Here is a 57,164-nt window from a genome sequence, read left to right on the forward strand (position 1 = left end):
TATTATGTAAACTTTAAAAGTGGATTACTACTCAGTGACTTCTTTTTCCACAGTACTTATTATTCTATACAAAGCTAAAGATGTAGTCTCCACATCCGGAAAATATTCAATATGGCCCGTTTCAATATTCTTTACTTGAAAATTCTTTAGTTCTTTAGAATAACTGAGAGAAAAGGTATGATTTTCACTACAAAAGGTATGAGTGATTTCACTATCTTCATATCGTAATAACGTTTCTAACATTTCTTTGATTTTTATTATTGTCATGTATCACCAAACCCCTTTCTCACTATTTAAAGAAATTTTACAAATTAAAGTTTAATTCATTTTAACATAGGGTATACATTCAGGTTATTACCTTCAATAATTGAAATAAAGATTTTAAAAATGAAATAAATTTGTAAAAAAAACAAAAAATGTAATGTTGTATTGAGATTAGTTGATATATGACAAATGCAACATAGTTTGAAACTAAAGATAGATATGTTATAAAAGATGTAAATAAAATATATGTTTTAGGGGTAAAGATACAAAGAATCTTATTTAAAAATGACATTTTTGGGGAGGTAGGAGGTATCTGAAATTGAGTAGTGCATCTAGATTCAAAATGCAAATATACAGTCCTCTGTCGGGATATAAGGACCTTTATCATTTAAAAAAAACAAAAGAGGGTTGGACGTTTGAAAACTATAGATATAAGGGTGAAGTAGATAAAGGTGGTAATCCTTTATTTTATAGATCCCTTATTACTGAAGCCATTTCCTGTCCTGATAATCTAGAGGTTTATATTTCTAGTGCATGGGAGAATGTTGAAACGTTAAATAAAGAACAAATGCAGAACATTTTTGATGAACTATCTGAATGGATATCAGACAGTGGAAAAAATTCTATTGACCCTTTATCATAGGGAAAGAAGTGGCACTACTATGGGTATATCCAGGTTTGAAGATTCATTATAAGAGTTTTGTTATTTTCACCTAAAAACATATCTAGTGTCGTTAGCAAAAAGAAGAAGTCCTTTCCTTTATGTACAAAGACTGAAAATAACAGTAGATAATAATTCATTTAGAGATATTGATTAATTGAGGATAACTATAATCAGCAAACAAATAAGGGGCGTGTTCAAAATGGAAACTATTTACAATCAGAGAGAGAAAATGACTGATTTTATTAGAGATAATAAACAGAATTTCCAGGATAAACTCTTATCTGAGGCGGTTAACGTAGCCTCTAAAATTAATGATATTTTAGAAACGGGAAATATTGATCTTTTAAAAAACGCACAAAAGTTAGCTCTATATGTCGTAGAGCAAAAGGAAGGACCCCTCATTGCTTTCGCTCAGCAAGAAGGAGTAGCCTGGGCAGAGCACTCCTTAACTCTTGCCTTCAAACTAGAATGGGTACAGTCCATTAGGCGAACATTATGGCATTTTCTCTATCAATATGATCGAATAAATAACCATTTTAATAGCCGTGAAGAATTTTATGCCTTAGAGAAACGGATTAATGATAAAATTGACCAGTTTCTTAACACTTTTTTAATTAGTTATTCCAAGTATAAAGATGAATTAATCGCCTCTCAGAGAGAATTAGTTGAACATCTATCGGTGCCTGTTATACCACTTAGCCAATCCATTGCTGTATTACCGTTAATCGGAATGATAGACACATACCGTATCCAAACGATTGAGGAGAAAGTACTGACAGCCATATCAGATTTAAAGGTTCAAACATTAATTATAGACCTTTCTGGAGCTGCTAACATGGAGATGTATGTCATTGATCATTTCCAAAAAATATTAACTGGAATTTCAATGATGGGTTGTAAGGCTATTCTTACAGGTTTACGTGCTGACCTGGTACGGACAATGATTCACTCAGGAATCTCCTTTGAAGAAAAAGCAGAAACAAAAGGAACGTTACAGCAAACATTAAAAGAATATCTAGAACTCCACCAAATGTAGGAGAAATAGGAGAGTTTACTCTACACGCGGAAATGAAGATGAGTTTGTGAAATTAGAAGTGTTATTGAAAAAGTAAATAAAGTTTATTCTACCTGAGTAACCATTACTAAGATAACCCTGGAGTTATAACTCTAGGGTTGTTTTGCGATAGTACCGATAATGGTGCGACAAGAAGTCGCTTTCTTAAAGTGTAGCAAACGCTACTCATCTAGACGCAAAAGTAATCTCCGTCCGAAACGGCATGCTTGGTAACGAGCCTGTCGTTTGCATGAGGAAATGCGGAAACAGAGGAAAAATGCTACATGGTCCAGAATACTGCTAGGAGAAAATAGGTATGGTAAACGAAAGTGAAGGGGCTCTCTCGCCGGTTGGCACTCAAAGACGATTGTTGGAGTGCCAAGAGGTTCTTCGTATAAAGACATTGTCGATTCCTTAATGCCTCCCGGCACGCCTACCATTGACAACTTTGTAGCCCTTACTCTGAAGATAAGTCTTCTCTATCAGCAGCTTCGGGTGGTGTTTCCATCCACCCATTTTCTATCATGATATCGGCTGCGTCATGAACAAATCCTGATATATCCTTTAAAAAATCTGCATACATTAGCGCTAAATCGCGTCTTCCGTTTACTGCTACTGAATTTCCAAAATTTCTTACTCTCATTGAAAACATATCCATCTTATGAAAAACCATTAATTTCTCGGAAAAAGGAGAAGATGTTGAAGTTGTCACTAAATGATCAATTAGTTCTGGAGAAGGCAAGTTATCATCGTGAAGTTTTTTTATATAACCTTCAATCGCTTTATAAGTAAGTTCTTCTCCTTTTATAAATAAATTTCGAATCTTTTTCGGTTTTGTAACTTGACTAAACGCCATTACCAAGGCTTTGCTTGCCACGTTTGTCTCTAGATTATCGTATAAATGAGCAATTTCTAACGCATGTAAAGGTCGTACATCTCCAATGAAACCTTTTAAATAATTTTTATGTGCTATATTTACTTTGTGTGGGGTCGGAATAATAGGCGATTTAATAACCCACCCTTTATTTATTGAAACATCTTTGATATGTTCCCCCAATTCTATAGTTGACTCCATACAATAAAGAGAAAATTTCCTTATATCCTCTCTATACATTAACGGTATTCCTACACTGTAAAGACTAAGCCCTACTTTAGTTACATATCTTAAATAATGTACATAGAACTCATCTTCAAATAATCTTGGAGCAGCAAGATTAACATCGTCTTTTGTGAAACCATGTGGAATAGGAATGTTCTCTTTTATGAAAGTATCTTTTATAGTACTCTGAAATTCTTTACTCAAGTTTAATGCATTTTCTAATAACTTCTTTATATCTTGGTCTTCAATATGTTGGAGAAAATAACTTAGAATACATGTAGCCATACTATTACCCATATATGTAGCCCAAAGTTTACCCATTTCCGCAGAATTTAATTTTTTCATATAAAATCTCCTACATCAATTTTTTCTTAGATTTACCATTAAAAGAAGATCTATTCTTCTACTCCCTAAACTTTAGTTTTTCCAGAAAAAATTATTTAAATAAATCTCAACCTGTCCATTGATAAAGAAAGATACTCTATTACAAATTACGTATAATAGCTCTAATTGGAAGAATAATACTCTTATCTTTTGAGTTGGAGGAATCTACAATGAAGAAAGCACATATTTTAATTGTCGGTAGCTGTTTATGTTCAATCATTTTTGGTTCTGTTAATACTTACGCTTATATACCAGAAAAACTACCTACGTCCCAATCATCAGACCATTGGAAAGTAAAGATAGACAAACCCGATGTTAAGAACTTAAAGGATAATGATGAGTTTAATACCTATAGTATCGACGTGAGTAACCTAGGTTCAAATGTTTATGACGCTACAGTAGAAATCTATGGAGATGAGCCAAATACAAATACTAAAAGCGAATTAATTACATTTGAAATACCTGAATCACAGAATTTCTTCCATCATCAAAATCAACCTATTTCGGTTGACTCAAAAAAGATTGAAGTAGTTGTAACATGGAAAGAAGAACCCTTTAGAGTTATGAAGGATGGAAAGAAATATCCTGCACGAAAGTTTAGACAAACATTCTTATTCCCACAAAAGTAAAATTACAAGCCCTCTTTATTTAAAAGGAGGCTTTTCTTTATTTACTCTTCATTTACAGAATCAATTGCAAAACAAATGGCAGCTGAATGTGGAGGCAAATTGAAGTGAAAAAACAAAGCCACTAATAAGCAATAAATTTAGGCACAACGGGAGTCCTTGTGTATCAAGGACTCTTTTTTTATTGGATTTCGGAAAGAGACATTATATTAACTAGCTTTGCGTATCATATACAGCCTAAAAACAGAAAACTCCCCCCACATAACCAGAGATAGTTTTTTCTAGTCGTTGAAATATAGATGTTAAGCTGATGCTCTATTGCATCTTGAGCAGTTTGCTTACTAGGTAAAAGATTATACAAAAAATAAAAAAGAACCCTTTGCTAATCAGGGCAAAGGATTTACTGCGGTTAATTTACATAAATTAAATATTAAAATGGTCATATTAATTATAAAATTAGCGTTCTAAGCCATAATAGGCAAGACTATTCGACTTACAATTATTTTTTGATACTTGAAATATTTATTCATATTTACTGCATTCGAGAGTGGGTGTAGTCTAATGCTCCATAAAGACTGTTGAAAGTGACGATGTCATTTAATTTTACACCTAACTGAACCATTGTAAGGGCAATTTCAGAGCGAATACCACTTAATACAACATCTATTCCTATCAGCTTCAAAGCCGCAACTACTTTGAAAAGTTGGTCTGCCACCATGGTATCAATAATAGGTACAGCAGATAGATCAATAATTAACCAACTTAGTTTGTAAGTATCACCTTGTTTCAAGGCATTTCCCATTAAAATTTGAGCTCTATGTGTATCAATCTCTCCTACAAGAGGAATTACACCAATTTCTTTTGTTAGACGCACTACAGGTATAGATAGTTCATCTATAGCGTACTGAGCAGATTGAATCTTATCTGTATATTCTTTCATATAAGATTTGCTTACCCAATGTACAGCTTTATCTACTACTAAATTATATCTAGATATAACCTTAGAGAACAAATCAAAAGAAAAATTTTCTTTCTTTGCTTCTTCTGTAATGATTTCTCCAATTTGATTTCGATAATAACTGATTTCTTCTAAAGCAATATCTAAAGGAAGTTGAAGAGTTGTTAATACATTTGCTACTTCCATTCCCCACTTTTCTAAGATTTGAAAAGTGTGCTCTTCATTAATAGATATAGATTCTGCATAGATTTTAATTAAATTCTCTCGCCAAGGAACCAATTGAACATACACATCATGATTATAAAAATGATAGTGTCTTTTTTGTTCAGCTAATTCTTCTTTTTTATGTAAGATTATAGCCGTAATCTGTTTTAATTTTTTATTTAGCAATACATCTTCCATTTTTTCACCTACTAAACATCATGATTATGTAGTAAAAGAATAACATATATAAGTTTGTAGTAAAATGGATCACCATATACAAAAACTAAGTAACTTAAATCGTACGACTCAGTGATTGCAACGTGTTTTTTTATCACCTTACTTTATTAGCAAGGAATCTATTGATGGTTCCTGTAATTTTGATTATGGTAACTAAGGTTGTATATAATAGTCATTTTAAAAAACAGAAAAACCTATCTCTTCCCAGTTAAAAGAGGTAGGTTTTTTCTGTTGCAGAATTTAGTTGCATGAGTCGATGTTTGGTGACAACTTGAGTAGTTTACTCAAGTTGTTATTTATTATCCGTATATAGTGGGAGAAGGATATAGATCAATTTCTTTTACTGGTCATTTGCACCAAAAGATTGGTAAGAAAGATAATAGCAAAGGGAACAATGCAAACAATGAAGATCTCACGAAAGATCATATAAACCTTATTATTCATTTATATTAAATCCACCTTTATATCTTTGAGTAAACTTTTTAGGTTTCTTAAGTAGTAGAATGTTCGAATAAAGGGAAAGTATTCATATCAAATAAAACAACAGGGTTAATCATGCTGATATTCTTAGCATTTACTTCTCATAATGGTGATATGATAGGTTATTTGTCTTGGATGGCATAAAAAAAGCCAGTTCATTGAACAAACTGTGGCTTATTGTTCTTTATTGGATTAAAACTGTTGAGATAGACCTTTTCTTGAGCATACTTGAAATAATACCCCAGTTCATCTTGGTGGATTTTACGAGTAAAGAATCTTTCAAGTGTAGTGTTCTTAGCACAGCCAAAGAAGTAGTCCTCTGTATCAGTATAAAAGATGTCAATAGCGTAAATAGAAAAGTCATAAACATAGGGTAATCTGTACACAGCAAACTTACTAGTAATACCTTGCTCATACCTCTTGATGTGCTCTGTCTTTTTCATAATATTTCAACTCCCTTGACTAAAGATAACAAGTACTCTGGAGAGTAATTCATTGTTTTTATATAAAATAAAAAGATGGAACAACAAACAATGAAATTGTTCCTCCAAAGCAGAAAAAGAACAAAATATGCTGCATATACAGTGTTTTATTATTAATCGACAGTATACCATGAGAACGATGTCCTATAACCTTTGATACATGTATGTATAGAAAATGAAACATCTTGTAGCACTACTGACACATTTTTGATAAAAAAAGGCATCATCTCATCATAAAACACGGCATATACAACCTAAAATAGAAAAGCTACTGTGCCTCAACAGTAGCTTTTCATTAAATAAAGTGGGTTGAAAATACCAATGTCGGAAGGTATTCAATTACATTTTGTTCCTGTTTTCTAAAAAATATACTAACAGCAAATGAAAAAACTATCCTATATGAACTGCACCCCAATTGTTAGACAAAAAAACTCTAATGATTGGGGTGTTTTTTGTCTAAACACACATTTGAAGAAAAGTTAAAATCTGTAAATTCCTATATAAATAAGCACTACTCATAAGGGATATAAAGAAGAAAACAACAATCTCATTAATAAAACTATGTTCAATAAGGTATGTTTAATTTTACTTAATGATATAGTAGAAAGTGAAACTACATACGGAGCTAATGAAATTATTCAAAAAAGAACGGTATTCCCTACTTAAAGGAAATACCGGATCTTAAATTATGCTCTTAACTGTCATTTTAATGCTTCAATAGGAACATTTACATCATCGAGATTAATGTGTCCAAAACCTCCTGTTCCATTGTCCACTACTTTTATATAACATTCTGTTCCATTGTATGCTGATGCATCCCAGACTTTTCTTGTGTATGCTTCATTGTTTGTGCCTGTTTCTTTGAAGAGTTCTGTTCCATCTGATGCTCTTACTAATGCTACATAAAGCTTGCTGATATCGCTTCCTCCAGCAACGAGAAAGTCAATCTTTCCATCGCCCCCAAGTACGAAGTTCGACGACTTGAGTACACCGGTTTGTTCATCTCCTCCATCTTTGAATCCCCAAAGGTGGTACTTGCCACTTGGATTAAATGGTCCTCCCCAGAAATTTGTATCTGTTGTTACATCCCCATTGCTGAAAGCATTTCCACTAACAACCTCCCAACTATCCAGGTCACCTGTTTCAAAATCATGATTCGGCAATTCAAGCTTTGTCACCTGCTGTGTAACATTCTGGAAGGTGGCTGTAGCATCCCAAACGTTCAAACCGAATTTTCCAGTTGTGAAAGTAGAATCATTAGCATCTATTACCAAACGACCATCCAAATAAATTTTAAAATTACTACCGTTAGCAACTACTTTAAGATGATACTTTTTATTTACATCTATTGAAGTTGGGTATTCGGCTATCACGGTAGCCAAACCGTTCTCAAATTTAAAGAATTTTACGACATCGTTTTTAGCATCTATATTCGCAAGATAACCATTTTTGGCATCTTTATTAGATCGAAATACAAGAGCCCCTGCTCCCCTTGCATTTCCATCCTTAATAGATATGTCAGATTCATACGTGAAGTCGGTTCCGAATTGCGAAGACAAAATGAAGGAGTCACCATCCGACCTTCCTTGTTTTCCATCAATTGTATCGGCCCACATGCCATTCACTGTCGTCCAGCCAGATAAGTTGGATTGAAAAGGTGAGTTTTTCCACACTTTATTTATGGGGTGAACAGTAAGATTGTTTAATTTTACACTACCATTTAAAGCATAAACCTCAAGATCTTTGCTGGTTACGTCTGATAAAATTACGTCTGTGATGACTTTTTGCCCATCATTTCCAAAAACTTCGATTGAGGAACGATCAACAAAAATACGAAGTTTTACTTTTCCATTCACAGGTTGCAATGGAGCACTATGTTTTCCATTATTAAAGCTTGGGTTAACTGTCACGTTTCCAGACCGAGTTCGATCCACAAACAATGAGGAACTAGTTTTGTCATAACCAATCGTTGTATACTGATTTCCTCCTTTACGAACCTTGAAACCGAATTCAGTAGCCTGAGAAGTGTTCACCTGGAACTCTGCATTGATCTCAAAAGCGTCACCTGATATGCCTGACAGTAAATTATCGCCTATAGGTGATATGGTCTTATTTGTCCACTGGTGAGAAACTCCTCGAATTGATTCCAATTCTGTTACTGGAGTTTGAATCACCCTGACTCCTTCTGAAGTCGTTTTTAACTCTAATTTTCTTGGAATAGACATCGCACTTCTCCATGGTGTTGTAGGAACATCGTTGGCATATTGCCAATTACTCATCCATCCTAACCAAAGTCGTCGCCCGTCTGAAGATGGGATATCAGACCATGAAACAGCCGCATAGAAGTCTTTTCCATAGTCCGTCCAAAGAACTTGACTCGGTTCATTTTCGTTGACAAAGGTTGTTCCATCAAAGCTTCCCACAAAATATTGCATACCTGATCCCCCGGAAATAGCTCCGTTTCCTAAGCTGACTTGCAGTACCCATTTCTTTTGATTTGTATTACCGTCTACAGGAAGTTCAAATAAATCTGGACATTCCCACACGCCGCCTTGACTTCCATGTCCTTGTCCAAATTCGCTTGCGTAAGTCCATTTTTTCAGATTCGAAGATGTATAAATTTTTATTCTATCACCAGCTGCAAGCACCATCACCCACTTATTTGTGCCTTTATGCCAAAATACTTTTGGATCCCGGAAGTCTTTGATTCCCGGGTTCGGAATGACCGGATTTCCGGAGTACTTCGTCCACGTTCTCCCTTTATCATTACTATAGGCAATGCTTTGCACCTGGTTTCCTGCATTATCTTGCGTATAAATTGCTACAAGTGGTTTCTCGGCCCCTGTCTGAAACCCACTCGTATTATTCCAATCCACTACTGCACTGCCGGAAAAAATTGTACCGTTATCATCGGGAGAAAGTGCAATCGGAAGATGTTCCCAATGAACTAAATCCTTGCTGACAGCATGCCCCCAGTGCATTGGTCCCCATTGTAAACCATATGGATGGTATTGATAGAATAGATGATATTCTCCTGCATAATAGACCATCCCGTTTGGATCATTCATCCAATTTGCTTCAGGAGTAAAATGATATTGAGGCCGATGTTCTTCATCATAGTAGCTTGAATCGACCGCATAAACAGGAAATGCTATTGATAGCAACAAAAGGAGGATTGTTCCTACTTGTATTAGTTTTTTCCCTCTTCTTTTCATTCCCTTACCCTCTTTCATCCATGGTTAGTAGGAGGGAAACCCCGTTTAGAGAAATATTAGCCATAAATAGTTTCCTTAGAGCGCTTCCCTTAAAAAAGAAACCTGCCTACTAAATTCCACTCTACAAGCAAAGTGCTATTGTGGTATTAAATAGTAAGCGATTTTTTATATCTTTTATAGTATGGTCTAAGATTATTTAGATCGAAGTCGATCTAAAGGAACGGTAAGAATGATAACTGCTCCTTTTATGACAAGCTGCCGATAATAGTCAACGACCAACAAAGTAAGGTCGTTATTAAGCCCTCCAATGATCAATGCCCCTATAATCGTCCCTTAAATCTTTCCAACGCCTCCAGTGGGGCTGGATGCTTCTTCAACTCCTCCAATCGCATAGATATATCGATTAAACATTGTATATCCAAAAGAAAAGGAAGCGCTTACATAAACGGAAGCCACAATAAAAACAGGCATAAGAGTAACGAATACAGTATCGTAACGGGAGGATTTAAATAATGGATCTGATAATGCAATTGGATACCCTGTGCTCAATGCGTAAGCTAGCCTTCGAATGTACGTAAAAATTCCTAACGTAACAATAAATGCTGGAAATTTTGTCTTAGCCGTTGATGTATCCAGCAATTATGCCTGCTATAGCTCCGATAGCCATGGGAACAATGTCATTCACTCCTTGCTGGGAAAGCATAACAGATATAACACCTGATAAAGCTACAGTAGATCACTTTGATGTTTCATCAGTACTACCTTCTCCATTGCTGCAAGCTGTTGTGACAAACATCAATAAGATCATAAAAAGTGCAACTACCATACGAAAAGATTTTTTATGTTCATTTTATATTTTTAAATATTTGTAGGCTAATTTTATATTTTAATAGTTAGGTATTACTTATAGTACGTGAAGTTTCTATATCGATAATCTATGCTTTATACTATTATAAATGTCTCTATAAGTTCCTATTTCAATGTTATCGGGTCTATTATCTAAGGAATTATGGTTGAGATGTCTAATACATTCAGCTTCTAGAGCAATATCTCCAAACTTTTTATACGCTACAAAACGATGAACTAATATTGGCCTAGATATTCCTTTATGTGCTATACCAAATGTTTTGTAAGAAGAGTTCTTCGATTTACGTATGGAACCTTTAACTTTTTTACCTTCTGGATTAATTATTTCACCAGCTTTGTTAATGGTATATCCTTTTTGACTTGCTAATCTTATCATCTCATTGCTCTTGCTCAAAGAAATCAACTCCTATATGGTATTACTTAGATTTCACAATAAATTTCTTTACAAAAAGTCAGCAATAGGGAGTTAGGTTACAGGGGCACCTCCAACGTCGCACCTCCTAATAAAATGATAAAATGTTTCATTTAGATTGTATTTTTGATACATATCTATTAACTAACTCACAACCATTGGGACCGGTTGTAAGTTAGATATCTCTTGTGGTTTATATACAATCATCAGTATGGTCCTGAATTAGATGAGCGAATACTTCACCATCTTAAGGTAACCAATTATTCTTGGCGAGTTGATGAGACGTATGTGAAAGTCAAAAGTCGGTAGATGTATCTCTATCGTGCCGTTGGTTCAGAAGAAAATACGATTGATTTTTATTTAAGCAGAACAAGGAACCATCAGGTTGTAAAGGGCTTTTTCTTTAAAGCATTACGGCCTCTTCATATTTCAAATCCCCGTGTTATCACAGTAGATAAGAATTCTGCCTATTACAAACACTTATTTTCAGGAGTTGAAGTTTCATACAATAGATTTGTTGTCTATTAACCTAGAAAACCTATCCAGTAACCTCCGATTCCTATTAAGAAGATACCAAATATAATAAGCAACGGATTTGTACCTTTTCGAAGCATCCATGCTACTAATAGGGTCAGCGCTAAAGGAAGTAACCCCGGTAAAATACTATCCAACACGTCCTGCACGGTTTTTACAACAACCTTCCCAGAATCATCTTTAATTCTAGAAACGACCACTGGTATATTAATAGTGGTCCATTTGGAAACTAGAGCCCCCATTACAAAGAGTCCGAGAATGGACGCACCTTCTGTCAGCTTTTGAATTCGATTACCTACTAAATCTTTTAAAATTTCCGTTCCTTTTAAGTAGCCATATTTTAATCCATAATATTTTGTACTTAACCGAATCGCATTAATTAAGATAAAAAATAACAATGGGCCAGCAATATTCCCGCCTAGCGCCAGCGATGCCCCTAGTGCTGCTAGGACTGGTCGCAGTGTTCCCCAGAAAATAGGGTCTCCTACGCCAGCAAGTGGTCCCATTAATCCAATTTTCATCCCGCTAATGGCTTTTTCGTCGAAATCTTTTTTATTTGCCATTTCTTCTTCCATTGCTGCTGTTACTCCGAAGATAGGTGCGGAAATCCATGGATGTGTATTGAACCATTCTAAATGCCGTTTTAATGCTGCATTTCGTTGAGCTCCAGGACCATATAATCGTTTGATTGCTGGAATCATGACGTAACAGTAGCCCATTGCCTGCACACGCTCAAAGTTAAATGAACCGAGTAAAAAATTCGAACGGATGAACATACTGAAAATATCTTTTTTCGTTAATCTTTTTTCATTTTCCATTTCTATCCCCCCTTAAGTTCGCCGTTTAGGCATCTAAATCATCGTCGTCATCGTATACAATTTCGCTGCTCGTAGCTGCGGGAACGCCTGCCGGCTGCATTTGATTTCGCTGCTGCATTACTTGCTGATAAAGAAGGGCTAAACAAAGACCTAACGCACCAAAGCCCACTAGGTTGAAGCCTGTAAATGCTGCTAATAAGAAACCGATATAAAAGAAAGGCTTTAAATGAGGAATATTCATCATGTTAATAACCATGGCGTATCCTACAACCACGATAATGCCTCCTCCAATTTGTAAACCTTTTGTTATAACTTCTGGGATGTTTCCCAAAAAAGTTTGCACAGCACTTACGCTAATCAATGTTACGATTAAAGTTGGAACCATAACGCGAAGAGCTTGGAAACCCATAGCAGTAATATGCATAATTTCAATTCCTTTAAAGTTTCCTTCTTCCGCGTATTTATCAGCTCGGTGAATTAAAAACACCGTGATTGTACGTACAAAAATAGTGAGTACTTGACCTGCAGCTGCTAAAGCTATAGCTACTGCGATACCTTCACCAATACCTTGACCAGCCGTTATAACTAAAATGGTTGAAATAACGGAAGCAATAGCCGTATCAGGTGCCATCGCTAATCCGACATTCATCCACCCAAGAGCCATTAACTCCAGTGTTCCACCTAAAATAATGCCCGTTTTCAGGTCTCCAAGCACTAGACCTACTAGCGTGCAGGCAATGAGAGGACGATGGGATTGCCCTTCGTCCAACACACTTGCTATACCTGTCACAGCTGCAATGACTAATAATAAAATAATTTGTATTGAAGACATGATCTCATCTCCCTATTTGACTTTTGTCTCATTTCTCAGTACTTGAATAAAGTTCTCGCTAGAATCCGATGGTAATTGACGCAACTCAAGCTTCACGCCTAATTCATGTAACTGTTCAAAGGCATCGATGTCTTTTTTAGTAACACTTACAGATTTAGTGATTTGTTGTCGATCATTAGCAAAACGCATTCCACCTACGTTTACTGTTTCAATAGGCACTCCTGCTTGAACAAGGGCCACAATATCCGATGGGCTTTCAAACAAAAGCATTGCAGTTGTATCTTGGTAACGTGGGCTATGGAAGGCTTTTGTCATTTTAGAGATTGAGACAGCACTCGCTTTTACGTTCGAAGGTGCTACAGAGAGAATCAGAGTTTTTCTCATTTCATCCGCTGCCACCTCATCTGAAACAACGATAATTCGGTCTGCTTCATTTGTCTTGATCCATCTTGTTAACACTTGCCCGTGAATAAAACGATCATCAATTCTTGCTAAGACGATTTTCATAATAATCCACCCTCTCCTATTTGACTCATTTGTTGTAGTTTTTTTAAATGTTCGCTGCACACTTGAACACTTTCTTCATTCACTTTCTTTAATCTTCCTAACATTTCTTTCAATGTGACGTGTTCTCGCATAGCTAATACTTCTAATAACATAGGCAAGTTCACGCCAGATACCATATCCGCTGTTTGACTTTTAAGAATATAAGGAGTAGCCGCATTATAAGGTGTTCCCCCGAAGATATCGACTAAAAAAAGCACTTCGTTTTCTAAAGGAATTTCTTCTAGTGCCTGCTTATATTTTTCTTCAAGCGTTTGGATACCCTCTCCTCTTAGAAAAGGTACGGCTACCACATGGTCTTCTTCTCCAAATATCATTTTGGAAGACCCTTCTAATGCTGTTGCAAAATCTCCATGTCCACTAATAATGACTGAAATCATGTATACTTGCTCCTCTCTTTTATGTTCTATACCTATTTATATTGCAAGTACCGTGCCAACAAAGAGTATTAAGCGCTTTCATTTATTTTCCAAGGTTTTTTTTTCGTTTTTGATACAGATTTCTAAAAATAAATAAACCTGTATCAAAACGTGATATGTTTTAATACAGGTTTTTCTCTTATTCGAAAAGTTGGATAAGAAAAGAAACTAGTTGCATGTACATTAAACTATTTTCTTGGGATTTTAATATGGTTTTTCCATCTCATCTGCAAAAATAGTAGCAATAAATAATTTTTCATCTCTTGTTAATGTAAGGCTCAGTTTTTTTCGATTGCTGTTAAGGTTTTTGCTGTTTTTGGATAGTGTATTAAATTAGATAAAAAGAAGTTGAACTAATAAATAAGTTATGATTACTGTTTTTCTTTTGTAGCTCTGTATACGATATACAAATTCAGTTAACATAATACCTCTTTCCGGTACACAACCCAAAAAAGAACCCGTATGGCAGAAGGACTCTGACAAGGGTTCTTTTTTCGGAGTATGCAGCTTTTTATACATCCTTGATTTATCAACGCTTTCTCAGTAGGTGGTTGAGAAACTAATGTATAAGAAGTGCACCTTTTATACATATGCTCGTACAAAAAAATATAGTCCATAAGGTGAAAAATGTGTTATTATATGTCTGCACATGCATTTTATAGTAAAAAGCCACCTGTCCTGCAAATACTGGGTGGCTTTTTATTTTGTTAATGATAATAAGACAAATATAATCTAAATCTCAATATTTTAGTTAATATACATTACTTAAAGCTAGAACAATACTAAGCGTTCTTTGTTGCTTCCAACATGTTTATTAAACGCTGCTTCCCTTGTTCAGCTGTAGAAATCATCTCATCAAATAATTCTTGGACCGTAGGAACATTATTAATTAATCCAATAACCTGTCCAGCCCAACCAAACCCTTCACTCTCATTCCCATTGTAAATATATTTACAGTTTGCCTTACCACTAACTATATCTTTTAAATCCTCATAAGTTGCTCCCTTATGTTCACGTTCAATAATATCGTTAGTATATTTTGATTCCAAAACACGTCCAGGATGTCCTAAAGTTTTTTTAATAATGACTGTGTCTGTCTCTTTTCCGTTCACAAGTGCTTCTTTATATAAGGAGTTTGCATGTACACACTCTTGCGTAGCAATAAATCTTGTTCCCATTTCTATCCCTTCTGCTCCAAGGGAGAAGGCTGCTAATAAGCCTCTTCCATCTCCAATGCCTCCACTAGCTAGTACAGGAATTGACACAGATTCAACTACACGAGGGATAAGAACCATTGTACCAATATCATCCCGTCCTAAGTGGCCGCCTCCTTCTTGTCCTACTGCCATTACGGCATCAGCCCCAAGTTCCTCAGCCTTTTGCGCTTGTCTAACTCCTGAAACTAGAACAAGAGTTTTAATATTTTCTCCTTTTATCCGTTCAAACACAGGTTGAGGATTCCCTCCGGTTATAGAGATAGCAGGCACCTTCTCCTCAATAGCCACTTCAAGCAAGTCTTTATACTTTCCATCATGCCTCGCAATTGCAAAGTTTACTGCGAATGGCTTATCAGTCATCGTACGTACTTTACGAATTTCTTCTCGCAGCTTTTCTGGGGTTCCTAGAGTGGCAGCTGTAATCTGCCCAAGCCCACCAGCGTTGGAGACAGCTGAAGCCAATTCTGCATAAGCTAAATAAGCTAATCCTCCTTGAATGATGGGATATTGAATTCCAAAAATTTCAGTTATTCTTGTTTTCATAAGTTTTCCTCTCCTTTGTTAAATGATAGCTTGTTTTAATCATTTCATATATTTCTTTTTCTGGTACGGTATTATCTAGAATGATAGAATTCCAATGTTCTTTATTAAGGTGATAAGCTGGTACTATGGAATGATAAATTTGGCGCAAATGACGATTTACCTCTGGTTCACCCTTTACGTTTATCCAAATATGATCTTCTCTCTCAAAAATCCATGCAAAAACTTTTTGATTTTCTTTATGCCTAATGGTAGTCCAGTTTTTATCTCGGAACGGTTGATCTTCAAATACATCTCTATATTTCATGCAGTAATTAATAGCTTCTTGTCTACTTTTCATGAATTTTCCTCCTTTCATTTGTTATGAATAAAGATTTACGTAATTGAAAGTTAAGAAAGCTTGATGTCTATGCTCGCTTACTACTATTAATTCCTTGCCAAGAGACATACCAAGTTGAAGAGATTCTTTTCTCTAAACTCTCTGATCTTCCTCCATACAACATCTCTACAAATAATCTATCTAGAATGGTGAGATAGTCTGCCGTAGCAGTATCAGCACTAAATTTAGAATGTAATAAATGATCTTTTTCTTCAAATAATGATTCTAACAAACAATCTAAACTATTCGTTAATCGGTAAGATTTACGTATTATCAGCTCTTTGAGTTGTTGTAGAGGAAAATATAATGAATGAAGAAGAATTTGAATTAGCCATTAAACAACTCCCCGATATGAGATATGAATATTTTATCAAAAAGTTGCTGACCATGGAGAAACTTGGGGCTTATATAACTATCGTTGGGCAACAGCACAGGGTATCCATGGTAATATTTTGATTCCTTTCTTTCCAAAAAAATTTTAGCGGAAATATGAATGTATATTTGCTAAAATAATTCAATATTCTTTGCCATGATCGTTGTTTTAATTATGGAGATGGATGCTTATCCTCCACTTTTGGTTATAATTGATAAACGAAGACTAATATTTATATTTTCAAAAGGATAGTCTGTATTTTAATGTTCATTAACTTAAAAATGTTAGTACAATTTCGACAAACTCTTTTGGATATTGAAATAAAGAACCATGTCCTGCATGATTAAATATTATTATCTTACTATTAGGAATTCTATTTGATAAGTCATATGAGTTTTCTGTTGGAACCATGCGATCATTATCTCCGTTTATTATTAATGTTGGCTGAACAATTTTAGATAGATCTGCAGGCTTCTCTTTACCCCATTTAGTGATTGCATCTAATTGTTTTCTATAAGCTTTTAAACTAATTGTTTTATCTCGATGTTTTTTCCTTTTTTTTATTTGAGCTAGAAATTCCTTAGCCTTTTTCTTACCATTATCTGTGGTTGGAAAAAACAGATAGGTCTTGACGTCTTTAAAAGTCAAGGCAGCACGGACAAGATCAAAATTAGTAATACGGATGACATTAGAAATCTCTTTTCCTCCTCGAGGCCCCGTACCAACTAATACCACCTTTCTTATCAAATTTGGCTCTTTTGAAATTAATTCTTGCGCAATCATTCCGCCCATAGACAAAGCAATCAAATCAACCTTTAAAAATCCTAATAGTTTTATAAATGTGATAGCATCATCTGCCATTTGAGGGATGTTGTTTGGTACTTCACCATTGGATAGTCCGACCCCTGTGTTATCAAACGCGATGACCCAATGACTTTTAGCAAGACCATCGATAACCCTTGGATCCCAATTATCAAGATTTGCTGATAGATGTGTCAATAAAATAATAGGGGTTCCTTTTTTTTTCCTAATTCTCTATACGCATACCTTTTACCATTCTGTTGCTGAATTAATAAGTTAGGTGCGTCAATATAAGAATAATAAATCGACATTGCTACTCCTCCTACTTATCTTCAAAATTTAATAACCACTTTTCCTTTTGGATGACCATTTGCAACTAAGTTTAGTGCTTCGTTAATATTATCAATTGTAAAATTAGTAGGATCGATAGCTGGAACAATATTGTTTTCTTCAATAATGTTCGTAATTTTTTCTAACTGCTTTCCATCAGCTCTTACGAAAAGAAAGCGATATTGAACAGCCTGTTTTTTTGCTTTCCTATCAAATTTAGCACCAACTAGTCCAAAAAGGATTTGTTTCCATTTAGGAAAACCTCGATCTATTGCAAACTGCTTATTTGGTCCTGTACGAAGACTTAGTAAGCGACCACCTGATTTGATAATGGACAATTCTCTGTCAAATTCATCTGCACCGAGTGTATCAATAACAAAATCAACTTTGTCTAGTATTTCCCAATAATTTTCCTTTGTGTAATCGATATATTGATCCGCACCAGCATTCAACGTCCTTTCTTTAGCAGAAGGACCCCCAGAAACAATGACCTTCAATCCCATTTCTTTAGCAATTGGAACAGCCATTTGGCCAAAGCTTCCGGATCCTCCTGGAATGAACACTGTTTGCTCTTTTTTCGCTTCTAACTCTTCTGTTAACCCTTGAAATGCCGTCAAACCAGTTAGAGGTGCAGCAGCTCCGGTGACATAATCTAAATTTTTCGGTAAATGCCAGATGACTGCTGCATCAACTGCAACATACTCTGCAAATGCTCCAATCTTCTCAATAGGGAGTCTCGTATAAATAGAATCTCCTACCTTAAATTCATGTACATTTTCACCAACTTTTTCAACTATTCCAGTTAGTTCATTTCCTAATGTAAGAGGCATTTCATAATCTTGAATTAGTTTTACGCTTCCTGTAATATTTAATATTTCAAGTGGATTTATGGCAGCCACTTTTACCTTTACTAATACTTCGTTATCTTTAATACTAGGTATAGGAATATCAACGACTTGTGCTTCAATTTTTTTTGAGTATTTTTGTATTTGAGCAGCTTTCATACTCTTCATCTCCTTTTTAAAAAGAAACCACCAACTCTTACATTGATGGTTTCAATTTTTATTATTTCATTCATTGTAGGATAGTCTGTGTACCCTTCTTCACACTTATTAATATAAAATGCTTCTTATAATTTGCTCATATAACTTCTCATGTTAATCGTTATATTATTTTTATAAAGGTGTTGAATCTAGGAATGAATTTACATTTTCAGCAAATAATTCAGGAAATTGAAATAGATGTCCGTGACCAGAGTCAGGATAGATAATGAGTTGTGCTTTTGGTAAGTGTTCAGTTAGTATATAACTATTTTTGGTCGGAACCATAACATCATTAATACCATTCGTTACAAGTACAGGGTGTTTGATGTTTTGTAACCATTCATAATCATGATTAGATTTTTGTTTAGCCCATTTTGCAATCGCTTGTAATTGTGCCTCTTTTACTTGTTCTGAACTGTTTACTTTTTTCTGATTAAAAATTCTTTGTAGTGATGCCATTCCTGCAGATTTACTTGTTTCGGTTTGCTCGTAGAAAAAGAACATAAAATCATTTATTCCATCTTCTTCTGTTCCGCCGTGACGATTCATTCTTTCAAAAATCTCTGGATTTGGATTAATGCCAGATTCAGGCGAAGTACCTGCCATGATAATTTTTCTTACTAAATCTCCTTCTTGTAAAGCTAGCTCTTGTGCAACCATGCCACCAATGGAAAAGCCAAGAATGTCAACTTGTTCTAATCCAAGAGCTTTTATAAATGTTGCTGTATCTTTTGCCATATCAGCAATTGTATTAGGCGTTAGTCCATCAGTCTCACCAACCCCTTTATTGTCAAATAAGATTACCGGGCGTGTATTTGCAATAGGTTCAAGCATGTTTGGATCCCAGTTTTCCATCGTTCCTCTAAAATGAACAAGAAATACTACTGGTATACCATCTTGTGTACCAAATCTTCTATATGCGTAACGAATTCCATCTGCTTCAATAAATTCTGATTCTGTTGGTATTTTAAAGTTTGTCATTTTTGTGTTCCTCCTTAGAAATTAAAAAAGAAATTTTATCAGTTTATGATGGTTTGTTTCATAATAATTTTAGAATGAACGTTCTAAAAAAGGTAAAAAAAGAAAGCTAGTCCAGCACTGAAAGTGCTAAATTAATGATGCCTTCTAATTCTTTTTTATTGTAATTAGTTTTTATTAGTACTCTTATCCCTACCAAATTGTTGTGTAAGAAACGAGATGTATTATGGGAATCGATTTCTTTTGATAACTCTCCACTAGTTTGGCCCTGTTTTATAAGGTTATTAAACATATCTTCAGTACGATTAAACATTTTTGTAACTATGCGTCCAATTTCTTTGTCCAACAAAGATAATTCAACAGCTGCATTTACTGATAGACAACCTTTTGGGTATTGTTCAATAGCATTCAGTATGAAAATAAAAACCTCACGTATCGTCTGTTTAATGGATGAAGTGTTCATAATTATGCTTTCCATCTCATTGACAATGAGCTCTTCATAGAGATTAAGGGAAGCTAAAAACAATGAACGTTTGTCACCAAATGTGTCGTATATACTTCTGCGGTGTATTCCCATATGATCCACCAAGTCTTGCATGGATGTTTTTTCATAACCCTGTTCCCAGAAAAGCTCCATTGCTTTTCTTAATACTGCTTTTTCGTCGAATTCTTTACTTCTAGCCATTTTTATTTCTCCTTAAAAAAATCCATGAGTCAATACTAACAAAAACAAACTTCATAATCCATTATAGAATGAACGTTCTAAAATAAACGTATGAATTTCAAACCATGATTAGATAATAACATTTTTAGAACGATTAGTAAAGAATTATAACCAAACAATAATTCCCAACAAATTTACTGCATATCACAATATTGTCCATAAAAATATGAAGATATTCAATTGTGAACTTGTCAATATTTATTGGACACTAAGTTAGGCTACTATGATGAATAGGCTTTTTCGTATTCAATTTACCAATAAAAAAGCAGCATTCCATGATAAAAAAAACATCGAATGCTGCTCAGATATTAATTGTTTTTCATCTTGTAGCCTTTGAATTTGTACCCGTATACGCTCGTAAGATCCACAAAGCTTTTATAAGAATACGTCATGGGCCTACTTGGACTTTATCATAAAGCTTTTCGATGTCTGCATTATGCATTCTCACGCAACCTTGACTCACGTATTTTCCAATGCTGCTTTCATTGTTATTGCCGTGAATGCCGTATGTATCACCATACGTACCGTTAGCATTTAACCCTAACCAACGTTTTCCTAACGGATTGCGAGGATCGCCCCCAGGAATATGTCCTCTATAGTAAGGGCGGTTTTTAATTTTGTTTACCACTTTAAAAAAGCCAACTGGTGTTTTGTCCCATGTTTTCCCTGTTGCTACTGGATCAACAATTTCAATATAACCATTATGAAAATAGGCAAGCTTGTTATAGTACTTGTTAATGATGATTAGATCTTGATTCGCTGGTTTACTTGCTGCTTCTGTTTTCCCTTCATTAACTCCACATAATGCGACCATTAATAATGTAAGAACGGTCATTGATTTAATAAAAATGTTCTTCATAAAAACTCTCCTCTTTTTTATATTTTATAGGAAACAAAAAAAGCACTTTCAATTAGAAAGATGCTTTTTCATCATAATCATTTATAAATAAAAACCTAGATAATCGATGATTTTGACATGCAGAGAAACGCTCTCTGACGAAATTAACTTTTGTTTTGCGTATAACTTACTCATTCGATGCAAATTTCAGTATCTATTTAGAACAAGAAAAAACAGACCTTACTATAATGAAGGTCTGCTCTTACTTACTTCCTTATTAATTTTTTCCGTATGACGACAAGAAGGGAAAGAGGAACAGCCAAAAAAGCGAGTGCCATTCCCATCTCGTACGACTAGATCTTGCCCACACTTTGGACATTTACGAGGTTCTGGTGTGATATTTTCAAAGATTTCCCGTGCTTTAAAAACAGGATTCACCTCATTAATAAACTTTTGAAGATCCGCCCGATCCAATAAGGTCACATCACATGCAGCTGCAAGCTCTTTTGCTTGTTTCGTGAAATAACTATTGGTCACAACCCACGCTTGATTCGCTTTATAATAAGCTTTTGCCGCGTACACTTCTTGTACTGCTGAAAGACTGACCCTATTTTTAGCACTATACCGTTTGGCTTGAATCACAACTTTTTCTTTACCTTTCATCACTAGATCAGCCCCAAAATCACCTGATTTTGGTGTTATTTGTGGTTTGTATCCTAGTTGTTGAAAAAGTGCTCCCAAATATACCTCAAATTGATACCCATCCATCTTATCAATATAAGGCATACCTGATTGAGCTAACTCTTTCATATACCTCCGTTCACGAAGGACACGGTAAGCAAATTGAGAAAGTTTCACTAAAATCATGATAAGAAAGAGGTAAAATACACCTTGAAACACTTTATCCATTCATTGAAAGCTCCTGTTCAGTTTGTTTATTCCGGAGACGTGATGCTACAGGTTGAATGCTTTTTCCATTCTTCTTTAATTGCTCGTTCCAATCTTTCGCTCCCTTTGGAATATCTGCTCTTATTAAATCAGCATTAACGATTTGGTTCATTTTGTCAATAAATTCTTTTCCCCCTTGGTCATTATCGACAGCTAACACCGTTTCCTTAATGCCTAAGCCTTCTCCTCGAGCTTCGATATAAGACCGAGCAACAGTTTTAGGCTTTAAGCCATTCATACTAATAAGGCGTGTATTCTGCAATGTATTCTCCTGTATACTCCAATAAGAAAGAAGGTCAATTGGGCTTTCAAAGAAATGAATCTTATTTGGGCGACCAACATCAACTGAAAAACCTGTATGTGGGTTATCGTTCGGTAAGACTTGTTTAAAAGAACCTCGTTTATTTTTTATCGAAGCTGTTCCTTGCCGATCCGCCCCGATTACCTCTCCTTTACCTCCATGCTCCCGCCATTTAAACACCACATTGTTTCGTTTGTCCTGGGCAATTAAATCTTTTTGAAGGAGCCAGTTAACTAATCGAGGATCTATTTTACGTTCTTTTATGAGATAATCTTTTACTTTGCTTTGATCCTTCACTTCTAACTCTTTTGGGTAGCGAAAAGGCTCTTTTGATGGTGAAACCGACGGTTGCTCATGCGACTGAGAAAGCTCTTTGTAATCACCTTTGTTGATATCTAATACGGCTTGTGGAAACGACATCCCATAATACATTCGAGCGAAGCTAATCGCTCCATACCCTGTTTCATTCCGGCTGTTCCAAGCGTACATATTTCCTTTGAGAAGTAAGCTATCATGTTCCGTATGACGATAATACTTTCCCTCTTTTACAAAGGTTTCGCCTTTGGCTTCCAGATACGACAACAAATCAACATCTCGCGCTTTCATGATTTCCCCCTCATTGACGTATTTTCGTTCTCCCATCTAATCACTCCCTCACTTCACCCTATGCAAAAAGGGAGCTTTTCAGCCCCCCTCATTCTTTTCCAATCTTTTGCCATTTTTAGCGTTCTATTTCTTGTTGCTCTTGCCATTTCTTTGAAGAAAATGCTCCATTATTCCGTGCAAAAAACTTTGTAAATCCATTTTGTGATTTCTCTTCTTTTTTCTGCTTGTCGTAATCCTTCTTCTCTGTGTCCAAAGCCTTTTCAAGCTTCGTTAACTTCTCACGTTGAGAATCAGTCAAATTCAGCTCTTTTAATTCCTGCAGCACTTCTTTTTTCAATTTGTACACCTTATCAAAGGAATGCTTTTTTTCAAATTCCTTCATTTTTGCCACACGCTGCTCTTTTTCTTGAGATGTTTCTTGCTTGAGTTGCTTTTCGACAGGAGCTTTTTCTGATTCAGCTTCCTTTTTTGCTTCTTTAGAAGAATCTTTTTCATCTGATATGCCTAATTGGGCTAACAAACTTTGTTTAAATAGCTGCTTATACTGTGTTTCTTCACTAGGCTGCTGCATAACTTCTAGTACTTCTTGTTTGTAATCTTCTTGATATTGATCCCTTTCTTGTGCCTATTTTCGTGCTTGAAACTGATGAGAAAGTCCATTTTCCATTCCTTTCAATTGGTCAGGGGTGAACTGCTTTTCTTTTAAAGCACTGGATTTCAACATCACATAATCGTTTTCTGCGTTCACACGGGCTAACATACTATCAATATCTTTAGGCTTTTCTTCTTCATGCGCTTGTAAAAACGTAAGGTAGCTTGTTTTGAGCCCCGTTTCTCGATCTTTCTCTAAAACAGGACTCACATCATGACTTCTCAAAAAATCAACTGTTGCTTCACTTCCATAGGCTTGTTTTTGTCCTCTTTCATCGGTGTAAACAAGCAAAACCTGTGGCTTTTCCTCCCCTATAGCTATAGCTGATTGTGTTAAGTAAACAGCACCAGAAGGGATGTCTTGCAGCAGTTCACCACTAATATTGGACCAACCTGCTTCGATCTTTTCATTTTGTGGGTGTTTCATGAGCTTTTTGAGTTCTCGTTTATCGGAAATAAGCTTGTTAAATTCTTCAATTAAAAGAGATGTAATTTTTTTTATCGTTTATTCCTCCAATTAATTTGATTTTAAATATGAAAGAAAGGATTATTTATAAAAGAAAAAGCAGAGGTATTAACAGGATCTGCTTGTTAAATTTAATTTTGTCAGGTTAAAATCACTTCATTTTTTCCAGTATAAAATTGATCTCTTTACAGAAAATATCCTTATCTACGAATTATGAACAAGGAGGGGGAAAACTTGGGTAATAAAAATAACCCGTTAGTTGGTATTGGAATTCTTTCGATACTATTAACAACAATTTATACAGCAGTACTTGCATCACAGTTGATGGCCACTAAACACAAGGTTGATTACCTTTATTTTAAAAATAAGTTCACTGGAAATAAAAACTAGTTCTATTAAGACGGTGATTGGCATCGTCTTTTTACTATTCTTTGTTTACACAATATTTATCTGATGTGCCGTCAAATATTCTTGCTATACTTTACCTTTCGATTTCCTGTTTTTCTTTTTTCTTCTTGACGATGCCTGTACGTTTTTGAGGGTACATTTGATTACCCACTTCAAAACGGGCTTGAAAAGTAAGAGATTGTTCTTGAACTTGACCATTGGTGATCGGTGATCCCCTTTTCCTTTTTAGCAATATTCGAATCGATCTGATGTTCAAGTTTGACGACTTCTTCTTTCGTTATCCATCCATTTTTAATGGCTTGTGTTTTAGTTAAATAATATTTTTCTTCAGCTGTGACACGTTCTAAAATGCTATCTACATTTTGTGCCGATTCCTGTTGCTGTTTTTGTTTATAGTCCTCATAGCCTTCTTTCATTTTCTCTTGTACGCTTTGAGGCGAAAGAGGATCTGCTTGCTGCTGTTTGTCATTGTTTTTTTCTGGTGACTGATTTTTTTCTTGTTCTTTGACTAAAGTATCTTCGAATGTTTCAATAAAGCCAACTGATGTTTCATGAACTTCTTTTAAAAGCTTGGTTTTATCTTCAAAGGTCTTTCCTTTCGTCCAATGTGACAGTAATCCAAGGAATAAGAAGTGGTGTCGATTCCAAAATAAGAGGAAACCGTATAAGCTGTCATTTCTACCTGAAACTCTTTTTCCGCAGCCGTATAATTTAGATGTGTGTCTTTGGTGTGAAGTTTCACGTGTGCCAACTCATGTATCAAAGTCTTTACATTTTGACGTTCAGAGTTACGGGGATTTAATGCAACTTCTTGAGTATAAGAAACTCCCTTTGCGGAACCTAGTTCTTCTTTAGGAGCAATAATAGAAATACCATTCTTTTCAGCAATAGCTTCCATGCCTTTATAAAGTGCCTTATAGTCATTCAAATTACCCTCTAACCAACGATTTGGGAAAATCTTAGGTAAATCACTCGCTTTTGCGTTCGTTTGTGCCACGTCGAAAAAATAGCCGACTGAAAAGTACAGTCGACCTTGAGTAACTTCTTTTTTTTCATCTTGTATGAGTTTCTTTTCCTGTGGAGTGGCTTTATTAATCGGCTTCTGTGTTTTAATATTCATTGGCACCAATATATTCTCTTGATGAACCACATATTGATGAAATTTCTTCGCTTCTTCTGGACTTAAATTTACCTCTACCTCTTTGTCTTGATACTGTACAATGGCATGATCCTCTCCTACAGCTTTAATCGAAGCTAACACTAAATCTTTGTTAAAAAACATATTTCATTCCTCCTCTACATTTTTAAACCTATCTTTATATAAATCCATCATTAAGATGGTTGTTTCTCTTTGGACTCTTCCCAATCAATCCGTTTTTGGCGTTGATTCGCAATACGCTTCTCAACTGCTTCTTTCGCAACCTTCGTACTATCTAACTCTTGTAAATCCGTTGTCATTAATCCATCAAAACCGTGATGGAAGAAAAGACCGTTCATATATTCAATTAAAATTTGTGAGTTTTTATCGGCACTGTTTGCTCCAAGACGAATCTTTGTTAATTCATCTTTTAAAACCTGATGTAAGTTGTTGCTCACCACTTCTGAAGTGTATTTCAATGACCACTCATTACTCTTAGCTTCTTTAGATTCCTTACAAATTTGAGCAATAGCTTCACCTGTAAACCAAATACCATTTTATTCTATATTTTCTTTACCTCCGGTAGTTTCTCTTTCTTTTTTTCCTTTTCAGCCTTTGGAGGTTGTAACAGAGAAAAAGGATTCTTTTTCTTTGTTTGAGCGATCCATTTATCCATTTCCTTTTCATCAAAGAGAAGGGATTTATTTGTCTTTTTTTTCTTTAAAATAGGTTTCTCTTTTTCTAGGATTCTTTCGTCAAATAATGCCATCTATCATACCCTCCTTGTAACTTTTAAATAATCTCTATTCAAAATATTAGTACCACTTACAAATAATCAAAAAGAAAGAGCACGTTTCGAAAAATATAAACGAAAACATGCCCCTAATTAAATAAAGTAATGATTTAAATAAAATATGGATCATTTAAATCATTATTGTTAATCACTACATCTGCGCTTAATTGTGGTTGATGTTCATCTAAATAGATTTTTGACGCTGCATGATACCTTTTAATAAACATTTTCTCGGCTTTTTCATAGTTTCCAAAAGTTTGCTCTTCTCGTTTGGCCCCTCTTTTCCTAGCTAATTCAAAGTCAGTACTAACGAATATTTTAAAATCATATAGGTTGCATAATTGCTTTTTAAATAGAAAAGTTCCATCTACAATTAAAATCATATCCTCAGTTGCTAGTTGAATAGTGGGTTTAACATATTGATCTGTCGCTAAATCTAAAGAAGCTGCTTGATAATGACAGTTACCCTCAGGTCCTAAAGGAATTAAAAGCTTATGCTTAAATGATTCATAATCATGGGCATCTTGGTAATAGCCAAGAGCTGACTCTTTTCCCTGCCGGTAACGAATAGATCTCGGGTTATGAAAATGATCTATACTTGTTCTAATCACATTCTTTCCCCTATTTTGAAGTTCCTCAGTGAGTTCATTAGCAAGTGTTGTCTTTCCTGAGGATGTAATTCCACTAACTCCTACTCGTATGGGGTGTCTTGTCTTTAAGTCCAATACTTCATTAGCTAATTCAGAAATAAGTTTTTTTCTTAACATGTGATCTCCTTTCTAAACACTGATGCCTTTATTTTTCTATCTATAAGATGAATAACCTCTTATTATTCATCTCGGTCAATAGCACAATATGTGCTCTTTTTCCTTACCAATGTAAGTAACAGCGCCTCATACATTCGTTTTTTAGGGTTCGTACTTGGTCTAATGATTATCAGCATCCCAAATATGCTCATGAAGATATAAAAGGGAATTTGAAGTGTAGGATGATTAAAAAAGCGTAACATCATCGTGACCATAAGTAAGCCAATAATGAACAACAAATCAAAGAGATAAAGAGATTTATTAATCTTTAATTCCGTCGAGATTTCTTTCGGAATGTTATAGTTTTCCATAACTCTTCTCCTTTTCATAAAAAAGAGAAGTATCGCTTGTTACTTCTCTTCTTTGATCCAAGGTTTCGTAAATCTCGCCCTGTATTTCGTCCAATTTGATAAGAGCGTTTTGTTTTAGGGATCGTTTGTGAATGATCAATAGGTTCTTTTACCTTTCCTACACTCTCTTTGACGTTATCCCGTACCACTTGTGCAATATTGCGTGTTTCTGTTCGGTGTTGATGCGGTATTAGAATATCTTCTGTAGAAGGAGGTACCGTGTCTTTTTCAATTGATTGTTTTACTTGGGGAGGTTCCTGTGTAGCCGCCAATTGTGCTTGTGCTTGATCCATCCCTGTCGGCATGGAAGCAGAAGGTTCTCTTGTTGGTGTAGGGTAACTTACACTTTACAGAAGAGCTACTTTCACTTGTACTCCCACCATAACCGGAAGTTTGGATTTCATCATGGAGAGAAGCACTTCCACCTTCTACAGAAGAAGTTGATCCTTGGCTATCGGTAGAAACACCTGTTGCTTTCATTTCATCTTGTAAAGATGTGCCTTGACCTGATCCTTTTCCGTCTGAAGCATTCCCTTCACTATTTTTATCTGCTTCTTGGTTTTCAGTAGAAGTTATATACAGAGATATTTCTTGTTCCCCAAAGGATTAAAATGCATAGGATTTAATACTTGGAGCAAACTACTCAAGACGTTCTGCAACGTCGACCAAACATTGATTATCATTCATGAAACAGAAAAAACAACTGAATGGACCCAGTTGTTTTTTCTGTTTTTAAACTTTATATGTTATTCATTTTTAGTTAACATAATTTATGTTCTCGGCAGCAAAGGTATTGATAATATTTCCAATTGGTGTATAGTAAAGGATAATTTTATATATGTCTAAGAGGTGGGAATGATATGGAAAAGTTAGAGTATGAATGGGTAAAATAAACAAGACAGATTTTACTAGATCAGTGTAAAGAGCTAAATAAAGATGACTTTACGAAAGAGTTTGAATTTGGGTTTAAAAGTATTAGAGACTCTTTAGTTCATGCGGCAGGTTGCTATCACGCTTGGCTAGGTTCTTTTATTCTTTCAGAAACCTCATCACCACTACTTACAAAAGAAAGAATTAATAATATGCAGATAGACGATATTCAACGGTATTTCGAACAAGCTGATAGATACGTAGAAAAAGTATTGGAGCAATTCACAGATAAATTTGATAAGCCTATCGAAAAAGAGCTTGCTTGGAGAGCAAACAGTGGTCTTATAAGAAAAACACCTCGTCAATTACTTGTCCATTCACTTACTCACGAATCACATCATAAAGGACAAATTGTAGCTATGTTACGTCTACTTGGGCATACGCCTAAAAATACGGACATATTAGGGTTACCCGCCAAAGAACTTGCTAAATAATAAATTAAGAAACCTTTCCTAAAAGAGCATATGTTTAGAACAACATATGTGCTCTTTGTAAGGTTCATAAAAGAATACGTTTATAGTTAACATAAAACACGTTATCGGTAGAAACAACAAGCCTAATTTAAAAAATTAGGCTTGTTGTTTCATAATTATTTACTTCTATTACTGAGAGATAGAATGGAAATATCTTTCCATCCATATGCTTCATCTTCTACTATGCACTCTCCAAATCGGCTCTCTCGGTGAGTATAATACTTACCTCCCAAACGTTTATAAAATCCACTTCCAGATTTGTTATTTTTCATCACCCATACCATCATAGAAGAAATACCTTCATTCATAAAATGTTCAGCAACAGTTGAAATTAGACTTCTTCCAGCACCTAGTCCTCGAGCAGCAGGTAAAAGGTAAAGTGCGTATAATTCTCCTTTAAATTCCTTGTCATTATTAATTTGAGCTGCTGCAAATCCAATAATTTCTTCAGAGTCATTACTAGCAATATAAATAAATGAGTTATGTAGTGAATCACTAAAAAATTTCATCCATTTATTTTCAGCTTCTTCATACGATAGTTCCTTTAGAAAGTTGTCTGGAACTAAACCATTATAAGTTGTTTTCCACGTATCAACATAAATCTTTGATATCACCCTTATATCGTCTATGTTTGCTTTTCTAATTTTCACTTTAAACACCTCTTCTACATTCTAAACATAATTAACTTTATATACTTACTATATATAAAAAAAGTTTTATTATCTAATGTTGAATGTATGTGATATACAAAGGTAGTTAACATAATACAGCTTTTTAAAATCATGTTATCTTTTATAACTTTTTACCACACCATGGGCAAAATAGTATCCCAATAACTGCCGTGCCACCATCATGAATAATAAGTCCATACTCATTATCTCTTTTATCAAATAAAATGAGTTTATCCGGACATTCAAACGGATCTTTATGAATATCACAGTCGAAATTAGCATGATATTTCATATCCTCACAGCAATACTTATCCATTCAGTTTCTCCTTAACCCTATAATAAATAATGCTACTTGGATGATTATATCATTAATTTATTACTAAATATGTTCAATCTGAAAATGAACATTATGTACAAAGAAAGTTAACATAATCACCATTACAAGCACATATAAGAAAAGCCATCCAGTAAATAAGATGGCCTTTCTTATTACATATTAGCTAGTTCTACTTTAAAAGGATCATTAACTTCTCTAAGCTTACAATAACCAGAACTATAAATATGAATAATCTTAAATCGTTTACCCCGGTATAAAACTTCTTTATTAATTGACATACCTTCCCTCCTGATTCACTAATATAGGTCGTTCCACATATTAACCATTTTCCTTATTTAACATCATTTAGAATAAAACTAAGGTACTTTTCCCTTTTTGTGTATGTTTCAAAACATAAATTTAAATACATATTTTTTACTCTCTTGAGCAAACTGCCCGAGACACCGTGAGGCATCAGTCCTTTAATCAAATAAATGTAACAGACAAAACAAACCAAAGAACCCCTACGAAATTGAGAGTTCCAAGGAGATTGAGTTTCTGTATTTTTTAACCTATTTAAGGAGATTATTCCTTTATCTAAATCAGCCCAAGAACTTGTTAGAAATCTCAATTTCAATCATTAACGATCTGTGAAAAACAGTAATTTGAGGGAAATATCATCTTTTTTTAAATTGATATGATTTACCTTAATTTTCATATGGCTATGATTAATCTTCAACTTTTGTAATTCAACATAAATCGTCTTATTAACCGGTTGGATTATTATCCAATCGGGGAGCTTGACCGAGCTATTCACAAACTTCAAAACAGAAGAAATAGGAAGATTTAACTTACCTAAAGAAAAGGATTTTGGTATTAAAATTAAATCTCCATTTTTTGAAGCTTTGGGTATAAACGTAATTTTCACTTGAACTTTTTCTGAGAGGACAGGCACAAATCCCTTGAATTCAATAACATCATTTTTTAAACGTACGTTGTATGATGTGGTTATATTCACATATTGATTAAGTAATTTGTTAAGGTCTTCCTTATGTGTACTAATATTAAATTGTACAGACTTTTTATTATCCATAAATGTGTTTGGTAATGAAGTTGGCTGATCTGTTGAAAAGACCATGCCCCCAACCATTATTATGATGAAAAGAACTCCTCCTAAAAGTGTAAAAAAGGCAATTTTCCATCGGTTTTTTATACTCATAAGCATGTTCCTTTTAATTCTATTTTTTATCTGTTTACATCTTCTTTTCATAATACGTTTTCGCAGGAAAACGCAACCTAAGTTATTCTTCTAGATTAATATTGTTTAATTGTTGTTTTAGGTCCCAATCTTTAGGTTTTGCCTTATCCTCAAACCATATATTTCCCCCTTGAAGCCAATATTCACGATATTCATCAATAGTCATTCCTAATTCCATTTCGTAATATTCTGGCTGAAAACCACAACAAGAACATATTAGTCCGATATTTGATGTCCCTTTTTTGTTATATAGTGGTCTCGGCAAATGACTATATCCACAAACTAAACAAACGTAAGATTTTCTCTTCCTAAAGTTTTTAAACAATGAGTTTGTTCACCTCTTTTTGAACCAATTAAAAGACTTCGGAATCAGATCATTAAATTTTTTAAAAAAAGACTATTCCTATGACTCTAAGCAATAAGGGTCCTTATCCCATTAATAATAGGGTGTCATCGTATTCTTGGGCTTTAACTTTCCTTATCCTAATACAAAATGAAATTTAAAAAAACGTACGTGAGGGCAATCTAACCTATGTTTTTTAAAAGCAAAGAATGTTCCCACGTTTATGGAAATCTTGTTGAAGAAATTCCTGGAAGGAAATACCGATTAATTCCTTCTAGGGCCTTTATTATAAAAAAACATAAAAAATAATAAATCTGCCCAAACGTACGTATTCAGCATTAAAATCCTTTGTTACGATTTGTCTTGACCAAGAGGTTGATTATATAGATTGAACAGTAAATGGAGAGGAGAACGATATGTCTAAATTGTTGTATAAAATAGGTGGCTGGTCTGCCAGAAATAAATTTAAAGTCCTTGGTGGTTGGATCATTATAATGATTGCCATCCTAGGAATTGCTTTTTCCATGAAACCAGCGTTCAGTGAGGAGATGACCATCCCAGGAACAGCTTCTGAAAAAGCTGCTGATATCATTTCTGAAGAATTTCCATCTACACCTGATGTTGGGTCGATACGGATGATTTTCGGTGCTGAGGGGAAAGAAAAACTTAATTCCAAAGAGGCTCAAAAAGCTATCTCAGATGCACTTGATAAAATATCGCAGGATAAATCAGTAAAATCTATTGCGAATCCTTATGAAGTAGGCACCATCAATCGTGAGGGCACTGTTGCATATGCTGATATTACTTATAAAGAAAAAGCTGAAAACATAACTAAAAAATCTAAAGAACTAGTAAAAGACAGTGCCAAGATGACAGAAAACCAAGGTATTCAAACAGAATTAAGTGGAGATATTACAGCTTTTAAACTTGAGATTGGTGGCATATCCGAAGTAATCGGAATCGTTATGGCATTCATCGTGTTGGTTGTCATGTTCACTTCATTTTTGATAGCAGGATTACCGATTTTTACAGCTCTGATTGGATTAGCTACAAGCCTAGGAATTACATTCTTAGCTACTAATTTCTTTGATATCTCGTCAGTAAGTATGACGCTAGCCATTATGATTGGTTTAGCAGTCGGTATAGACTATGCATTATTTATTTTCTCTAAGCACAGACAACAGCTGTCCGAAGATATGGATATTCATGAATCAATTGCCCGAGCAACGGGAACAGCTGGAGGAGCCGTTGTATTTGCTGGTTTGACTGTAATGGTGGCACTCTGCGGTTTAACAGTAGTTGGCGTACCATTTCTCGCAGTCATGGGATTAACGGCAGCTATCAGTGTTTTAATGGCTATGCTTATCTCTATCTCGTTAGTTCCAGCTGTTTTAGCTTGGGTAGGGAATAGGATGAAACCTAACCAGAATGTGTCAGGTATTTTTCGATTCGTTACAAAGGGAGGGAAAAAGAGACAGGGACAATCAACTAATTGGTGGGGAAGATTTCTCAAACGTCAGCCATTGTTGATTACTATTATTAGTATTTTGCTTCTATTAACTATTAGTGTACCTGCTCTTCACCTAAGACTCGGTCTTCCAGATGACGGCATGAAGGCTGAAGGTACGCCAGAAAGGCAAGCCTATGATTTAATGGCAGAAGGGTTTGGTAAAGGAGTTAATGGCCCCCTTGTTGCGTTGATTGATGTATCTAATACAAGTGAAAATAAAACAGATGCGATTAATAAAATTTCTAAAAAACTAACAGAATTAGACAATGTGTCTAGTGCAACTCCCCCGGTACCAAGTGAAAGTGGAGACTACGCAATTGTCAATATTGCTCCTAAAACCGGACCTAATGATGAAGAGACGACAAACTTAGTACATGATATAAGAGATATTACAGCATCAGATAGCAAAAATAGCCCACACATATACGTGACGGGTATGACTGCAATTAATATTGATATAGCCGAAAAACTAAATGACGCTATACCGTTATTTGCTGGTTTAATTGTAGGATTTGCTTTCTTATTACTGGTAATTGTATTCCGATCTCTACTCGTTCCCCTAACTGCAGTACTAGGTTTTCTATTAACTATGACGGCTACGTTAGGGTTTGCAGTCTTCGTTTTACAAGATGGTTATTTGGGTAAATTATTCGGAATTCCTGCAGAAGGGCCTATTTTAGCCTTCTTACCCATTCTTGTAATAGGTATCTTGTTTGGTCTTGCTATGGACTATCAAGTCTTCCTTGTTAGCCGTATGCGAGAGGAATATGTAAACACAGGGAATGCGAGAGAATCTGTTCAAGCAGGTATCAAGTTCAGTGGTCCTGTCGTTACGGTTGCTGGCTTAATCATGATTTTCGTATTTGCGAGCTTTATATTCGCAGGAGATGTAATGATTAAATCAATGGGATTGGCTCTCGCCTTTGGTATCCTATTTGATGCTTTTATTGTTAGATTGACCATCATTCCAGGTCTTATGATACTAATGGGAAAAGCATCTTGGTACTTACCAAAATGGTTAGATAATATTATTCCAAATGTTGATATTGAGGGCCATGGTCTAGACGAAGTATTAAAAAAAGAAAAAAATAAAGAAGAAAAAAAGCATAGCTTAAGATATGATAAGTAAAAAAAAGACTTCTACTTTATGTAGAGGTCTTTTTTTGTTGCGTCTTTTACCTTATCGGTTTATTTTATAAATGAATGATACCTGATTGAATGGCTACAACTACAGCTTCGGTTCTTGAATCAACTCCTAATTTATTATAGATACTGGTTAATTTAGACTTTACTGTTCTCTCTGCAATCCCTATGTCATAAGCAATTTCCTTACTTGTAGAACCACGTGCGATGGCTTGTAAGATAGTCATTTCTCTTGGTGTTAACATGACTTTAGATTTACTTTGCTCTTTTAGAAGTTTTGTTTTATAGTTTTGAATTCGCTCTGTAATCTCAGGTTGTAGCAAAGTCTCTCCTCTAATGGCTGAATCGATAGATTCGAATAAATTCTCTACGCCTGTATCCTTTAATAAATACCCTTTAGCTCCTGCTTCGATTCCTTTCATCATCAATTGATCCTCGTTATAAGTAGTAAGGATAACGATAGGAATTTCAGAGTTTGTTCTTCTTATTTCTTTAATGGCCTCCAATCCACTCATGACCGGCATATACAAGTCCATTAAAATGACATCTGGCTTTAGTTTTTCAACTAAATCAATAGCTATTCTCCCGTTTTCAGCTTCCCCTACGATTACATATTTATCGTTTGTTTCAATAAGTAATTTAAGACCCTCTCTCACTACCAGGTGATCGTCTACAATTAATATTCTATGTTGCATTTACTCAGCTCCTTGCAGTGGGATGTTAATTTGTACATTTGTTCCTTTATTCTCCTCGCTATCAATGTCCACTTTTCCTCCTATAATACGAACTCTTTCTTGAATACCTAACAATCCATAGTGGTTACCATTATTTATTTTCATATCAGTATTAAAACCGATTCCATCATCTTTGACTGAAACAAAAAGAACTTTTTCCTTTTCCTCAATTCTTACCCAAACATTTGTGGCTTTTGCATGACGTGTTATGTTTGATAAACATTCGCTTATAATACGTAAGCAGTGTTCTGATATCGTACTAGAAAGCTGCTGCATAACCCTGAATTCAAAATGACATTCTAGTCCAGTTGTGACAGTGAAATACTGTACTTCCTCTATAATAGATTGTTGGAAATCATACTTTTCCTTAGTATGCAGGCGTAAGTTATCAATCGCTAATCGTGCATCAGCTAATAATTCACTCACTCTCTTCATAGATTGCATGACAATTTCTTTTGCCCTTTTGTCATTCCCTTTAGTAAGATGAACATTCGTTGCTTCTAATTGCATTTTTAGTCCAGCTAACCCTTGTGCCAATGTATCATGTAAATCCCTTGCCATCCTTTGACGCTCATTATGTAAGGTGAGCCGTTCAACTTGTTGGTGAGCCAATTCAATTTCTTCTAACATATACTGTGTTCGTATTCTCACATTAACTTGGTTGAAAAATATAACAGCATAAGACACAATAACCACCATGATAGGTAGTGTAATGATCAAAAATGTATCAAGAATTTCACCTGGGACCATAACTAGCGTATTTATAGTGAATAAAACAAGAATCATCAAAAATAGATAGTTTTTTTTGCGTCCTGCGGCTCCTATTGCTTGGCCAACTAATAAGGGATAAAGTGTAATGATTATTAGAGGGATATCTTGCGTAAAAAAGGCACTGATATATACAATGAATGATTGCAAAACGAAATACAACCAAAACTTACCTGGTAAAAATAAATTAGAATAACAATAGATAGTCGTAAAGAGTATAATGAGTATTGTAAAAATTACATATTGTTCGATTGCAGGCGCAGTTTTAACTTTTAATATTAAGGATATAGTATAAGCTATTACTATCCATATTAATCCAGGTAATCTTGCAGCTCTCATATTGTTATATTCTTTCTCGTTTGGTGTCCTAACATAAGACATATTATTCATAACTATTCACTTCCTTTAGTAATAAACATAATATAAATTCTCTCCTTATATATGCCCTTAAGGGCAATCAAAACTTCTATTATTAATACTCAGAATCTTAGTCAGAGTCATATAAAGTTATTGAGAAGATAAAAAATAAAAGTTGGAACAAATCTAATAGTAATCTTTTATAAGTAGTATACAATATGTATTTCTAGTTAACATAGTCAAAACTCTAGGAACCTAATAGCTAAAAATCCTTTTTGTCTTACAAAGGGTTTTTAGCTATTTTAAACGTATAAAACAGAATAAATATATATAAATATGTTAATTATGGATTAAAGGTGTAAAAGACAATTTGTTCAATCCCCTACCAATTCCATAGGAGAACATACATGAAAAACTATACAAACGATAATACAGCAAGACGCTATGTAGCTCACGTTAGTATATTTGGAACCACTCAGATTCACTTAAGAAATCCCTACATTATAGCCTGGTGGTCAGCAGCCTTTCCTGGCTTCGGACATTTACTTTTATCTAAATATCTTCGAGGATTTGTTTTATTTATTTGGGAAGTTGTTATTAATCTCCAGTCAAATATAAACGTGGCTATGATTCATTCCTTTCAAGGGGATATAGACATGGCGAAAGAGTCACTAAACACTAGGTGGCTTCTCATTTATATTCCTGTCTATATCTTTGCCATATGGGATAGTTATCGAACGACGGTTGATTTAAATAAAATATATCTCTTAGCTGAAAGAGAAAATCACACCTTTAATTCCTTTAGTATGGGAGCTATGGAGATTAACTACTTGGATAAAAGAAATCCTATTATGTCTATCATATGGTCCTTATTTATGCCAGGTTTAGGTCAGCTTTATATTCATCGAATAATCGTTGCTTTTTTTATTGTTACTTGGACCGTTGTTTTCTTTTACTATTCTCATCTTCTTGAAGCTATTTCTCTTCTCTTTTTAGGCGAAATCCAGAAAGCTACCAACGTATTAAATCCAGAATGGTTACTGTTTTTCCCTTCTCTTTATGGGTTCGCCACTTATGATGCTTATATCAATACAGTTGAAAACAATAAGCTTGCTGAAAAAGAACAAAAGAACTTTCTAGAGAAAACCTATCAAAACCCAGAATTTTATATCGAAAAGGGAAAAAAGTGACAAGATGACATGCAGATTTCTGCTACATTTATATGAATTAAAACATCGTAACCAGAGCAAACTATTCAAGACGTTCTGCAACGTCAACCAAACATTGATTATCATTCATGAAACAGAAAAAACAACTGAACGGACCCAGTTGTTTTTTCTGTTTTTAAACTTTATATGTTATTCATTTTTAGTTAACATAATGGATTTTCTAACAAAAGAGGAAAGTCTAAACTTTCCTCTTTTGTTGTTGAAGTAGAAAAACTTAACGTAGTAAAACTTTAAAAATATTCTTAATTAGGGAATTGATAGGGTTAATTCAAGCTTTTTATATACCATGCATCCATCGCAGAATGTTCAGATCCTGGTAATGGCTTCAATAAAAGTTTAAATCCAAATTTTTCATATAATTTACATGCAGCCTTTAATTCATGCTTTGTTTCTAAATAACACTTTTTATAGTGTTTAGAAGCAAATAACAAAGCTGTTTCCGTTAGCTTTGTTGCAAGCCCTAAACCTTGTGTTTTTGGACTTAAGTATAGCTTTTGCAATTCACAGATTTTATCTTCTTCATTAAATGAAGCTATACCAATTCCTCCAACAACTTCTTGATCCATTTCCAATACCCAATACTTCGCATAGTTTAGATTATTATAATACTGGTAAAGGTTGTTAAGCTGGGGGTCAAAATAAGCTGTTCCAGGAATATCTAAACCAAGGGATTTTAATGAATCCTGTATTATTTCTTTTACCTTTTTATTATCTTCAATTTTAATTTCTCTAATGATCATATACTATCTCCTTCAAGCACCAATATTAAACAACTTCATTTTAAATAGTTCCTTATAGTTATATTTTATCAAAGATTACAATTTATTTTAGAATAAATACTATATACAAAATACGGTAGAAGTTAATATAATGTGATTTTTCGTAATACCTTAAAGAAGAAAAAAGAATTTCATATATTGATATAAAAGCAGGCTTAAGACTGCCTTTTTTATTTAAATTACTCCTTGTTTTAAATAAAAAAATGTAATATTATAGAAATTAAAAAATAAGGAGAAGAAATGTGGAAAATAAAGAAATTTATTTAGAAGTTAAATTAAAAGAAATCAATAGAGATATTATGAAATTAAAGGTTAAAAAAAAAACTTTTATGCAAACAATTAACCGATTTTTAAAAAACTGAGTTATCAACATTAAAAAAAGAAACAAAAAAGGATCTTGCTATGATTGAATCTATTTATTTACTTAAAAATAATCCTAATCGTTTGTTTTCTTCAAAGGAGATTTGTCAGTATCTCAAAAATGAAATCAATTACAATACAGACAGCTTTGCTGCTATCTATAAACGTATTCATTATTTTGAACCTAAAATTTCACAAGTTAGACGTGGGTATTACATATACAAATCTGAGTCCCTCCTTCAGGAATAGTTTTTTAATTTTTAAGATGCATATCATATATATCTTAAGTTACCATAATGTGAATTTTTGGAAGTAAAAAAGCCATGTTCTCATTTGAAAAACATGACTAGAAAAGAGAGTAGCCTGCAGGTATACCATATATAATATGTAGTTTAAGAATGACTTGGACTAAATAAATACCCTATTTTTTATATTAACCAATCAAATTAATCATCTTGATCAAATTACCCAAAATGATTAATTTGATCCTGTACAGCTCTATAGGTTTTGAAAAAAACTTCTGATTAATGAACTGCACCCCAATTGTTAGACAAAAACTAATAATTGGAGGTGCAGTTTTTTATGTCAACACACACACTTGAAACAAAGTTAAAAGCTGTAGATTTCTACATCAATAAGCAATATTCATATAAAGAAACAGCTGAGTTATATGGTGCGAATACGTCAGATGTTATTCAATGGGTGGCATTATTTAAAAAACACGGTTTACTTATCGCCTATTTTGGACCTTTTTAATGGGGAAATTATCTCCTACCATATCGACAAGAGACCTGCATTTTCACTGGTCACTACGATGTTAGATAAAGCATTTGACTGTTTAAATAAGGGAGACTGCCCTATTCTTCATTCAGATCAAGGATGGCACTACCAAATGATCAAATATCAGCATTTATTGAAGGAAAATAACATTACTCAAAGCATGTCCCGTAAGGGTAACTGTTTAGATAATGCGGTTATTGAAAACTTCTTTGGTTTATTAAAATCAGAGTTACTCTATCTACAAGAATTTGAAAGTATAGAACAGTTTAAACAGGAACTAGAGGCCTATATCCTCTATTACAACCATCTACGAATAAAAGAAAAATTAAAAGGATTGACTCCTGTAGAATACAGAATACAGAATTCAATCCTCATTAGCTGCCTAAATGACGTGTCTAACTTTTTGGGTTCAGTTCACACACCAAGATAGTTTTTTTCTGTTTTTAAATTGTATACGATATACAACCTTAGTTAACATAATGTCTCTTTTTGGAACACACGGCAAAAATGAACCATCTTGGGAGAAGGGGTCTAGATGAGGCCTTGTTTCTTTTTTACTCAGCTTTTTATACATCCTTGATTTCTCAACGTCCTTTTCAAGTGCATTAGCAAAGTATATATAAGGAATTGTTACAATTTCATAGGCAACAAACGCATTAAAGACATAAATTTCTATGACAATCAGTTCGGTTACTTCAAGTCGCGTCGAATAGAAGGCTTACGTTGTCTTCAACAGGAGCACAAGGCTCTGATAATAATAAAGTGGTTACTATATTTTTTTCTTTCGACCATTTAATACACAGTAAAAAAATCCGTGGATATAACCCACGGATTTTTTACAGCTCTTTTTCCAAGCAGTTAACTTGATTATGATGCAGCGGCTTAGTGGCATACTGTGTAAAACCAAGACGTTCCCAAAACAGCTCGGCTCTAGGATTTTGAGACAGAACACCAAGACGTAGAACGGAAAGTCCTTCTTCTTTTTTTAGCTTCTCTTCAAACGCTAGATATGCCTGCGTTCCGAAACTGAAATTGTGATAGGCGCTATGAATAATAAAAGCTCCAATCCACGGATGGTCATCGTTTGGGTTTTGTTTCATGTAATCAATAACCCCTACGTATGTATCGTCGGCTTTTATAAAGTAACTGTCCGTTTTTTCATTCATATATTCTTTAAAAAGCTCTTCTTCACTCCGCTCTTTTTTGCCGTTTTCTAACACGTTATAAGCTTCGTTTGAATTGATAATCTCTGACACAATATACATCGTGTCAGCTGTAATAGGTTCAAATGAGATCATATGTCTTCCCTTCTTTCTCTGTAAAGTAGCTGTATATCGTTGCTTTATCAATTTTACCATTTTTCATTCGCGGAAAGGACGTTAAAACTCTCCATACGCGCGGGATTTTATAAGCAGATACTCGTTGTATCAGCGCTTGTCTCACATCAGAAAGAGAAATGTTCTCTAAAACAATTGCTGCACCTACTACTTCTGAACGTTCAGCATCTACTACGCTAAAAACGGCTGCTTCGCTAACGCCCGGTATTTGTAAAAGCAGCTCTTCAATTTCTTCGGCATACACTAGACTTCCGCTGCTTTTAATTACGTTTTTATCTCTTCCTACGATGGTAATGCTTCCGTCTGGAAGCTGAACCGCAATATCATGCGACGTAACATATCCGTTAAAAAATGAGCGGTTCGTTTCTTCGCTGTCCTTAACAAACCCTTCAAATGCTTGAGTTGTTTTCACAAATAGTGTTCCTTTATCTCCTTTTTCTACTTCTTTTCCACGCTCGTTCAGGATTAAAACGTCTACGCTGTCAACAGGATAGCCTACTGTATGAGGCATCGTTTCCGCTGTATGTGGTGAAAGCACCGTAACAAATCCCATTTCAGAAGATCCGTAATATTCATACAGATAGGCATTAGGAAATGCTTGTGAAAATTTCTTTCGAACGGAAGGAGATAATTTATTGCCTACTGAAATCACGTTTTTTGGCAGAAGTCGTTTTTCTTTTGGTCTGCTTTGTACATAACGAAGCAATGGCGAAAATAATGCAGGTGTAATGGACATACAGCTAGCTTCTTTGTGAAAAACAGACGAAGGTGTAAACGCTTCTAGCATGATAGCGTGCATGCCGCTGCAAAGCGCATGCAAAACCGGGTAAAGCTGGGCGGAATACGAGATATGTAAAGGAACAAGCACTTTGTCACGTTTCTGTAAAGAAAATACGTCCGACCATTCTTGAAAGGATGAAGACCAAGAATAATGCGATTTTACAAACCCTTTAGGCCTCCCTGTTGACCCAGAGGTAAATCCAAATAAAAATAGATCGGATAGTTCATTTACTTGCCGTAAGGGCAGCATCGTTTTCTCTTCTCTTATTCTAGTTAAAGAAGATGTTTTCCATAGCCAATTCGGGGATTGAATAGAAAAATAAGTATCCACTTCAGCCTCTGTCAACTCATTATGTAAAAGCATTACAATTCCACCGGCTTTTAAAATCGCTAAAAATGACACAACAGCTTCTGCATTGTTTGGCATACTTAACGCAACGAGCTCTCCTTTTTCCACCCCTTTTTCCTGCAGCTGTTTTTCGGCTTTACATACACGATTCCACATTTGACCGTAACTTAACTTATTAATAGAATCCGATAGTGCGAGTCTGTCAGGCGTTTGCTGACACTGATTAAAAACTAGTTCTTCAATTCGTTTCATTACTCCGTAAGCTCCCTTTTTCTTTTACTTTTAGTGTACCGTAAATGCGGGTTTGAGAAAAGAAAAATGTAAACTTTAACAAAAATTAAGTTGACTAATTTAAGTTTAATAAGATACGATAGTCATGTTTTATCATACATAGCGGAGGTTTACGATGAAAACAAAAGATATGACGTACGTTGCATTATTCACGGCTATAATGGGAGCTCTAGGACTCGTCCCTCCTATTTTTTTATCCTTTACACCCATTCCGATTACTCTTCAGCCCATGGGTGTCATGCTATCGGGGGGAATTCTTGGAGCTAGACTCGGAGCTTTAAGTCAATTTCTCTTTTTATGTTTGCTAGCAGCTGGCGTTCCTTTACTTGCGGGAGGACGCGGAGGAATTGGCGTGTTTTTGAGTCCGAGTGCGGGATACATTATTGGCTATGTGTTTGCAGCTTTCTTTATTGGCTGGACGCTGTCACGATTAAAAAATGTAACGATTGCAAAGGCATTTGCCGTAAATGTGTTATTTGGGATTGTGTTGGTATACGCATGTGGCATTCCTATACAAGCAATGCAGCTTCACATTCCATTTCTAAAATCTCTTCAGCTAAGCTTCGTTTACCTTCCAGGTGACTGTATAAAAGCAGTGGTCGCGGCGTATTTAATTACAAAAGTTCGAAAAGCAGTAGCGGTACCTGGTCGTTCTAACACGGCTTCTATGTAAGGAAGTGATGACTATCTATCAAGCAGCAATTGTAAAAGCGAAGCGTACGGTCATTGGAAAAGAAAACGGTCTACTGAAAGATTTTCATGTTCAAGAGCTAACGGCTCCTTTATTAAAACACCTTAGCGCTGGAATTGAACATGAAATTGATGATATTATTTTAGGGAATGTTGTAGGTCCAGGAGGAAACGCAGCTAGGCTATCCGCTTTAGAAGCAGACCTCCCTTTTTCTATCCCGGGAATGACCATTGATCGTCAGTGCGGAGCTGGCTTAGAGGCCATTCGAATGGCGAGCTATTTGATAAAAGCAGGCGCTGGAACGTGTTATTTAGCTGGAGGCGTTGAAAGTACAAGTACTTCTCCTTTTGAAAAAAGAGCACGTTTTTCTCCTGATAAAATTGGTGACCCTGACATGGGGATTGCAGCAGAAAACGTAGCCAAGCGATACAATATATCTAAAGAACAGCAGGACAGATATGCTCTTTTAAGTCATGAAAGAAGCTGGGAGACTTTTGAAAAAAGGTTGTTTGAAGAAGAAACGCTTCCTCTTCCAAACGTGATGCACGATGAAGCATTTATGAAAAAACGAAACCTAACAAAGCTGCTGCAAAAAGCCAGCCCCGTCTTTTTTAAAAAAGAAGGCACCGTCACTGCAGCAAACAGCTGTGGAATTAACGATGGAGCCTGCATTACACTTGTGATGGAAGAGCAAAAAGCACGGTCCTTAGGCTTTCAGCCCGTTTTGCGTTTTATTGACGCTGATATTTCAGGAGTGTCACCTCTTTACCCTGCTATTGCACCAGTTTCTGCGATTAAAAATATCTTGAAGCGAAATTCTCTTACGGTAGATGATATTGACTTATTTGAAATCAATGAAGCATTTGCTGTTAAAGTTGTCGCTTGCATGCAAGAACTGGGAATACGAGAAGAGAAAGTGAATATTCGCGGAGGAGCATTGACTCTAGGACACCCATACGGAGCATCAGGAGCTATTTTAGCTACGCGTCTTTTTTATGAAAGCAAGCGCCGTGACGTGCGATATGTCATAGCGGCTTTAGGAAGCGGAGGCGGAATAGGAACAGCGGTATTATTTGAAGTAATCAAATAATACCGCTGTTTTTATGCCTTTTTTATTACATTATGTTTCATCAAATATTGCTCAATATCTTCAAATGTTTCAACCGGAACAAACGGAACGTTTTGTCCGCGCAGTAAATCTTGCAAAGAATCTTTTGCAAATGTGACGTCTGCATATTTTGCTGGATGCGAATCCGGCTCGCTGTCTCCAGCAAAATAAATCGTTTCGTATGTCTCTTTTAGTTCTTGAATAACAGATGATTTATCGATGCCGTAGCGTTCTGAATGCCATCTGTGAGCAGGGTCTAGACGCAAGTGAACGTTGTTTTGATGGAAATATCCTTCATTTGAATAAACTTCCACTTTTTCAACACCGTATTTATCTAAAATCGGTTTAATATAGTACGTTGTTCCAGCGCTTAAAATATAAAAATCTCCGCCGTTTTTCTGAACAGCTTTAATAAAATCGGGCACGTATTCATCAATTGGAATATTCGCTACGTCTTCTAAAATTTTCGGTTCTTCTTGGTGAATGGATTGAAAAACAGTAGATAAAAAATCAATATCTTTCATTTCTCCTGATTTCCATCGGTGGAAAAGTTCTTCACCTTCTGGAAAATACTTTTCAATCACAATCCAATAAAAATCTTTTTTTGAAATTGTTCCATCAAAATCTGATACAAACGCCCATTTTTTCATTCCTCACACACCCTTTGCTACATACTAAGCAGTTCTCGAAGTTCTTCTTCTGTCAAACTAGAAAGCATTGTTTCTCCCGGCTGAATAACCTGTTCGATGAGTTCTTTTTTCTTTTGCTGCAAGCCGTAAATTTTTTCTTCGATAGTCCCTTGAGAAATAAGCTTGATGACCTGCACAACATTTTTTTGCCCAATGCGGTGTGCACGGCCTGCCGCTTGTTCTTCAATCGCTGGGTTCCACCATAAGTCATATAAAATAACTGTATCTGCTCCCGTTAAATTTAAGCCCGTGCCTCCGGCTTTTAACGAGATTAAGAAAATGTCTTGTTCTCCATTATTAAATCGATCCGCCATTTCCACTCGTTCTTTTGATGGCGTTTGACCGTCTAAGTAAAAGTACGAAAGGTTTTCTTTTTGAAGCTCTTCTCGAATAATGTGAAGCATGCTTGTAAACTGAGAAAAGATTAACAAACGTTTTCCGTTGGCAACCGCATTTCTTGTAATCTCAAGCAGCTGCTCTAATTTGCTTGAATACCCTTCGTAATTTTCAACGAATAGGGACGGATGACAGCAAATCTGGCGCAGTCTTGTTAATCCCGCCAAGATCTTCATTCGGTTTTTATTAAAATCTTCACCGGCTAAAGATGATTTTAACTGTTCTAAATAGCCTACATATAACTCTTTTTGTTCTTTAGTGAGCTCAGATAAATGAGTTGTTTCAATTTTATCAGGCAGTTCTTTTAATACATCCTTTTTTACTCGTCGCAGTAAAAATGGTCTTACAATTCGACTGACCTGCTCCGATGACATGTTCTTAAACTGGCGAAGCCCTGGAAATAAACCCGGAAGAATGGTCTGGAAAATTGACCAAAGCTCATCAAGTGAGTTTTCAATAGGCGTACCGCTCAGCGCAAAACGTTTTTCAGCTGAAATAGTCCTAACAGCTACTGCCGTTTTCGTTGTATGATTTTTAATACTTTGAGCCTCATCTAGAATTAAAGCATGAAAATGAAGATGCTGATACAAATCGATATCTTGACGCAGCGTTGGGTAAGATGTAATCCATACGTCAGCTGTGCGTTTTAGCTTCTCCTCACGCTCGCTCGGCGTTCCTGTAATGGTTTGAACCGTTAAATTCGGTGCAAATTTCTCCAATTCGTTGCGCCAGTTATAAATCAAGGAAGCCGGCACAACAATTAAAAAGGCACTGCTATCTTCATCAAGCTCTTTTTCAGATAGGATATAGGCAATGCTTTGAAGCGTTTTTCCAAGCCCCATATCATCAGCCAGAACGCCTCCTAAAGAGTAGTGAGCCAGAGATTTAAACCACTTAAACCCATTGTACTGATAATCACGCAATGATGCCTGCAAGGATTCCGGTACTTCCCAATCCATTTCCTCTGGAGATTTGAGCTGTGTAAGTAACCTTTTAAATGCTGAGCCGAACTTAGCCGCTGATTTATCACCCGCACTCATAATCTCTTCCACTTGCATTCCTCTGTATAAAGGTACTTGCAATGAGTTATCCTTTAAGTCTTTCTCGGTTACGTTCAGCTCACGAAACAGATTTTGAATATGCTCAAAGCCTTCGTTTTCAAGAGGAATAAACGCACCGTTATCTAGACGATGATAGCTTTTCTTTTCTAAAACAGATTTTAAAACATCTTGAACGGTTTGATGATTAATGTCTCCTAAATCAAAATTAATTTCTAATAATCCATTGCTGTTTTTGATGTCAACCGTTGTTACTGGCGCAGAAAAATCCGTATAAGCATAATCTTTCATCTCATCCGTAATATACACATCCGCTATTTCATCAAGCTTTGGAACAATATGAAACAAAAATTCATATAAAGATGATTCATCTTGATTTAAATACAGCTGGTTTTTATAAATGTTTAAAGGAGCTGTTTCAATTAAATCCATCACGCGGTCTTCTTTTTCTAAATCTCGTATTAAGATTTTATCGTACTTTTCAGGTTGAGGTGAAAATGGATTAATTGAAATCTCTCCATAATGGTACCGAAGCGTCACAAACAGCTGTTCATCTTCTTGGTCAATAAATACTTTTGCTTTTAGTTCAGGTGCAATAATCTGATGGGATACTTCTTTTGCGATATCCACTTTCCCCACTTTTTTTAGTCCTGGAACGACGTGAGATAAAAAATTGCCCATCTGCTCTTCTGCTATAGGTACGACTGGCTTCAAAGGAGCCGTTTTCCTAAGCCCTTCAAGAAGCATACGCTGATCTTGAGATAGCTCATAAAACGTCCCGTTTAAAAATAGCCAGCCATATCGATCGAAAAATGAAGCTTGATGAAGTTCCGTAAAGTCTAGCTCAAACCCAGCTGCCGGGTGCTTGTTTAATTGAAATGAAAAAGGAGCTGAACTTTCAGCAAAGATAATATTTTCATATGAATGCCCTTCATGAATAAATGTAAAGTTCCGATCTTTAAGCGATTGAAATAACTCTTTGGCTACGATGGATGGAATGATTAGTTCTCTGTTATTTGCGGACGAACGATACATAGAATAGGAATTTTTATAAAATGATTCATTCGTCATAATATCTGTCAGCAGCTCAATGATTTTCCTATCTTCTTCTATAAAAAAATGTTCCGCTGGGTCATATTCGAAGCGCTTGGTAAATTCATGAGTTTGGAATTCTTTAGCGTCTGTTAAAAATTCTTGAATGTTTTTTACTACATACGTCCGGTCGACGCCCACTTTCATTTCAAGGGCTACGTACATTCCTTCTGAACGTAAAAATTCTTCTGAGTAAGACTTGCAAATAAATTCTACTTTCAACGGATCTTTATCCGCATATTTTCTTTGATCGCTTATTGTTTGCTGATAGCTCGAAAATAAGTCGATAAAATGATTTACATTTTCGTATTCTTTGCTTTGGCGAAAAGGCTTTGTTTTAATTGGCTGCGGCTTTGCGCGCTCATCGCAAATGGCTAATAAAACAGCTACTTCGTGTTTGCATTCTGAAAACTCGTGATAAGCAGGACAATCGCAGAATGAATAAAAAGAATTTCCTTTTTGTTCAACCATTACGGTATACATTTCCGCACCTCGAACGGATGCTGTCCACGTAGTGGTCTGTTCATTGTATTCCAAATCAAGCACACGCCCCTGCTTGTAATACGTGTGTCCTCTATAGTATGTTCTGCTTGAGTACGAATCTTTTAATTGTTCTTTGTTTAATGTTTTATTTATCATCGCTTCACAATCTTCCAATCGCATAACAGTCAATGCTGTTGCTGTTTAATTTCTATTCAGAACAAATAATGTCCAACGTCATAAACGTTGAACATTATTTGTCAATTCCTCTATTATAACATGCAACAGACATTATAAAACACTCTTAAGCAGTGCAGACTGTTTTCGCTGTTTTCTTTTGTAGAGTATCCAGCCTGCTCCGGCGGATGATAATAAAAGCAGGCTAAGTCCTGAAAAAGCAAATCCTATATGATCATTAGTCGTAACGTACGTAAAGAAGAAAATCAATAAAATACGAATTCCTAACGTAATAAAGCGAAAACAGCTGTCCACTCTTCCCACGATAGTATTCGGTATTTTCTGCATCATAAACGTATTTCGAGCTACTCTTGTACCTGCATTTGCAAAAGCAAGAAAAAACACAATAGAAAAGTAAATGGGCAGAAGCTTCATAAAGAAGATGATAGATATTCCGAGTGCAAAGAGGCTTATATTAAGCATAATGGCTAGCTCAGTGCCTGTTCTTTTCATAATAGATACGATGAATATCCCTGCGGTTAATGCTCCGAAACTATATACGGCACTCTCAATCCCATATGCTGCTGGACTTGCGTTTAATTCTTGAGTCAGATAAATAGGAAACAAATAGTTCGTCATCATTACAGCAACGAAAGGCATAAAAGAAAGCAGTAAAAAAATAGATACCGAGCGATTTTCTTTTATAAATGCTAATCCCTCTTTCATCGCAGTGTGTTTTTTGTCGCTTGGTTCCCTGCTTTGTTTATATGGAATACTCAATAGAAAAAGGAATGCAGCTATATACGTAGCTGCATCGACTATTAAAATCCATTGAAGCGACCAACGAGTAATGACTAGACTGGCCAGAGCGCCTGCAAGCATACTCGATAGCTGGCCTTGTATTTCCATAATACTGTTTAATGATTGAAACGCATCTTTTGAAAAAACTTCTTGATTTAATGCAAAAATCGTTGGATAAAAAAACGTGTAGTAAAGGTTTCCGGTTCCGTACAAAATGATGTAGTGAATGGTTGAATAGTCTGTCATAAAACCAACGATCACAAATAGCATGACCGTGATAAAACCTATCAATTCTACGGTTAACAACATTTTCTTTCGTGACATTCGATCAATAAGAACACCTATATACGGAGTAGCCACAAAGCTAATCACCGTCATCATCAGCATAATCATGCCAAATAGTTTATTTCCATCTGGAGATGCAATTAACAGTAAAGGAATGGCAAGCATCGTAATACCGGAACCAATAGAAGATAAAACATTCGCAGCTACTATGGCTTGAAAGCGACGGTCCTTATAAAGCGCCTTCATCAAACATTTTGCTTAGCTTCTAAAATTTGCTTAGACACTTGTGTATACAGAGTCAGCTCATTAACTAATCCATGAATTCCGTCAGCGGCGTTTTTTCGTAAAGTTCCTTTTTCCACGATGTCTGCAGGGTCTAATACCAACTGCTTAGATAGAACATTCGCATACAAAGCGCGTGTAACGGTTCTAAGGTTGTTTAAAGCATTGATACCTCCTTTTCCTCCTCCTGATACGGCTACAAGTGCTACGGGCTTATGTGCAAAATACGCACTGTTTAAAAAGTCAAACGCGTTTTTTAATGCTCCGCTCATAGCGCCGTGGTACTCAGGCGTCGCAAGTAAGACACCATCCGCTTTTTCTATTGCTTCAGTCAGCACTTTCACTTCTTCTATTCCATACTGATGAGGTTCACCTGTGAATATAGGAAGCGATAATTGGCTTAAATCTAGAAAAGAACTTTGATAGTTTTTGTGAATCTCTCTCGTCACTTGTGTTGTTCGGCCTGTTTCTCTGGGACTTCCGTTGATAATAAGTATGTTCATATTTATCTACCCCTCTGTCGTTTGGTTATACGTATAGTATAGGGATAATTTAACTTTTTTTCGTCATGCTATTGATAGAAAGAACGCTACCAATATAGACTGAGGTGAACAGAGAAAAACCTACAACTAAAGTCGTAGGTTAGGAAATCCCATGCTGAACAGCATATAAAGCAGCTTGCGTGCGGTCTTGAACCCCAAGCTTCGATAAAATATTAGACACATGTGTTTTTACTGTTTTTTCTGTAATATGTAAGGCAGCGCCAATTTCTTTGTTGCTTTTGCCTTTTGCAATTTCTTTTAATACGTCTTTTTCTCGTTTTGTTAAGTGATCAATAAAATTGACTTTCTTTTCGCTGCTTTTGGTTAACCGTGTTAGCAAGTGTGTGGTGACTTTGGGATGAAGCTGATTTTCTCCGTTCATTAGCTTTCGAATAGCTGCTACAAGTTCATCTGGATCACTTTCTTTTAACTGATAGCCTGAAGCTCCAGCTTCTAATGCTGGTATCACATGGTCTTGATCCGAAAAGCTTGTTAAAATCATGACTTGTATATGCGGTGCTTGTTTTTTTAATTCTTTTGTTGCCTCGATTCCATCGAGAACCGGCATCGATAAATCCATTAACACAATATGAGGCTCTAGGGATGTCGCTAACTTTAAAGCTTCCTCTCCGTTAGAAGCTTCTCCTACAATTTCTAAGTCCGGCTGCGTTTGTAAGAAAAAGACAAGTCCTTTTCGGACGACATGGTGATCATCTGCGATTAAAATCTTTATTTTCATGTGCGCTCCTTTCAGTTATGAAAGAGGAATAGATACTTCCACAACTGTTCCGTTTCCTATACTGCTTGTAACAGATAGATTCCCATTTAATCTGTTTATTCGCTCCTGCATGGTTTTTAACCCAAGCGTCGGTAATTCTGCTGAAGGGCTATATATAAATCCATTGCCGCTATCTTGAATTTTCATAATTACCTGTTCTTTGCTTATATTTACGTTTAAATGTACCTCTGCCGTACCCGCATGCTTTCGGCAATTATTAAAAGCTTCTTGTCCGACTCTCCACAGTGTCTCTTCAATCACAGCAGGCAAAACGGACACTCCTTTAATTTGTTCTTTTACGTGAAGCCCTAGCATTTGACCATAGCTTTTTAACGCACTGACAATGCCGTTTTCTAATCCTTGAGGACGAAGCTGCCAAATTAAAGCTTTCATTTCCACTTGAGCATGCTGAGCGGTTTCTTGGATTAAGGAAAAAGTCTCTTTTAACTGCACATCTTTTGCTAAGCTGCTTCCGGCTTTGGCTGTGACATTAATTGAAAACAACAGCTGATTAACAGAATCGTGAAGATCTTTGGCCAGTCTGTTTCTTTCTTCAATAAGTTTTACTTCCTGCTGAGATTGAGTCAGCTTAATCCGCTTGATAGCCGTTCCAATTTGAAGAGCGACAGATCCTAATAAATCAAGCTCTCGCTGTTCAAAATGAATTTTATGAGGGGCAGCTACATTTAATAACCCAAAGCGCTCATCCCCTGCTTGTAAAGGAACCGTTGCGTGATGGGTAATGTCGTGTGTATCTCCCCACTCATAAATGACGGAATCTTCAAGTCTCTTACACTCCATAATATTAGACGCTTTTTGAAGCCGGCCATCCATATATCGATCAACACACCAGCAGCTTCCGTTACACATAGGCTGAGCGGTTTTATTTAATAAAGCCGGGGGCAAATGCTGAGCGGCAACCATCTCATGTTTTCCATTTTCATCAATAAAAAAGATCCATCCTGTTTGTAAATCTGTTATTTGCAGCAGTTTTAAAAGAGCATCGTGAAGCATTGTATGTAAATTAGTGCCTTCATTTAAAATCTCGGCAATGTCTTTTAAAATCTTAAGCTCTGAAATATGATCTTTTTCCATAGCCTCTCTCCTATATGATGTATTTTCCATTTTTTATTTTATCACAATTAAAGATGATTCCGGCTAATAGGGCGTTATTTTTAAGGTGTTTTTGCTTAGGTATGTAAGAGTTTTTAACATCAATAATGAAAATTTCAAAAAGTATGTCAGGTAGTTTAACAATTAGCTAGAGTCTTTACGTAAAACGAACTATAATACAGATAATTCACGTAAGAAAAGAAAAACCGAAAGGAAATGAGAAGGAAAAAATATTGAAATTAATCTGTTGAAAACGCTTCCAAATATGAAGGCATAGTGCTATTATATAATTATTAACAGAATAGGGATGTGAGAAAGATGAATAAATTATTTTTAGAAGAGTTACGATACATTATCTTGTGTGAAGTGCCTATGACAAAGTACCGAGTAGAGCAGCTTCAAGACAAATTTGATCAAAGCCCCTACTTAATTAATGAACTTTATCAACTCCTATTCGAAAAGCGTCACATTTTAGCTTTCGTTGATGATATTGAATCATCCCTGTATGACTATATTGTCAATAAAGAAATGATGGATGCTAAAACCTATTATGGAGCTATTACACACGTAGCAAATCTTTTCAGCGAAACGCCTACATATATAAAATGCAAAATAAAAAAATATAGAGAGTCTTCGATTTCAAGTATCAGTGCCTAAAAATTGTGCACAGCTGATTCAAATAAAAAGCAAAAAAAGAAATCCTAGCACAAGGGTTTCTTTTTTGTACCACTAACCTATAGGGAGGAAAATAAGATGAAGACATTTTTTATCACGAATCGCTATTCGTTTCTTGAAACGCAAGTAAATGAATATATGCAATCGTTACTGGTAAAAACACCTGAACAAGTTATTTTATATTTCGAAAGGCAGATTCGGAAGTATAAATTGTATTTACAGAAAAAACATCATTATCCAGAGTGTATGGTTCAATCTATCCACCGTTTGATTGAAGAATATTCATTAATTATCATTAGAGTAAAAAAATATATTAGCTATCAAAACAAGCTGATGAATAAACAGCTATTAGAGCCGCAGTAAAACGAATCATTTTTTATGGTTCGTTTTACTGCGGCTCTGCCGTTTTACTCCTCATATTTTAGCAGTAAATGCAGAACAGCTGGACGTTCTTCAAGATTTTTGTATGAGTGTACATGACTTCCTTCAAATTTTATAGAGTCAAATTGTTTTAGCTCGTATAGCTCTTCTTCTATTTTCATTTCGATTCTTCCTTCCATTACCGTGGCTACTTCAATTAATCCTTTATGATGAGGTTCAGGACAGTATGTAGCGAGAGGAGAAAGAAAGGCTCGATACATTTCAATAGTTGAATCTATTTGATTTTGAAAAATAAATTCTACTTTCCACGCTTCGTCCGGTCCTTTGAGAGAAAAACCTTCTCCGCACTTAGATACAGCCACTGAAGGTTCTACTGACACTAATTTAGTTAAAGGGATATTTAAACCTGTTGTTATTTTCCACATTACTCCTAGGGTTGGATTAGTCTCCCCTCTTTCAATTTTCCCTAACGTGAGTTTGCTGACTCCCGTCCTATCTGCTAATTCATCAAGTGTGAATTCTCGCTGTGTTCTTATTTTTCTAAGCTCGTTGCCTACCTTTTTCATCATTTCTTCTGAATGCATTTTTACCTTCCTTTCTTTTGTATATTATGGTACACTTTTTTTGTATCTAAGTATACTATAATATATATTTAGGTATTTTTATTAATTAGGAGGAAAAAGTATGAAAGCAATTTTATGGGGGCTTCTCTCGTCCATGTTCTTTTCTGCTACATTTATTGTGAATCGTGCCATGAATGTATCTGGAACAAGCTGGGCTTGGACAGCATCTCTTCGTTTTTTATTAGCACTACCTATTTTACTCATTTTAGTACTTGTACAAAAGAAGTTTACACCATTATGGATGGAAATGAAAAAGCATCCTTTCACTTGGTTAGGCTGGGGAACTCTTGCAGGAATTGGATTTTATTCATTATTAAGTTTTTCTTCACTTTTTGGACCGTCATGGCTCATAGCTGGAACGTGGCAAGTAACGATCTTGGCAGGTGCGCTCATTTCTCCACTTTTCTATGTAACTATTCAAACTGCAGACGGAAACAAAAAAGTAAGAGGCAGCATTCCACTCAAAACGCTTGGTATTTCAACGTTTATTTTAGCGGGTGTGATTCTCATGCAAGTTAAAGAAGCTGAAAATATCACGCTTTCACAGTTTGTGTTGGGTTTTCTCCCTGTCGTCATGGCTGCTTTTTTATATCCGCTTGGAAATCGAAAAATGATGGAAGTTTGCAAAGGGAAATTAGATACATTTCAACGTGTTTTAGGTATGGCTATCGGCAGTATACCGCTAAGTATCATCTATGCGATATATGGATTTTATACAACTGGTATGCCAACAGCTCCTCAATTTTCTCAAGCCTTTATCTTAGCAATGAGTTCAGGTGTAATTGCTACGATGACGTTCTTTTACGCAACAGACTTGGCAAAAGAAAATTTAGGTTTGCTTGGAGCGGTTGAAGCAACTCAATCAGGCAGCATGATTTTTACCGTGCTTGGCGAAGTGTTTTTATTAAATGGCCGTATGCCAACAGGGATTGCGTTAGCTGGTATGACGATAATCGTAATTGGAATGATTATGAACAGTATGCTAAACAAAAAAACAAAACTGTCTTCGGCCGCCCCGTCACGTACTCTATCAAAATAAAAAAAGAGGAGATGAAAATCTGTTTAAAGGTTTTCATCTCCTCTTTTTAATATTCGAGATGATTGTTCCAATAGCGGCTCCAAAGCACAGGGAATCGCATCTGTAAACCATCCTCATCATCTTCATCCCAATCAAGATCCAAATCTTGCTCATCGTACCACACTGGATCAAACTGGTCATATTTATCATAATAATAGTCGTTATCTAAACCTGTCTTTTCTTCGTAAGCTTCACACGCTACAGAAAGTAATTCTTCTAATTGAGGAGCATAGCCTTCTGCTTCTAGTGGTTTAAGTACAGAAATCATCGTCTCAGGAGATTCAATTGCTTTATAATATATGTCTTTTCCCTGATATAAAAGCCACGCTCTAAAATAATCAAAACAATCATCTGAACAACCGCCCATTACAATATAAGCTGCTGCCCACAATGAAGAAGTATAGGATTGATCAAAATGCTGATTTAATAGCTGATCAAAGCGAAAAATGTCCTTTTCAGAACGCTTCGCTAGCGTGGAGCGGAGCCATTCCATTTGCTCGTCGACATCTAATTTTGTCTTCGCCTTTTTTATCAGTTCCCAAAAGAGAGCCTCTGACATCGTACTGTCTTTCATTACTTGCATTGAACAAGTTAAAGGTTTATATCCTTTCTTCAATTTTGCACGAATCAGCTTTTCAGCTTCCGCTTCACAAGCTTCTGCGGAAACAAACTCTTTCACTTGCATGCGACCGGCTGTATCAACTTTTCCAAAGTGAATGACTAACTTGCTGTCTCTTCTTTCAACTTTCCAAAATTTATTCGATTGCTCATCTTTATACACTAAGGTTATTTGCATGATACATTCCCCTTTTTCATCCTACTACTATTGTGAATATTTCTCTTTTTACAAGTTATGTAGAGCCATGGCGCTTCATAATCCCTTTTCTTTGCTTTTTAACATGTTTCAGTTGATTTTACTATTGCTGAGGTCGTTTAAATATTGAGCAATGAACACAAATTTGTGTAATATGTTCATTAGTTGTTTTTTGTTGCATTTACAACATTTTGTTTTTCCTTTATACTCTTTTATATCAGATATCTTTATTATACAGAAAAGAATCATAAATTCGCAGCAAAGGAAGGATTTTCGATGAAAATTAAGCAAGTTACAACAAAAGAGCAGCTTGAAGAAGTATTTCATATACGTAAAACAGTGTTTGTTGAAGAACAAGGCGTGCCATTAAAAGATGAATTTGAAGAACATGAGAAAACGGCAAAACATATGTTGATTTACTATAACAATGAACCGGCAGCTTCTGGTAGATTCCGCATAGTAGACGATTACGCCAAAATAGAGCGGATATGCGTATTAAAGGAATTTAGAAAATACGGGCTCGGAAAAGAAGTGGTGGCCAGCTTAGAAGAAGCAGCGAAAAAAGAAGGATTAACTCAAGCTAAGCTTCACGGTCAAGTTCAGGCTGAACCTTTTTATCATAAATTAGGCTATAAGACGGTTTCAGATGTCTTTATGGAAGACGGTATCCCACACGTTATCATGAAAAAAGAATTTTCTTGTTAAAAATGCTTCTTTGCACAGTTACTTTAATAAAGAAAAAGGCTCTCAGCAGAGAGCCTTTTTTGTACTATTAGATTTTCATAATTCCGCCTGTGCTTGCAGAAGTTACAAGTTTAGAATATCTTGCAAGATAGCCTTTTTTCACTTTCGGCTCAAAGCCTTTCCAGTTTGCTTTTCGTTCTGCCCAAACATCTGGAGAAACTTGAACATTCATCGAACGATCTTCAATGTCAATCACGATGTGGTCACCATCTTCGACAAATGCTAGCGGTCCGCCTTCAGCAGCTTCTGGAGATGCGTGGCCAATTGATAATCCACGGGAAGCCCCAGAGAAGCGTCCGTCCGTTAATAGCGCTACTTTTGCGCCTAGTCCCATTCCCATAATTTGAGAAGTTGGAGCTAGCATTTCAGGCATTCCCGGTCCGCCTTTTGGTCCTTCATAGCGGATGACTACAACATGTCCTTCTTTTACTTTTCCGTTAGCAATGCCATGCAGCGCCTCGTCTTGAGACTCAAATACAATTGCTGGTCCTTCGTGGCGAGTAATGCCGTCTTGAACACCGCCTGTTTTAATGATCGCGCCGTCTGGAGCTAAGTTCCCAAACAATACAGCAAGTCCGCCTTTTTCGGTGAACGGCTTATCGATTGGATGGATAACGTTATAGTCTTTTACATCGCATCCGGCAATGTTTTCGCCTAGCGTTTTTCCAGTAACCGTCATCGTATCTAAATGAAGAGCTCCTTCTTTTTTAGATAGCTCGTTTAAAGCAGCCGATACGCCTCCTGCTTCATGTAAGTCCTCAATAAATACATCCGAAGCCGGAGCGAGTTTTGCCAGGTGAGGCACGCGTTCCGCTACTTCATTAATACGCTCTAACGGATAATCAATTTCAGCTTCATTCGCAAGAGCTAGCGTATGAAGAACTGTATTTGTAGAACCACCTAACGCCATGTCTAAAGCAAATGCATTATCGATTGCTTTTTCTGTTACGATATCACGTGGTTTTAAATCTAATTTAATTAATTCCATAAGCTGTTTAGCTGATTTTTTAACAAATTCTCTACGTTCAGGAGCAACTGCTAAGATTGTACCATTTCCAGGTAAAGCAAGTCCTAACGCTTCAGCTAAGCAGTTCATTGAGTTCGCTGTAAACATTCCTGAACAAGATCCGCATGTCGGACAGCCAA

At 35.6% G+C, this 57,164-nt stretch carries 62 protein-coding genes and 4 pseudogenes (1 of these 66 running past the window's edge); 18 read left to right on the forward strand and 48 right to left on the reverse strand.

Annotation, left to right across the window (positions count from 1 at the left end):
* Window positions 1-27: 27 nt before the first annotated feature.
* Window positions 28-267, reverse strand: a complete 240-nt coding sequence (locus tag POF52_RS20175) for a hypothetical protein (protein ID WP_271994367.1) — start codon at window positions 265-267, stop codon at window positions 28-30.
* 316 nt (window positions 268-583) lie between these two features.
* On the opposite strand from POF52_RS20175, the gene POF52_RS20180 reads away from it, so the two are divergent.
* Together POF52_RS20180 and POF52_RS20185 are read left to right on the forward strand one after the other, a co-directional pair.
* On the forward strand, window positions 584-907 hold the full coding sequence (locus POF52_RS20180; RefSeq protein ID WP_271994369.1) for a hypothetical protein: 324 nt from the start codon (window positions 584-586) through the stop codon (window positions 905-907).
* Window positions 908-1,127: 220 nt separating this feature from the next.
* Window positions 1,128-1,964: an STAS domain-containing protein gene (locus POF52_RS20185; protein ID WP_271994372.1), complete on the forward strand. Its 837-nt coding sequence runs from the start codon at window positions 1,128-1,130 to the stop codon at window positions 1,962-1,964.
* 475 nt (window positions 1,965-2,439) lie between these two features.
* On the opposite strand, the gene POF52_RS20190 is transcribed toward POF52_RS20185, so the two are convergent.
* Window positions 2,440-3,426 carry a DUF3231 family protein gene (locus POF52_RS20190; protein WP_271994374.1) on the reverse strand — a complete coding sequence of 329 codons (987 nt, stop codon included), beginning with the start codon at window positions 3,424-3,426 and terminating at the stop codon, window positions 2,440-2,442.
* A 209-nt stretch (window positions 3,427-3,635) separates the two neighbouring features.
* Here POF52_RS20190 and POF52_RS20195 point away from each other — a divergent pair, with 209 nt between their 5' ends.
* The gene (locus POF52_RS20195) at window positions 3,636-4,094 is read left to right on the forward strand and encodes a hypothetical protein (RefSeq protein ID WP_271994376.1); all 459 of its coding nucleotides are present in this window, start codon (window positions 3,636-3,638) and stop codon (window positions 4,092-4,094) included.
* Between the two features lie 529 nt (window positions 4,095-4,623).
* On the opposite strand, the gene POF52_RS20200 is transcribed toward POF52_RS20195, so the two are convergent.
* The 5 genes and pseudogenes from POF52_RS20200 to POF52_RS20220 form a co-directional block, all read right to left on the reverse strand.
* The gene (locus POF52_RS20200) at window positions 4,624-5,451 is read right to left on the reverse strand and encodes an STAS domain-containing protein (RefSeq protein WP_271994378.1); all 828 of its coding nucleotides are present in this window, start codon (window positions 5,449-5,451) and stop codon (window positions 4,624-4,626) included.
* Window positions 5,452-6,125: 674 nt separating this feature from the next.
* Window positions 6,126-6,413, reverse strand: a complete 288-nt coding sequence (locus tag POF52_RS20205) for a hypothetical protein (RefSeq protein WP_271994381.1) — start codon at window positions 6,411-6,413, stop codon at window positions 6,126-6,128.
* Between the two features lie 1,217 nt (window positions 6,414-7,630).
* Window positions 7,631-9,667, reverse strand: a pseudogene (locus tag POF52_RS20210) (GH32 C-terminal domain-containing protein); the annotation flags it as partial.
* Window positions 9,668-10,000: 333 nt separating this feature from the next.
* Entirely contained in the window at window positions 10,001-10,306 is a 306-nt protein-coding gene (locus tag POF52_RS20215) for a hypothetical protein (RefSeq protein ID WP_271994384.1), read from the reverse strand.
* Between the two features lie 283 nt (window positions 10,307-10,589).
* Window positions 10,590-10,928 carry an HNH endonuclease gene (locus tag POF52_RS20220; protein WP_192998753.1) on the reverse strand — a complete coding sequence of 113 codons (339 nt, stop codon included), beginning with the start codon at window positions 10,926-10,928 and terminating at the stop codon, window positions 10,590-10,592.
* Window positions 10,929-11,150: 222 nt separating this feature from the next.
* Between POF52_RS20220 and POF52_RS20225 the strand changes: the two are divergent.
* Window positions 11,151-11,417: pseudogene (locus POF52_RS20225) on the forward strand (DDE-type integrase/transposase/recombinase); the annotation flags it as partial.
* A 53-nt stretch (window positions 11,418-11,470) separates the two neighbouring features.
* Here the strand turns inward: POF52_RS20225 and POF52_RS20230 are convergent.
* From POF52_RS20230 to POF52_RS20255, 6 genes are all read right to left on the reverse strand, one after another.
* Window positions 11,471-12,298 (reverse strand): mannose/fructose/sorbose PTS transporter subunit IID, encoded by an 828-nt coding sequence (locus POF52_RS20230; protein ID WP_013056298.1) that lies wholly within the window; start codon window positions 12,296-12,298, stop codon window positions 11,471-11,473.
* Window positions 12,299-12,323: 25 nt separating this feature from the next.
* On the reverse strand, window positions 12,324-13,130 hold the full coding sequence (locus tag POF52_RS20235; RefSeq protein ID WP_271994387.1) for a PTS mannose/fructose/sorbose transporter subunit IIC: 807 nt from the start codon (window positions 13,128-13,130) through the stop codon (window positions 12,324-12,326).
* Window positions 13,131-13,142: 12 nt separating this feature from the next.
* Window positions 13,143-13,637: a PTS system mannose/fructose/N-acetylgalactosamine-transporter subunit IIB gene (locus POF52_RS20240; RefSeq protein WP_271994389.1), complete on the reverse strand. Its 495-nt coding sequence runs from the start codon at window positions 13,635-13,637 to the stop codon at window positions 13,143-13,145.
* The gene (locus POF52_RS20245) at window positions 13,634-14,074 is read right to left on the reverse strand and encodes a mannose/fructose/sorbose PTS transporter subunit IIA (RefSeq protein WP_271994391.1); all 441 of its coding nucleotides are present in this window, start codon (window positions 14,072-14,074) and stop codon (window positions 13,634-13,636) included. Before POF52_RS20245 ends, POF52_RS20240 begins: the two co-directional genes overlap by 4 nt.
* A gap of 821 nt (window positions 14,075-14,895) precedes the next feature.
* Window positions 14,896-15,873, reverse strand: coding sequence for an NAD(P)H-dependent flavin oxidoreductase (locus POF52_RS20250; RefSeq protein WP_271994393.1), 978 nt, complete (start codon window positions 15,871-15,873; stop codon window positions 14,896-14,898).
* On the reverse strand, window positions 15,854-16,210 hold the full coding sequence (locus POF52_RS20255) for an MmcQ/YjbR family DNA-binding protein (RefSeq protein ID WP_271994395.1): 357 nt from the start codon (window positions 16,208-16,210) through the stop codon (window positions 15,854-15,856). Before POF52_RS20255 ends, POF52_RS20250 begins: the two co-directional genes overlap by 20 nt.
* A 345-nt stretch (window positions 16,211-16,555) precedes the next feature.
* Between POF52_RS20255 and POF52_RS20260 the strand changes: the two genes are divergently transcribed.
* Entirely contained in the window at window positions 16,556-16,705 is a 150-nt protein-coding gene (locus POF52_RS20260; RefSeq protein ID WP_271994397.1) for a hypothetical protein, read from the forward strand.
* Window positions 16,706-16,892: 187 nt separating this feature from the next.
* Here POF52_RS20260 and POF52_RS20265 read toward each other — a convergent pair whose 3' ends face one another.
* From POF52_RS20265 to POF52_RS20305, 9 genes are all read right to left on the reverse strand, one after another.
* The gene (locus tag POF52_RS20265) at window positions 16,893-17,621 is read right to left on the reverse strand and encodes an alpha/beta fold hydrolase (RefSeq protein ID WP_271994400.1); all 729 of its coding nucleotides are present in this window, start codon (window positions 17,619-17,621) and stop codon (window positions 16,893-16,895) included.
* A gap of 134 nt (window positions 17,622-17,755) precedes the next feature.
* Entirely contained in the window at window positions 17,756-18,757 is a 1,002-nt protein-coding gene (locus POF52_RS20270) for an NADP-dependent oxidoreductase (RefSeq protein WP_442956654.1), read from the reverse strand.
* 171 nt (window positions 18,758-18,928) lie between these two features.
* On the reverse strand, window positions 18,929-19,777 hold the full coding sequence (locus tag POF52_RS20275) for an alpha/beta fold hydrolase (RefSeq protein WP_271994405.1): 849 nt from the start codon (window positions 19,775-19,777) through the stop codon (window positions 18,929-18,931).
* A gap of 106 nt (window positions 19,778-19,883) precedes the next feature.
* Window positions 19,884-20,459, reverse strand: coding sequence for a TetR/AcrR family transcriptional regulator (locus POF52_RS20280; protein WP_098807518.1), 576 nt, complete (start codon window positions 20,457-20,459; stop codon window positions 19,884-19,886).
* Between the two features lie 427 nt (window positions 20,460-20,886).
* A complete protein-coding gene (locus POF52_RS20285) occupies window positions 20,887-21,357 on the reverse strand; it encodes a L,D-transpeptidase (RefSeq protein ID WP_271994408.1) in 471 nt (156 codons plus the stop codon).
* Between the two features lie 222 nt (window positions 21,358-21,579).
* Window positions 21,580-22,245 (reverse strand): restriction endonuclease, encoded by a 666-nt coding sequence (locus POF52_RS20290; RefSeq protein WP_271994411.1) that lies wholly within the window; start codon window positions 22,243-22,245, stop codon window positions 21,580-21,582.
* Complete coding sequence (locus POF52_RS20295; RefSeq protein WP_271994412.1) at window positions 22,238-23,227, reverse strand: DUF3991 and TOPRIM domain-containing protein; 990 nt, start codon at window positions 23,225-23,227, stop codon at window positions 22,238-22,240. Before POF52_RS20295 ends, POF52_RS20290 begins: the two co-directional genes overlap by 8 nt.
* 79 nt (window positions 23,228-23,306) lie before the next feature.
* Window positions 23,307-23,762 carry a hypothetical protein gene (locus POF52_RS20300; RefSeq protein ID WP_271994414.1) on the reverse strand — a complete coding sequence of 152 codons (456 nt, stop codon included), beginning with the start codon at window positions 23,760-23,762 and terminating at the stop codon, window positions 23,307-23,309.
* A 54-nt stretch (window positions 23,763-23,816) separates the two neighbouring features.
* Window positions 23,817-24,269 (reverse strand): hypothetical protein, encoded by a 453-nt coding sequence (locus POF52_RS20305; RefSeq protein ID WP_271994416.1) that lies wholly within the window; start codon window positions 24,267-24,269, stop codon window positions 23,817-23,819.
* A 273-nt stretch (window positions 24,270-24,542) separates the two neighbouring features.
* Here POF52_RS20305 and POF52_RS20310 point away from each other — a divergent pair, with 273 nt between their 5' ends.
* The gene (locus POF52_RS20310; protein WP_164798232.1) at window positions 24,543-24,698 is read left to right on the forward strand and encodes a hypothetical protein; all 156 of its coding nucleotides are present in this window, start codon (window positions 24,543-24,545) and stop codon (window positions 24,696-24,698) included.
* 170 nt (window positions 24,699-24,868) lie between these two features.
* Here the strand turns inward: POF52_RS20310 and POF52_RS20315 are convergent, their stop codons facing one another.
* The 7 genes and pseudogenes from POF52_RS20315 to POF52_RS20345 all read right to left on the reverse strand — a co-directional run bounded on the left by POF52_RS20315 (window position 24,869) and on the right by POF52_RS20345 (window position 28,108).
* Entirely contained in the window at window positions 24,869-25,132 is a 264-nt protein-coding gene (locus POF52_RS20315; protein WP_255323683.1) for a hypothetical protein, read from the reverse strand.
* A gap of 24 nt (window positions 25,133-25,156) precedes the next feature.
* Window positions 25,157-25,824: pseudogene (locus tag POF52_RS20320) on the reverse strand (ImmA/IrrE family metallo-endopeptidase); the annotation flags it as partial.
* A gap of 224 nt (window positions 25,825-26,048) precedes the next feature.
* Window positions 26,049-26,405, reverse strand: coding sequence for a hypothetical protein (locus tag POF52_RS20325; RefSeq protein WP_271994820.1), 357 nt, complete (start codon window positions 26,403-26,405; stop codon window positions 26,049-26,051).
* An 11-nt stretch (window positions 26,406-26,416) separates the two neighbouring features.
* Entirely contained in the window at window positions 26,417-26,623 is a 207-nt protein-coding gene (locus POF52_RS20330; RefSeq protein ID WP_016764253.1) for a hypothetical protein, read from the reverse strand.
* 134 nt (window positions 26,624-26,757) lie between these two features.
* Window positions 26,758-27,414 (reverse strand): hypothetical protein, encoded by a 657-nt coding sequence (locus POF52_RS20335; protein WP_271994419.1) that lies wholly within the window; start codon window positions 27,412-27,414, stop codon window positions 26,758-26,760.
* A 62-nt stretch (window positions 27,415-27,476) separates the two neighbouring features.
* Entirely contained in the window at window positions 27,477-27,764 is a 288-nt protein-coding gene (locus POF52_RS20340; protein WP_176586519.1) for a DUF5592 family protein, read from the reverse strand.
* A gap of 14 nt (window positions 27,765-27,778) precedes the next feature.
* On the reverse strand, window positions 27,779-28,108 hold the full coding sequence (locus POF52_RS20345; protein WP_271994423.1) for a hypothetical protein: 330 nt from the start codon (window positions 28,106-28,108) through the stop codon (window positions 27,779-27,781).
* Window positions 28,109-28,705: 597 nt separating this feature from the next.
* Between POF52_RS20345 and POF52_RS20350 the strand changes: the two genes are divergently transcribed.
* Window positions 28,706-29,167, forward strand: a complete 462-nt coding sequence (locus POF52_RS20350; protein WP_271994822.1) for a DinB family protein — start codon at window positions 28,706-28,708, stop codon at window positions 29,165-29,167.
* Window positions 29,168-29,322: 155 nt separating this feature from the next.
* Here POF52_RS20350 and POF52_RS20355 read toward each other — a convergent pair whose 3' ends face one another.
* From POF52_RS20355 to POF52_RS20375, 5 genes are all read right to left on the reverse strand, one after another.
* Window positions 29,323-29,856 carry a GNAT family N-acetyltransferase gene (locus tag POF52_RS20355; RefSeq protein WP_271994425.1) on the reverse strand — a complete coding sequence of 178 codons (534 nt, stop codon included), beginning with the start codon at window positions 29,854-29,856 and terminating at the stop codon, window positions 29,323-29,325.
* A gap of 142 nt (window positions 29,857-29,998) precedes the next feature.
* A complete protein-coding gene (locus POF52_RS20360) occupies window positions 29,999-30,193 on the reverse strand; it encodes a DUF6980 family protein (RefSeq protein ID WP_176585470.1) in 195 nt (64 codons plus the stop codon).
* A 173-nt stretch (window positions 30,194-30,366) separates the two neighbouring features.
* Entirely contained in the window at window positions 30,367-30,492 is a 126-nt protein-coding gene (locus tag POF52_RS20365; RefSeq protein ID WP_255323540.1) for a hypothetical protein, read from the reverse strand.
* A gap of 341 nt (window positions 30,493-30,833) precedes the next feature.
* Window positions 30,834-31,412 (reverse strand): YpmS family protein, encoded by a 579-nt coding sequence (locus POF52_RS20370; RefSeq protein WP_176585469.1) that lies wholly within the window; start codon window positions 31,410-31,412, stop codon window positions 30,834-30,836.
* Window positions 31,413-31,494: 82 nt separating this feature from the next.
* Window positions 31,495-31,776, reverse strand: a complete 282-nt coding sequence (locus tag POF52_RS20375) for a hypothetical protein (RefSeq protein ID WP_271994430.1) — start codon at window positions 31,774-31,776, stop codon at window positions 31,495-31,497.
* A 434-nt stretch (window positions 31,777-32,210) separates the two neighbouring features.
* Here POF52_RS20375 and POF52_RS20380 point away from each other — a divergent pair, with 434 nt between their 5' ends.
* Window positions 32,211-34,433, forward strand: a complete 2,223-nt coding sequence (locus POF52_RS20380) for an MMPL family transporter (RefSeq protein ID WP_271994432.1) — start codon at window positions 32,211-32,213, stop codon at window positions 34,431-34,433.
* Window positions 34,434-34,497: 64 nt separating this feature from the next.
* Here POF52_RS20380 and POF52_RS20385 read toward each other — a convergent pair whose 3' ends face one another.
* The gene (locus POF52_RS20385; protein ID WP_271994434.1) at window positions 34,498-35,142 is read right to left on the reverse strand and encodes a response regulator transcription factor; all 645 of its coding nucleotides are present in this window, start codon (window positions 35,140-35,142) and stop codon (window positions 34,498-34,500) included.
* On the reverse strand, window positions 35,143-36,339 hold the full coding sequence (locus POF52_RS20390; RefSeq protein WP_271994436.1) for a sensor histidine kinase: 1,197 nt from the start codon (window positions 36,337-36,339) through the stop codon (window positions 35,143-35,145).
* A 374-nt stretch (window positions 36,340-36,713) separates the two neighbouring features.
* Here POF52_RS20390 and POF52_RS20395 point away from each other — a divergent pair, with 374 nt between their 5' ends.
* Window positions 36,714-37,496, forward strand: coding sequence for a hypothetical protein (locus POF52_RS20395; RefSeq protein ID WP_176585464.1), 783 nt, complete (start codon window positions 36,714-36,716; stop codon window positions 37,494-37,496).
* Window positions 37,497-37,798: 302 nt separating this feature from the next.
* Here the strand turns inward: POF52_RS20395 and POF52_RS20400 are convergent, their stop codons facing one another.
* Window positions 37,799-38,275, reverse strand: coding sequence for a GNAT family N-acetyltransferase (locus tag POF52_RS20400; protein WP_271994437.1), 477 nt, complete (start codon window positions 38,273-38,275; stop codon window positions 37,799-37,801).
* 441 nt (window positions 38,276-38,716) lie between these two features.
* On the opposite strand from POF52_RS20400, the gene POF52_RS31180 reads away from it, so the two are divergent.
* From POF52_RS31180 to POF52_RS20410, 3 genes and pseudogenes are all read left to right on the forward strand, one after another.
* Window positions 38,717-38,923, forward strand: coding sequence for a Rok-like winged helix domain-containing protein (locus tag POF52_RS31180; RefSeq protein WP_442956655.1), 207 nt, complete (start codon window positions 38,717-38,719; stop codon window positions 38,921-38,923).
* A gap of 333 nt (window positions 38,924-39,256) precedes the next feature.
* A complete protein-coding gene (locus POF52_RS20405) occupies window positions 39,257-39,430 on the forward strand; it encodes a helix-turn-helix domain-containing protein (protein WP_271994439.1) in 174 nt (57 codons plus the stop codon).
* Window positions 39,399-39,884, forward strand: a pseudogene (locus POF52_RS20410) (IS3 family transposase); the annotation flags it as partial. The gene POF52_RS20405 and the pseudogene POF52_RS20410, both read left to right, overlap by 32 nt.
* Window positions 39,885-40,290: 406 nt before the next feature.
* Here POF52_RS20410 and POF52_RS20415 read toward each other — a convergent pair.
* Entirely contained in the window at window positions 40,291-40,752 is a 462-nt protein-coding gene (locus tag POF52_RS20415) for a GNAT family N-acetyltransferase (protein ID WP_271994441.1), read from the reverse strand.
* Complete coding sequence (locus POF52_RS20420) at window positions 40,739-42,172, reverse strand: class I adenylate-forming enzyme family protein (protein WP_271994443.1); 1,434 nt, start codon at window positions 42,170-42,172, stop codon at window positions 40,739-40,741. Before POF52_RS20420 ends, POF52_RS20415 begins: the two co-directional genes overlap by 14 nt.
* A gap of 154 nt (window positions 42,173-42,326) precedes the next feature.
* Here POF52_RS20420 and POF52_RS20425 point away from each other — a divergent pair, with 154 nt between their 5' ends.
* Both POF52_RS20425 and POF52_RS20430 read left to right on the forward strand, forming a co-directional pair.
* Complete coding sequence (locus POF52_RS20425) at window positions 42,327-42,884, forward strand: biotin transporter BioY (RefSeq protein WP_271994445.1); 558 nt, start codon at window positions 42,327-42,329, stop codon at window positions 42,882-42,884.
* Between the two features lie 7 nt (window positions 42,885-42,891).
* The gene (locus POF52_RS20430; protein WP_271994447.1) at window positions 42,892-43,992 is read left to right on the forward strand and encodes an acetyl-CoA C-acyltransferase; all 1,101 of its coding nucleotides are present in this window, start codon (window positions 42,892-42,894) and stop codon (window positions 43,990-43,992) included.
* A gap of 11 nt (window positions 43,993-44,003) precedes the next feature.
* Here POF52_RS20430 and POF52_RS20435 read toward each other — a convergent pair whose 3' ends face one another.
* The 6 genes from POF52_RS20435 to POF52_RS20460 form a co-directional block, all read right to left on the reverse strand.
* On the reverse strand, window positions 44,004-44,660 hold the full coding sequence (locus POF52_RS20435; RefSeq protein WP_271994448.1) for an MtnX-like HAD-IB family phosphatase: 657 nt from the start codon (window positions 44,658-44,660) through the stop codon (window positions 44,004-44,006).
* A 17-nt stretch (window positions 44,661-44,677) separates the two neighbouring features.
* Window positions 44,678-47,884 (reverse strand): DEAD/DEAH box helicase, encoded by a 3,207-nt coding sequence (locus POF52_RS20440; RefSeq protein WP_271994450.1) that lies wholly within the window; start codon window positions 47,882-47,884, stop codon window positions 44,678-44,680.
* 132 nt (window positions 47,885-48,016) lie between these two features.
* A complete protein-coding gene (locus POF52_RS20445; protein ID WP_271994452.1) occupies window positions 48,017-49,234 on the reverse strand; it encodes an MFS transporter in 1,218 nt (405 codons plus the stop codon).
* Entirely contained in the window at window positions 49,234-49,773 is a 540-nt protein-coding gene (locus tag POF52_RS20450) for an NADPH-dependent FMN reductase (RefSeq protein ID WP_271994454.1), read from the reverse strand. Before POF52_RS20450 ends, POF52_RS20445 begins: the two co-directional genes overlap by 1 nt.
* A gap of 139 nt (window positions 49,774-49,912) precedes the next feature.
* The gene (locus POF52_RS20455; protein WP_098287549.1) at window positions 49,913-50,551 is read right to left on the reverse strand and encodes a response regulator; all 639 of its coding nucleotides are present in this window, start codon (window positions 50,549-50,551) and stop codon (window positions 49,913-49,915) included.
* Between the two features lie 15 nt (window positions 50,552-50,566).
* On the reverse strand, window positions 50,567-51,685 hold the full coding sequence (locus POF52_RS20460) for a GAF domain-containing sensor histidine kinase (RefSeq protein ID WP_013083323.1): 1,119 nt from the start codon (window positions 51,683-51,685) through the stop codon (window positions 50,567-50,569).
* 336 nt (window positions 51,686-52,021) lie between these two features.
* Between POF52_RS20460 and POF52_RS20465 the strand changes: the two genes are divergently transcribed.
* A complete protein-coding gene (locus tag POF52_RS20465; protein WP_013083324.1) occupies window positions 52,022-52,360 on the forward strand; it encodes a hypothetical protein in 339 nt (112 codons plus the stop codon).
* A 96-nt stretch (window positions 52,361-52,456) separates the two neighbouring features.
* A complete protein-coding gene (locus POF52_RS20470; protein ID WP_013083325.1) occupies window positions 52,457-52,741 on the forward strand; it encodes a hypothetical protein in 285 nt (94 codons plus the stop codon).
* Between the two features lie 44 nt (window positions 52,742-52,785).
* Here POF52_RS20470 and POF52_RS20475 read toward each other — a convergent pair whose 3' ends face one another.
* Entirely contained in the window at window positions 52,786-53,343 is a 558-nt protein-coding gene (locus tag POF52_RS20475; RefSeq protein WP_013057203.1) for a helix-turn-helix domain-containing protein, read from the reverse strand.
* A gap of 100 nt (window positions 53,344-53,443) precedes the next feature.
* On the opposite strand from POF52_RS20475, the gene POF52_RS20480 reads away from it, so the two are divergent.
* Window positions 53,444-54,421: a DMT family transporter gene (locus POF52_RS20480; protein ID WP_271994463.1), complete on the forward strand. Its 978-nt coding sequence runs from the start codon at window positions 53,444-53,446 to the stop codon at window positions 54,419-54,421.
* Window positions 54,422-54,467: 46 nt separating this feature from the next.
* Here the strand turns inward: POF52_RS20480 and POF52_RS20485 are convergent, their stop codons facing one another.
* A complete protein-coding gene (locus tag POF52_RS20485) occupies window positions 54,468-55,256 on the reverse strand; it encodes a DUF4240 domain-containing protein (protein WP_016764279.1) in 789 nt (262 codons plus the stop codon).
* A gap of 294 nt (window positions 55,257-55,550) precedes the next feature.
* Here POF52_RS20485 and POF52_RS20490 point away from each other — a divergent pair, with 294 nt between their 5' ends.
* Window positions 55,551-55,979, forward strand: a complete 429-nt coding sequence (locus tag POF52_RS20490) for a GNAT family N-acetyltransferase (RefSeq protein WP_271994466.1) — start codon at window positions 55,551-55,553, stop codon at window positions 55,977-55,979.
* Between the two features lie 67 nt (window positions 55,980-56,046).
* On the opposite strand, the gene ilvD is transcribed toward POF52_RS20490, so the two are convergent.
* Window positions 56,047-57,164, reverse strand: partial view of a dihydroxy-acid dehydratase gene (gene ilvD / locus POF52_RS20495; protein WP_013083330.1) — the 3' portion only. It continues 559 nt past the right edge of the window; 1,118 of the gene's 1,677 nt are visible here — the last part of the coding sequence; its start codon lies off the right edge, out of view; it ends in the stop codon at window positions 56,047-56,049.

Origin of the sequence: Priestia sp. AB, assembly GCF_028369225.1 — a bacterium.
In the GTDB taxonomy this organism is placed as follows: Bacteria; Bacillota; Bacilli; order Bacillales; family Bacillaceae_H; genus Priestia; species Priestia megaterium.

Excerpts from the sequence above, each read along its gene's own strand:
- POF52_RS20470 (WP_013083325.1), top strand. The coding sequence starts at position 52,457 with ATGAAGACATTTTTTATCACGAATCGCTATTCGTTTCTTGAAACGCAA.
- POF52_RS20250 (WP_271994393.1), bottom strand. The coding sequence starts at position 15,873 with ATGAAAACAAGAATAACTGAAATTTTTGGAATTCAATATCCCATCATT.
- POF52_RS20480 (WP_271994463.1), top strand. The coding sequence starts at position 53,444 with ATGAAAGCAATTTTATGGGGGCTTCTCTCGTCCATGTTCTTTTCTGCT.
- POF52_RS20345 (WP_271994423.1), bottom strand. The coding sequence starts at position 28,108 with ATGCCGACAGGGATGGATCAAGCACAAGCACAATTGGCGGCTACACAG.
- POF52_RS20365 (WP_255323540.1), bottom strand. The coding sequence starts at position 30,492 with ATGTCAATTAATAAAGAAGTTTTATACCGGGGTAAACGATTTAAGATT.
- POF52_RS20490 (WP_271994466.1), top strand. The coding sequence starts at position 55,551 with ATGAAAATTAAGCAAGTTACAACAAAAGAGCAGCTTGAAGAAGTATTT.
- POF52_RS20485 (WP_016764279.1), bottom strand. The coding sequence starts at position 55,256 with ATGCAAATAACCTTAGTGTATAAAGATGAGCAATCGAATAAATTTTGG.
- POF52_RS20420 (WP_271994443.1), bottom strand. The coding sequence starts at position 42,172 with ATGAAACGAATTGAAGAACTAGTTTTTAATCAGTGTCAGCAAACGCCT.
- POF52_RS20445 (WP_271994452.1), bottom strand. The coding sequence starts at position 49,234 with ATGAAGGCGCTTTATAAGGACCGTCGCTTTCAAGCCATAGTAGCTGCG.
- POF52_RS20185 (WP_271994372.1), top strand. The coding sequence starts at position 1,128 with ATGGAAACTATTTACAATCAGAGAGAGAAAATGACTGATTTTATTAGA.
- POF52_RS20400 (WP_271994437.1), bottom strand. The coding sequence starts at position 38,275 with ATGATCATTAGAGAAATTAAAATTGAAGATAATAAAAAGGTAAAAGAA.
- POF52_RS20460 (WP_013083323.1), bottom strand. The coding sequence starts at position 51,685 with ATGGAAAAAGATCATATTTCAGAGCTTAAGATTTTAAAAGACATTGCC.
- POF52_RS20450 (WP_271994454.1), bottom strand. The coding sequence starts at position 49,773 with ATGAACATACTTATTATCAACGGAAGTCCCAGAGAAACAGGCCGAACA.
- POF52_RS20175 (WP_271994367.1), bottom strand. The coding sequence starts at position 267 with ATGACAATAATAAAAATCAAAGAAATGTTAGAAACGTTATTACGATAT.
- POF52_RS20430 (WP_271994447.1), top strand. The coding sequence starts at position 42,892 with ATGACTATCTATCAAGCAGCAATTGTAAAAGCGAAGCGTACGGTCATT.
- POF52_RS20200 (WP_271994378.1), bottom strand. The coding sequence starts at position 5,451 with ATGGAAGATGTATTGCTAAATAAAAAATTAAAACAGATTACGGCTATA.
- POF52_RS20230 (WP_013056298.1), bottom strand. The coding sequence starts at position 12,298 with ATGGAAAATGAAAAAAGATTAACGAAAAAAGATATTTTCAGTATGTTC.
- POF52_RS20245 (WP_271994391.1), bottom strand. The coding sequence starts at position 14,074 with ATGATTTCAGTCATTATTAGTGGACATGGAGATTTTGCAACAGCATTA.
- POF52_RS20475 (WP_013057203.1), bottom strand. The coding sequence starts at position 53,343 with ATGCATTCAGAAGAAATGATGAAAAAGGTAGGCAACGAGCTTAGAAAA.
- POF52_RS20295 (WP_271994412.1), bottom strand. The coding sequence starts at position 23,227 with ATGGGAGAACGAAAATACGTCAATGAGGGGGAAATCATGAAAGCGCGA.
- POF52_RS20315 (WP_255323683.1), bottom strand. The coding sequence starts at position 25,132 with ATGAAAGAAGGCTATGAGGACTATAAACAAAAACAGCAACAGGAATCG.
- POF52_RS20425 (WP_271994445.1), top strand. The coding sequence starts at position 42,327 with ATGAAAACAAAAGATATGACGTACGTTGCATTATTCACGGCTATAATG.
- POF52_RS20240 (WP_271994389.1), bottom strand. The coding sequence starts at position 13,637 with ATGAAAATCGTCTTAGCAAGAATTGATGATCGTTTTATTCACGGGCAA.
- POF52_RS20370 (WP_176585469.1), bottom strand. The coding sequence starts at position 31,412 with ATGAGTATAAAAAACCGATGGAAAATTGCCTTTTTTACACTTTTAGGA.
- POF52_RS20260 (WP_271994397.1), top strand. The coding sequence starts at position 16,556 with ATGAATGAAGAAGAATTTGAATTAGCCATTAAACAACTCCCCGATATG.
- POF52_RS20255 (WP_271994395.1), bottom strand. The coding sequence starts at position 16,210 with ATGAAAAGTAGACAAGAAGCTATTAATTACTGCATGAAATATAGAGAT.
- POF52_RS20335 (WP_271994419.1), bottom strand. The coding sequence starts at position 27,414 with ATGTTAAGAAAAAAACTTATTTCTGAATTAGCTAATGAAGTATTGGAC.
- POF52_RS20270 (WP_442956654.1), bottom strand. The coding sequence starts at position 18,757 with ATGAAAGCTGCTCAAATACAAAAATACTCAAAAAAAATTGAAGCACAA.
- POF52_RS20300 (WP_271994414.1), bottom strand. The coding sequence starts at position 23,762 with ATGCAGCAGCCTAGTGAAGAAACACAGTATAAGCAGCTATTTAAACAA.
- POF52_RS20195 (WP_271994376.1), top strand. The coding sequence starts at position 3,636 with ATGAAGAAAGCACATATTTTAATTGTCGGTAGCTGTTTATGTTCAATC.
- POF52_RS20280 (WP_098807518.1), bottom strand. The coding sequence starts at position 20,459 with ATGGCTAGAAGTAAAGAATTCGACGAAAAAGCAGTATTAAGAAAAGCA.
- POF52_RS20290 (WP_271994411.1), bottom strand. The coding sequence starts at position 22,245 with ATGGATAAAGTGTTTCAAGGTGTATTTTACCTCTTTCTTATCATGATT.
- POF52_RS20235 (WP_271994387.1), bottom strand. The coding sequence starts at position 13,130 with ATGTCTTCAATACAAATTATTTTATTATTAGTCATTGCAGCTGTGACA.
- POF52_RS20330 (WP_016764253.1), bottom strand. The coding sequence starts at position 26,623 with ATGGCATTATTTGACGAAAGAATCCTAGAAAAAGAGAAACCTATTTTA.
- POF52_RS20395 (WP_176585464.1), top strand. The coding sequence starts at position 36,714 with ATGAAAAACTATACAAACGATAATACAGCAAGACGCTATGTAGCTCAC.
- POF52_RS20360 (WP_176585470.1), bottom strand. The coding sequence starts at position 30,193 with ATGGATAAGTATTGCTGTGAGGATATGAAATATCATGCTAATTTCGAC.
- POF52_RS20440 (WP_271994450.1), bottom strand. The coding sequence starts at position 47,884 with ATGATAAATAAAACATTAAACAAAGAACAATTAAAAGATTCGTACTCA.
- POF52_RS20465 (WP_013083324.1), top strand. The coding sequence starts at position 52,022 with ATGAATAAATTATTTTTAGAAGAGTTACGATACATTATCTTGTGTGAA.
- POF52_RS20275 (WP_271994405.1), bottom strand. The coding sequence starts at position 19,777 with ATGACAAACTTTAAAATACCAACAGAATCAGAATTTATTGAAGCAGAT.
- POF52_RS20340 (WP_176586519.1), bottom strand. The coding sequence starts at position 27,764 with ATGGAAAACTATAACATTCCGAAAGAAATCTCGACGGAATTAAAGATT.
- POF52_RS20405 (WP_271994439.1), top strand. The coding sequence starts at position 39,257 with ATGTCAACACACACACTTGAAACAAAGTTAAAAGCTGTAGATTTCTAC.
- POF52_RS20285 (WP_271994408.1), bottom strand. The coding sequence starts at position 21,357 with ATGAAGAACATTTTTATTAAATCAATGACCGTTCTTACATTATTAATG.
- POF52_RS20380 (WP_271994432.1), top strand. The coding sequence starts at position 32,211 with ATGTCTAAATTGTTGTATAAAATAGGTGGCTGGTCTGCCAGAAATAAA.
- POF52_RS20190 (WP_271994374.1), bottom strand. The coding sequence starts at position 3,426 with ATGAAAAAATTAAATTCTGCGGAAATGGGTAAACTTTGGGCTACATAT.
- POF52_RS20305 (WP_271994416.1), bottom strand. The coding sequence starts at position 24,269 with ATGAAACACCCACAAAATGAAAAGATCGAAGCAGGTTGGTCCAATATT.
- POF52_RS20455 (WP_098287549.1), bottom strand. The coding sequence starts at position 50,551 with ATGAAAATAAAGATTTTAATCGCAGATGATCACCATGTCGTCCGAAAA.
- POF52_RS20385 (WP_271994434.1), bottom strand. The coding sequence starts at position 35,142 with ATGCAACATAGAATATTAATTGTAGACGATCACCTGGTAGTGAGAGAG.
- POF52_RS20390 (WP_271994436.1), bottom strand. The coding sequence starts at position 36,339 with ATGAATAATATGTCTTATGTTAGGACACCAAACGAGAAAGAATATAAC.
- POF52_RS20435 (WP_271994448.1), bottom strand. The coding sequence starts at position 44,660 with ATGAAAAAATGGGCGTTTGTATCAGATTTTGATGGAACAATTTCAAAA.
- POF52_RS20415 (WP_271994441.1), bottom strand. The coding sequence starts at position 40,752 with ATGATCTCATTTGAACCTATTACAGCTGACACGATGTATATTGTGTCA.
- POF52_RS31180 (WP_442956655.1), top strand. The coding sequence starts at position 38,717 with ATGATTGAATCTATTTATTTACTTAAAAATAATCCTAATCGTTTGTTT.
- POF52_RS20205 (WP_271994381.1), bottom strand. The coding sequence starts at position 6,413 with ATGAAAAAGACAGAGCACATCAAGAGGTATGAGCAAGGTATTACTAGT.